Raw genomic sequence first — 51,820 nt, 5'->3', positions numbered from 1 at the left:
ATCATCATTTGCAAGCCGCCTCTAGCGCTTGCCGGATTTCCCAGATTTCCGGCCAGGCTTGGCTCCACGCCGTGCCGTCGTTGCGGGCCCATACGGGCGGCAATGGCCCGTCGACTTCGAGCGGGTTCGGCTGCCACGGCTTGAGCTGCAAAGCATTGTGGAGGCCCTTCCAGTCAGCGGCCTTGAAGGCGTCGATCGCGGCGGGAGTGATCCAGCGCTTGATGTCGCGGCGAAGTGGCGTGCGCTTTGTGGCCATTCAGGGCGCTCCAAACTCGTCCAAGGCCCAAGGCGTTTCCCGCGTCTCGGTCGGCGTCCAAGAGGCCAGGAAGGCGCCTCCTAGGCGCTTCCAAGCCGCGGGAGCGGCGGCTTTGACTTCCCGCGTCGGTGAACAGCCCAAACGGCTCGAGGTCATGGAAGAAATCGAACTCGCACGTGAACGCGTCAGCCCACGCGGCAAGCTCTGCCGCACTGCCTACTTGTCGGCGCCGCAGTGGTGTTCGTTTCGTTGCCATAGCCTAGCCTTCCCATCCGCCGCCGCCGGAAGGCCGGCCAGGCCCGCCACGGACGGGCTCAAGATCCAGCCCGAGACGGGCGAGCGTGCGAATGCAAAGCGATCTCGCTGCCGTCTCGTGCTTCAGACCCGGATGATCCTTGAGCCCGGCCTTGGTGCGGATGACCGCGCCGTCAGCATCGATTTGCGCCTTAAGCGCCTCGGCTCTGTCGAGCGCCTGGCAGGCAGTAACCAAAAATTCGACGCCGGCAGCGTCTTCGATCGAATATTGGCTATGGACACTCGCCCAAAGAGCCCGCCCATGCTCGCCAAGGGGACGAGGTGGCGCCGGGCTCTTCGGCGGGTTGCTGGCTACTAGTTTCAGGTTTTTCGCCATTTATTTTTTGCCTCACCAATGAATTGCTCAATTTCATGAAAGAAAAGGGGCGGGACCGGTCGCTAGGTTTGACGCCCTGAAACCTCGATGGCCCCCCGCCTACTGCAGGTTGGTTGTCGGCGCATTCTCATCACTGAGCCAGCGCGTTACCTCGGCCATGCATTCGGCCTTCCACTCTGCCAGGACGGTGCGGCGCATTGCCAGGAAGTCGGCAACCTCTTGTTCGGTGGGGTCGCCATGGTCGAACAGGAACAACTCGTCGCGCTCAAGTTGAGCATCAATGGCGCGATCGAGCGCAGCGGCGTTCTTTGCCTCGATCTGGTCAGGTGTCAGTCCGTCGAGGTTGATGTTGATGATCATGTCCGGTCCTTTCCGTCTGCGCCTCGTTTGACCAACAATTGCCAGACCGCGTGATCGTCGGTCGGCGCTATGCCGGCATCGGCGGCCTTGAGCGCAACCCAGGCACTACCGCCGAAGCTGACGACGGTGCCGCGACTGTACGAGAGAGCGCGCTGATAGGTGCCACCGGCCTTGATGCCGTTATTCTCGACCTGGAAGAGCCTCTCTTCGAGCGCCTTGCAGCGCTGCGATAACCACAGCCATCGGGCCTCCTCGATCCCTCTCAGGGTCGCCACAAGTTCGAGGTTCACCCTGTCATCTGGGTTTGTGCCAGCCTTGCGCAAGGCGTCGTGCGAGGCCTGTATCCAGAATTCGCGGAAACGGTCCTGGCCTTCGTTCCAAACGTCGCGGTCACCTGGACGTGCCGCCTGTGGATATTCTGGAGCGCCACCCTTCAGGATGGCCTCATCTATTTCCCATTTTGCATGCTCGCGAACAGGTGACGGCGCCACGGCAGCGACAGGCTCGACGTAGACGCCGGCCATGATCTCGGCCCGCTTCGTTTCGAGTTTCTGCAGGTTGGAACGGGCGATCCCCAGCGCCTTCCAGGTAGCGTTCCATCTGGCATCGTCGAGCTTGTATTCAGCGTCGGCGTACTCGGCATCGAGCTTCTTGATCCGCGCCTTCACTTCCCGGATCTCGCCATCGACATCGTGCCAGGGCTGGCGGGTAATTGCCTTGCCGCTGGCCGCATCGAAGTCGTACTTTTTCACGTTCAGGATTGATGCTTCGACGTTCGCCGCGATCGTCACTGCCGAAAGTTCAAGCCACAACCATTTCTTCCAGCGAGTGCCGTAAGTGCCCTACGACAGCGGCGCCTTCGTCTTTCCGGGAATGTCGGCACAAGGCGGCGTGATGTTGAACTTGCCGTTTTTGGTCAGTGACCAGGTAGCGGCCGGCAAGCTCATCCTGGTCGATGCGGCCGGCGTCATGGGCAATAGCGACCCGGTGCTGCTCGATGTTTTCAGGCACGCAGATGTTCAACTCGACAGCGCGCCGGATTCGCCAGCGCTCTAGTGCCTTCTCGATCGCGTGTTTGTCGTCGGCCATGTTCGGATCGAGATAATCTTTCAGCAGCGCCGTTATGTGCGCTTCGTCGTGAACCGTCTTCAGAACGATAAGGCCGTCTCGTTCTCTCTGCCGACAGATGGTGTAGCGCGAAGGCTTTGGAGGAGGAGCGCTGCCGTTGGCTTTAGGCGCCTCTTCCCTCCAAAGCCCTGCGGCGTTGATGACGGTCTCGGCTGTCGCGATTTCCTCCGGTCTAAGGTCTCGGTCTAAGGTCTTGGTCTTGGTGTGTGCACACCCTGTCACAGGGTGTAAATCTACCCCTACAGACGGTGTGGACAGGGTCTCGACAGGGTGTCTACAGGGTGTCATCGGCCACCTTGCATCAGCCGGGTGTTCATCAGCCTCGACGTGCTGCCAATGGTTTCCGCGATCGACTTGACGGTTCCTCTGGCTTTCTCTGCCCGCTCGGCTGCCTTCTGGACCTCTCGTTCTATGCGAGCCGCGTTGACCTCATCGAAGGCTGACACGGCCTTCTCTCGCAGTCGCTCGCTCTCGATGGCCTGGAGCCGGCGCCTGGTGCCGATGGCGTGGTCGTCGTTGGTTGGCGGGTTATGCCGAAACCATCGTTCAATAAGGATCACGTCGCCGTCGCGGTCGATGAGTTCCGCGTTGACCAGTTCCCCCAGCACGCACTCATAGGCTGCCGCCGGCCAGCCAAGATCCGCACAGGCATAGCCTGGCGGAAGCTCATACACCCCGGCGCTGGTGACATGCGCGTTGGTCAAGAGGTAGAGGAAACCGACCTTGGCTTCCTCGGCCAGACCGATGAACCGCCGGGACCGCCACACTGCCGGCGATAACTTGGTGAAGCTGCGGGCGCTCATGGCTCTTCCCTCTCGATGATACGCGCATGAGGAAATGCCTCTTTGCGAAGGTCGAGCGCCGCACAGCAAGCGCTGTACCGATCGAGATGGGCACTGCGATAATCAATCTCAGTGTAGCCGCCGCCGGGTACAGTGACCGTGTACCAGCCGACGAGTTGTTGCGATGCCTCCACCAGAATGTAGAAGTTGTCGTTGACGGCTTTCATGATGCCGCCTCGCACTTCAGCCGCAGGTGCTCCCGGCGATGATGCAACCTGCAAACCCAGATCACGTCAGCAGGTTTTCTGTAGTCCGGATGATGCCCGTCCACATTGTCGGTTGTGCCGCAGACTTCGCACGGCTGCCGCTCGATGAGACCCCGGCGGAGCGCTGAGCGGTAGGCGGAGTGACTCCATACCGCCCAAGGGTTTTCATTCCTCCAGCGCTGCTGCGGCGTAATTGCATTTGCTTGAGGTTTGCGCGGTTTCCGTCTAAGCTCTTTGCGTTCCACTACTTCTATTTTCAAGGCCGGTCCCGTCGCGAGCGGGCCGGCTTTTTCGTTGTCAGAGAGAGACATTTGCGCCTCCCTGTCTGCGGAGGAGGGTGGCTTGCCGGATGGCTTCAATTGCCGACATCGTGTCCAGGCCAAAGCGGACCTTGAGCGTCGGCACCAGTGCCTTGCCAGTGGGATCAGGATCGCTCGCCAGCCACCTTGCGGCGGCGGTGATGGCTTCGTCGGGTTGGAGGTCGATGCTCATGCTGCCGCGCCCGACAGCATGCGCTCCAACTGCGCGCGAGGGATTAGAAGCCGCTTCCCAATCTTGATTGACGGTATCTCGCCACGGCGCGCGGCTTCGTAAGCTTGGTTGCGTCCGATCCCGAGACGACGGGCCGCCTCCACGACTGTAAGAGTGGCACGGGTCAGTTCTTGGCTGTCTTTCATGAGGGGCATTCTCCTTTTCTGTACCTGCGCAGAAAATAAACGCCCTTTGCGTCCTTTACAAATGTTTTCTGTGCCCGTATAGAAATTAGGCACAGGAAGGGAGTAGCAGTCATGAACTCTGACAAACCGAAACGGGGACGCCCAACTAAGCCCGTTGAGGCGGGCGAACGCGCGTCACTTGGGCTGCGGGTGACGCCATCCCTGAAGGATCGCCTCGAAGCTTCAGCGGCGGCAAGCGGCCGATCTCAGAGCCAAGAAGCCGAGTTCAGGCTGGAGCGTTCGTTTGCAGACGACGGGATGTTTTCCAGTTCGGAGATGAAGTTCTGGGGCGTCTTCATGGCCAGCACTTTCCACAAGGAAGGTGCCTACCACGCCGCCGTTCGGGGTCATCAGAATTGGACTGACAAAGATTGGATGAACGATCCCGAATGCCGTACGGCAGCGACTTTCGAGGTCATCGACTCGCTTATCAAAGACCTTGTGCGTCAGCCTGGAGCCGATCTCGATCACATCGCGATCTATGTAGAGGATATGAAAAGCCGCCTTCTCAACAACGCGATCGCGGCAGGTAAAGTCCGCGTTGTGCTGGGGAGCGACGACCAATGAAAGGCCACGTCAAAGAGCGCTCGCCCGGCAAGTGGGTCATTGTTCTCGACATCTACGATGCGGCCGGCAAGCGGCGGCGCAAGTGGCACACGTTCGAAACCACGTCGAAGCGGAAGCGGAAGAGGAATGCGCCCGGCTCATCACAGAGTTGAAGAGCGGCAACTACGTCGAGCCGACAAAACAAACCATCGCCGAGTTCTTGGATGAATGGCTGATCTTCATCAAGCCATCAGTCGCGCCGAAGACACATGAGCGATACGCCGAGATACTGCAGAAGGGTGTTGCGCCGCTCCTAGGCGACGTGACGCTCGCTAAGCTGAAGACTGACAGGATTGACGGCGCCTTCACGAAAGCGCTCACAGAAGGCCGCAGGGACGGGAAGGGCGGTCTTTCGCCCCGGACGGTCCACCACATGCGCCGGGTGCTCATCAAGGCGCTGGGGCAGGCTGTGACGTGGGATAGGCTGGCGAAGAACCCGGCCTCGGCGACGACGCCGCCAAAGGTCGAGCGCAAGACAATGCTGGCCTACGACGCCGAGCAGACTGGCGATCTGCTCGAAGCGTTAAAGCGAACCAGGATCTATGTTCCTGTGCTGCTCGCCGTCATGTGCGGACTTCGGCGCGGCGAAGCGATTGCGCTGCGCTGGGGCAATGTCGATCTCGACGGCAAAAGCATCGCCGTGGTGCAGAGCGCCGAGCAGACGAAAGACGGGGTGCGCTACAAGGAACCAAAGTCCGGCCGCGCCCGCACGGTGGCGATTTCGGCGACCGTCGTTGACGAATTGCGGGCTTGTCGAGCCCGGCAGGCTGAGGAACAGTTAAGGCTTGGTATTCGCCTCAATGACCATTCGTTTGTGGTTGCCCAGCCGGACGGCCAACCTATTCAGCCCCGATCGTTGACCCATGAGTGGGTCAGGATCATCAGCAATACCGCGTTGCCCCGCATTCGCTTCCATGATCTTCGGCATACCCACGCTTCACAGCTCTTGGCTGCCGGCGTGCACCCCAAGATTGCGAGCGAACGTCTCGGCCATTCGTCAATCGGCATCACGTTGGACCTGTATTCGCATGTCATGCCAGGAATGCAGGCCGACGCAGCAGAACAGGTTGACGCTGTGATCCAGCGCGCGGTAAAGGCCAAGGCACAAAAGGCCATTCGGTAGCAATTCGGTAGCAGCAGCCACTTTAGACGCAGCTTGAAAGCCAGAAAAGCTAACGAAATCAAGCCTTGGAGGGATGGCCGAGCGGTTTAAGGCACCGGTCTTGAAAACCGGCGTGGGCGCAAGTTCACCGTGGGTTCGAATCCCACTCCCTCCGCCAGATTGTCGTCTATCGACTTGATAACGCAATACTTTTCGTCGCCGCCTTGTTTGGTGCCTAACTCAGTGCCTAACGTTTGGAAACGATGGGCCGGCCGAATCGTCCTCCTCATCATCTTCGCCGTCATAGGCGGCCGGCGCCTCTAACATGTCGATTCGGCGCAGGTCGGTGCCAGCCATCGGGGCATCGAGTGAAAGCGTTCTGAAGCTGTCGTATTGCCGATTGTAGCGGCCGAGATAGTCCTTAACGCGGGCAGCGACGTTGCCAAGGAGCAACTCGCCTTCCAACACGGCCAGGAGCATGGAGGAAATAACATCGTCACGGATGAAGCGCGGCAGCGCGGAGCTAACTGCCCGGCTCACCACCCGATAGACAGTGTCAGGATCATGGCGAACGGCGTGCATTGACTTTAGCCTGATCCGGTATTGAACCTCGCGCTGCAAAATGTGGGTGCGGTTCGCAGCGTAGTAATTTCTCTCCCTGAGGCGCACTTCATCGAGATGCGCAGCGCGGTACCTCTTTGCTCTGGCCCTCATTTCTTCGGGGTGAGCAAGATGATAAGCTTTGTTCCTAGCCGCAGCGGCCGCTTTGGTTCGCAGCCGGCATGCTTTGACTTTTTCCTGATCACGCGCCATGTCGGATGAGGCACGCCCACCTGCATTTAACGCAAGTGATGCGACGGAGTTGTTCCCACTAATCCCGCTAGTAGCCCCCGCAAAATGAAAGCCCGCCACCGTGAGGCAGCGGGCCGTCTGGGCAATTTGCACACACGGTCAGGCGCTCTTGGCGCCCACGTGCGTTTCGAGCGCGTCATGCAGAGGCGCATGAAGTTCAACGGCCAACGCTAGACCCCGGGCAATCGAAGCGCTTACCTCTGGTGACATACTGTATCCCGCCGCCGCATCCGCGGCGGTTTTGACAAGTTGCAATATCGCAAGCAGATCATAGCTGGTCTCGATAACCTGATCGGCCGTCATGTCCCCTTGGTCTAGGAAGCGGTTGCGGGTCATAGCGACACCAGCACTTCCTGCGACTCAAGGTCATCGGGCCATTGGGCGCCGTCGCCGTAATCCTCCGGGCAGTGGTCTTCCGCGTCGTGGCCGTCCTCGTCGTCGCAGTTGTCGAGTTCCAGATCATCGAGGCAGCCTAAGGACGGCTCGTCGTCTGCGGTGTCCTCCAGATCGCAGTCGGCTTCCATGAGGTCGAGCGCCGTGATCAGGCTCATGGCGCGGTCTAGGAGGTCGTTCAGACGCTTTTCGACCGACTGGCGCCATGTGCGGGCATCAACGCCTGCCGGGATGCCGTAGGGCCTCAGAGTGGCCATCATGACACCCTCGCGCCTATGAACGCCTCAAAGGACGATTCCGAAAGCGTCATCCATCTCCGCCGGTCCTTCTCGCCAACCTTGATGACCGAAAACCCGCGTTCCACGCCAACCTTCGTGTCGAGCAGCTTCACATTGTAGCGGTGGGTCGAGAAGCATTTTCCACCACCGGCATAGACGCCGTCGCCCTCGTATCGACCAGTCGCCCATTGCCCAATGATCATGAGGGCGAGAGGCCAGTCGGGTTGCTCCAAATGCTCTTTGATTTCGAAGCGAACGAGCGGGTCTATCTCGGTCGCTGCTTTCTGCATTTCCGCCAGATGGAAATCAAACCGCTCCCTGGCGGTCATCGGCGCGGCATGTGCCCTTGGTATGGCGGCGAGCGCCGTAGCGGCAGACAGCCCGCCCAAGAGGGCCAGGCGGCGGTTCAGGTTGGCAGCGGGCATAGCTTCGCCGGCTGCCCGAACAGTGGTGTTCGGCATCAGGGCAATTCCTTCTTAACTAGTTATATTTACCAGTTCACCATGAATTACAATTAGCTTGCCGTCAACAGGGAACTATGAAAAAATACTAGTCTGATAAGGAAGGGACACAGTATGCTCACAACCGGTAACCAGCTTCGCGCCGCCCGTGCCTTGGCTGACATGGACCAAGGAACGCTTGCGAAGCGTGCCGGCGTCAACATCAACACCATCAGCGCCATGGAGAAGAAGGGAGCCGAGGGGCTGACAAGCGGCCTCGACAAGGTGCGCGCTGTCATGACCGTCTTAGAGGAAGCCGGCATCGAGTTTCTGAATCACGGTAGCCCAGGCGTAAGGTTGAAGAAGCCGTGACTGAGAACACGCCCCGCGCGCGCATGTCGGCCAAGCGCCGGCAAGCTATTTTCAGCGAGCATTGCAGCGGCCACAACGTCGCGCCGTGCTGCCTGTGCGGCGAGCCGATCCACCGCCACGAAGACCGCTGGATTGTCGAACACAAGCGCGCCCTTGGCCTTCTCGGTCGGGACGTGAACACCAACTGCGCACCGGCTCATTTCAAATGCGCCGAGGTCAAGACCCACACCCAGGACTTGCCGAGGATCAGGAAGGCCAAGCGCCAGCAGGCCCGGCACGAAGGCACAAAAAAGCCGGCGCGAGGGTTTCAGACCCCGGCCGGCTTTTCGTTCGATTGGCGCAGCAGACGCTACGTGCCCTTGGCCTTGCCGTAGCCGGTCGGGCTGGTGTCGGGAGTATAGATCACGCCGACCGCCTTGCCGCCGCACTTGGCGCATTTCAGCTTTGGAATGAGGTCATCCGCCATGGCCGGCGTGTCCGGGCCGAGTCGATCGCGAAGCTTGGCGAGGTCGAGCGCTTGCCTATGGTGACAGGCTGAGTTGTGGCAGTGAGCCGTCACCTGCATCTTCGCGTCGATCAGCGATTGAAACGTCCAGCCCTTTGCCATCGGGTCGATATAGGGTTAGCCGCATCCGTCCGCCAACCACGGAGATACAGCTCCGGGGTTCATCCAATTTGAGTGCAACCGGACACACCCGTTTTGCCAGCTAAACAGCGAGGCCTGAGCGCCGTATACCTCGCCGGCCGGCGAACTCTACCCCGTTTACCGGTCAGGCCCAGCGGCCGAACCCCAAGCCACCACGCCCCCGGCCGCTGGGCCGCCCAACGAAAAGCCCGCCGCCAATACGGGAGTGATGGCGACGCATGAGCGGGATAGTTCCAGACAATTTTAGACTACATTAGCAATCACTTGACGAACGCGCGGATCGCCCCAGAATCCAGAAATGGCTCGGGGCATAAACATCGGCGATGAAGTCGCAATCACCGCGACAGTGCGGCGGCGCGTGACCGAGGACCGCGTCAGCGTCTCAATCCCTTCCTATGGCTTTCCGCATTCGATAGTCGACAGAACGACGAAGGTGAAAAAGGGCCAGCCGATCGAACTTGTAGGGGATGTCACCCGGATAGATGAGAAAACGGTGACGATTGACCTACATCCGTTGGTGACTGTCGATGTAGACAAGGTCCACCTGGTGCAATCGTACCGCCCGCCGACGCGAAAGAAGCCGCTGATCGATGCGCCAACCTGACGAAGCTATCGCCCTCAAGCGCGAGTGCGCGGCCGGTCTTCGGACAGCTTTTCCAGCCGCTCGCCAAGCTCATCGATCGCCTTGACCAGGCGCGCCTCCATGTCGCGCAGAGCGGCATAGCCGGCATAGTCCTTGGCGACGACCAGCTTGAATTCCGCCAGCTCGTGCGCGCTCTTGGCCCGGATGTCCTCGATGCGCTCTTGCAGGATCTTCAGACTGCCGTTGACAGCGACCGAGCTCATGGTTGCCGCATTGTGCGCGGCCTCGATCATTCTCTTCTGCTCGGGGAGGCCACTCTCTAGTGCGGTGACGCGCCAGCGCAGGGTTACCCATGCGACGATACCGCTGGCGAGCATCCCGGCGAGGATCACGACATGCGAAATGTTGATTGTCCAGTCGATGATCAAGGCTGCCACCTACACCATTTGACGCCAAGAGCGTTGTGGGCGTTCATGTCGTCCAGTTCGGGCCGTGTCATGACTTCGAAGACGGCTTGCGATGGTCTCTGCGGCTTGTTGTGGTCGCACCAGACCTTGCGAGGGTCGGCAACGGGCGCCGTGGTCGTGCAGCCGGCGAGCATCGAACAGAGCGCCAGAGCTGCTAGTGCCTTACCCATGGCGCCGCCTCCTTCTTGGCCTGCTCATCGGTCATGCCGGTTGCCTGCCGTTCGGTTGCCGTGGCCTCCCGGTCCATTTCGAGCCGGTCATTGACGGCAGCGAGGTCTTTCGCCGCCTGTTTGTTCCGCTCTGCCTTTGCGCCAGCCAAGCGCTGCTGAAGGCCGAAGCCGAGCGCGCCCAACACTGCCGCCAAGAAGCCCAGGAACGCCTTGTTGCCGAGGATGAAGGCGATTAGAGCGCTCATAGAATCCACCATCCTCTTGAGAGCCCGAACCCATAGAGCAAGACAAGGAACACAGCGGCGGCAAAGCCCCCAGCAAACCCGCCAGCGAATGCGGCGACGATGGTCATTGCTCTGCCTCCTGCGTCACGATCACATTCGGCTTGTCCTTCGAAAACCAACTGGTGACGAACTGGATCAGCACAGGAACGCCAGCGCTGACGGCGATGATCATGTCAGGGTCGTACCATTCGGGAGCGAGGTTCTTGAGCGCGAGGCTGCCGATTGAGACGGTCATTCCCCACGCGGCAAGCGCCGCAGCCGCCGCCGTTGTTTTGTTAGTCGGGTCATTTGTCGGCTGGGTAACAGTGGTGGCCATTGTTCAACCTCCAAAGAAGTAGCGAAGGAACGCGGCACCGGCCGCCACGATAAAGGCGACAAGCACGACAAAGCCGTTGCGCGTCTTTGGGATTGATGGCGGTGTCACCGGCTTGTCCGGAACCACGACAACCGTTGCGTCCTTCTGCGGCTGCACGACAACCGGACCAGTTTCCTTGGTGACGACCGTGGGCTGATCGACTGTCGGCGGCGAGATTGGGCTTGGCTTCGCAGGCGTCGGCTGCTGTGCCATGGCGAGGCTCGCGGCGCGAACCGAGGACACGCGGGAATTCCAGCCTTTGCCGAAGGTGCCCCATGTCGAAAGGCGCTTCAGGAAGGCCAGGCGAGCGTCACAGAGCGCATTGACGGTCTGGGCTGCCGGTCTGGCCCCCGCCGCCTTTATGGTCGCTGGGCCTATGCGCCCGTCCTGAATAACGCCGAGAACGCCCTGCAGGTACTTGGCTGCGCGACTTGGGCCTGAGTTGACCGCAAAATCGAAGGTTGCGTAGTCCACTCCATCGGGCAGTTCCGCACCGGCTACAGCGTCCCAATAGAAACGCCTGTAAACCGTCGCCACCTGAGCATCGGTGATATGGCGAAGATCATTCTTCGTCGCGTCCGCCTTCACGTAACGGCGAAAGTTGGCCAGGGTCACACCCTTCATGGTGGCGCCACCGGGATCTGATGGATGATCCGACCAGCCGCCTTCTGACTTTAGAACAAGCGCGAGGGCGCGCGCGAAGTTGCGGTCCATGTGTTGCCTCTTGGGTTGCGGGGATTGTTCCGGGTCCATATCCCGGCAGTTTTCAAGGTTGGCGTTTTCGGGTAGAGAACCCACAAGCGGGCGCGCTGGCGGAGGAATGCAAAAGTGAAGTCTAAAATCGCAGTTTTTTACTTGGCGCGGAGAGCTGAGGGCTCAAATCTCACAGAGGAGGATTTCCTCGCCGTTCAATCCTTCGTTGAGTCCTACCGGCGCCACGATGCGGGAATTCCGCACCATCTCGTCATAATCGCCAAGGGGTACGAAAAAGCCGGCGAATGTGCTGCACTTCGGGCTATCTTGGCCGATACGCCGCATAGCGTTCACGTTGTCAGAGACGACATCGGTATGGACATCCACGCCTACAAACACGCGGCCGAGCACTTCGATTTCTCACACGCATGCTTCATCAACACTTTTACCGAAATCAGGGCTGATCGCTGGCTGGAGAAGCTATACCTCAACCTTTCAAAGCCAGGCGTGGGGATGGTCGGGGCGTCGGGTTCCTTCGAAAGCCTCTATGATTCCTGCAAGGTGCTCGAAAAGGTCAATTGGCTGGTCCAGCAATCGCCCCGATTCGACGCCAATCTTGCGCGGAACTTCCGATGGTGGCTCGGCCTGGTCGCACAACATTGGATTGTTCCATTGCGGTCGCCCTATAATCGCGTCCGCCGCGCCATCGCAGACATCCTCAAGCGCCGTCGACATTGGTCAAGCTATGCACGCGGCTTCGATCGCCACTGGTCTATCGCGACTCTGCACGGCGGACCGCAGCACCAATGGATAACGTTTCCGCGCTTTCCGAATCCGCACATTCGCTCGAATGTGTTCATGCTCTCGAAGGAAGCATTCGGCAAAACAGATATCCCGACCCATCAGAATATCAAGATCGGCTGCTGTGAGTTCGAGAGCGGCGACAGCGGTTTGTCCAGAAATGTTAGGCGCGCGGGGTTTAAGCTTGTCGTGGTAGGAGCAGACGGCAAAGGTTACGAGGTGGCCGAGTGGCCCGCGAGCGGCACTTTTCGGTGTGGCGACCAAAGCAATCTTCTCGCTACAGACAACCAGACACGATCATTTGACGGAATGAGCGCTGGCGAAAAATTGGTCCACAGGTGTTTTGCGTGGGGCGGCTATTCCGAAAACCTTGGCGGCTCGCCAAAAATCCTGGATCTTGAGTTTTCTGCAGATAGACCACTCAATGAAATCGCCTCAATTCCAACCGTCACAACACACCCGGATATGTCGCGTGAGAGCAAAGTCCAGTGGCTGATGCAGATAGGCGACTGCTCTCGCAAAGACGCCGAGGAAATGGCAAACTTTGGAATTGAGACCGAGCAGCGCCGTTTTGAGCGGATGCTCCCTGATTTTCGAGAAGGCTAGAAGCCACGCCACAGTCAGATCTCTTCTACCGCGAAGATTAGCCCTCAAGCAGTATGTCGGCGGGGCCGCAGACATTGGGCCCATAGTTGCGGCCGATCGCCTGCTTGATTAGCGTGATTTCCTCGCTCTTGACCTCGCAATTCGCCGGTTCGTTGTTGATGCGCAGTGCCAGCTTGAAGGCGTTGGCGTTTTCATCGAACGGCATCGGATCGCGGGACGGGATCAGGAGCGCATTCGTTACCACATCCGCAAGTGTAGTATCCGGCGAGTTGGGGTCTTCCGTCATTTTCAACGGCGTGCCCTTGATGGTCAGCAGCGGCTTGGTGAAGTCGATTTTCATGCGTTCTCCTTAAGAATTTACGCCCTTGATTACGGTGAATTGGATGACGATAGCATCTGACAACGAGCCAGCAGTGTTATTGCGGACGTTGATTTGGGCCGAGCCAGCGCCGCACTGGGCATTGAGGGTATAGGCGCCTATCGTGCCGCCGAAGATGTGGTTAAGCACTACTACATCGGACGCACCTATATTCGCATTTGTCCACGTAAACGACACGATGGCACCGGCTGCAAGTGCCGCCGCATTCATGGTGATCTGACCACACATAGTGGCAAGCGCTACAGCTGTGGACTTCGAAGTGGCCTGCGTCACGGAGCCGCCGGCGCCCGTTGCGTAGCCAATGCCACCCGTTGGGCTATTTGATTTTATCGAAGACGAACCTGTAACAGAACCAAGTACTGTTAGTACGCCGGTATTGCTCAACGCCATCAACTGTGCGCCGATGGCTTGGTTCATCCACTGGTGGCCGCTGGTCCCACCTCCGAAGGTTAGGATGTTGGAATTCTGGAACACAGACGGACCCGCCACCGCCGTGCTACCTGCGAACTGAATGCCGAGCGCCGACACGGATCCAGTGCCGCTGACAAAGAAGCCCGGGCTTTCAAAGGCATGATTAGAGAAGGTTGCGCCTGACAGGTCGACGCCGTTCGTCCGGGCTCCCGTCGCCGTCAGGATGTTGGTCGCGGTGCTTTCCGCCCGGAAGTCCGAGTGCGTGACGGCCTTGACACCGTTCAGCCAGGTCGCAAAGCCGTAGGTCCAGTTAATCCCGGAGCCGGTTGCGGAGAATGCCGCCGTGCTGTCAAACCCACCAGCAGCCACGGCGATGAAGCCATATGAGGCTGTGCCGGAACCGAGTGTAGCAGCGGTCGCGCCAACATTGTTGATGTCGACCTCGTTGCCGGTGACGAGATATCCGCCAGCACCGGCATGGCCTTGCACGATGGTGTTGGTGCCGTAGATGCAGGCCGAACTGGCTCCACCGATGACGCTGAACGTTGCCGCGATTTTATATGCGGTCGTCTGGTTGGCGATACCCAGATTTGACGACATCGTGAATTGCGCGCCGATTTCCGGAACGGTCGCGCTCAGAGCCGCGCTGGACTGGTTGACCCAAATGTTCGCGGCCAGCCCGGAACCGGTGAAGGTGTGTGAGACGCCAGCACCGCCCGACATCGAAATGCTGGCTGCCGTGGCGGCGCCGATGTTGGGTGTGACCAGCGTCGGCGTGTCAGCGAAGACCAGCGATCCGGTGCCGGTTACACCGCCCACCATGGACCGAAGATTTGCCGCTGTCGGCGTCGCAACAAAAGCATCAAAGGCAGCCGGGCGCGTGATTGCAGCCCAAGAAACGAGGTCAGCATCAAACGACTGCACAAGCCGCGCAAAGGCGATGTTTGCGGTGCCAATGGTTACTGGATTTTCGGTTGTTACCTGCCACTGCCCCGCACCCACTGTTCCGTCTGTGACCGCAACGTTCGTTCCCTTGGACAAATCGCGGTTGCTGTCCATGTCGCGCGAGCGCATCCACAGGCCGGTTGAGGCAATGTAGATCCCATTCTCTCGCGGGTCGGTCTGGTCCTTCACCAGTACCCGATCATTGGCAGCGGTGAGGCTGCCGTCGATCGTCTGTAAACCACTCAGGGCGATGTTCGCCGTGGTCGCTAGTCGACACGGAGCCTTGTATGCTACGGTTTCGCCATAGCCCGTTACTTGATCAACCGAAGTGGTTGCCATTTTGATAGACTCCGCCGCTAAAAAGAAGGTTGTTGTCCCGGCTCAGCCGGGGTTCTGGCGCGACCCGCGTTGGAGCGGGTTTGGCGTTCTGGTCAGCATGTTGATCCTCGCCGCCGTCGCATTCGCGGTGACGAGCTTCATTGCCGGTGGCGGCAGTGCTGATAAATGCTGGAATAACGGTGGCCGGTCGGACGACACCTACAACTGCTAGTTCGCGACCGCCTGTTTGAGCTGTGGCTTCAGGCCGGCATCGCCGAGGCCGAACCCGCCTTCAATAATCCACCGCCAATAGGGCAGCGTTGCGAACGGCGTCAGGCCGATTGCGCGGTTTATGTCCGCGTCCTTCACGTCGATATCGCCATGCGTTGCCCGCGCTCCAATGCCGAGCATTTGCGCCACATCGGTGCCGAGCTGGAATGATGGACCGAGCAGGGCGCCGAAGGCGTCGCGGTTCGCGTATCGCGAGGCCGGCGCCCGTTGCGTCCTGTCAGGGAAAGCCGCGCCGGCCAGGGCATAGATGCCCGAGCCGCCCAGCTTCTCCCAGGTGTTGTTCACCTCGAAAGCGAGCTGGAAGATGCCGGATTTATCGAGCCCTTCCGCCATCCAGCGGCCGGGGTTGTCGTTCAACGGCCGGTTCGATTCGACTTGCTTCAGATAGAAGGCCAACATTCCCAGCGTCGACATGCCCACCATGCCGGTGATAAACGAGCCAGGCCCTTCCTGAAGCCCGCGCATCAGCACCCTTTGATTTGAGGCCAGGGCGAAGCTTTTGAACTGGAGGAGGGCGCGGCCAGTCGGGGTATGGGCGAACAGCGGCACATCAGCCACCGACTTGGTAACGATGATCGAATCCACATCCTTGTTGACCGCAGCGGCGAAGGCGCGCCGCGCGCCTTCATCGGTCCAGTCGGCAATCCCTGGAATATGGACGTTGCCGTCGACATCGCCGAACTCGGCAAACTGCTTTGAAATCCGTTCGGCCATGTGAGCATCGATGCCGAGGAAGCCCATATATTTCAGTTCGGCCGGGCCGAGCGCTTCATAATCAACCGCGGCGTTTTTCAGCAGTCGGTTTTGCACCAAGACCGAGGCGATGGACTTGTGCATATCGTTCCACCAGGGCAGCAGCGTCATCTTGGAAAAGACGTTCGCGGCGTTGTCGATGAACCGTTCAAAAGGCGAGTGGCTTGCGTACGGGTCAGCAAGTTCGGCCATGGTCGCGAGCCGGCCTTGCAGCGAGCGTTCCGTTACAGCGCCCAAGAGTTTCGCGTCTTCGACCGCCAGCTTGACCGCCTTCAGATTGGTGAGGAGCGGCGCAATCCCTTCGCCCATGTAGCGCGTCATGCCGTGGACCATCGGAGGCCGGGCAGCATCGGACAGCGAGGAAACCACCACGCCGCCGAGCGAGCGCATGAAGTTGAAGACGCCAGCCATGCGCAGCACCCGAGCGTAATTCGTGTGTTGGGTATCGACCTTGTATTGACCGCGCAGCAGATCCCGGACGCCGCCCAGGTCTTCAACGTCGCTCTTCTCGCTCTTGGCGAGCGCCTTCAGAGCCTTCTCACGCGCCTTCGGTTCAAAGTCGGGGTTGGCGTTGATTTCTTCCCGAAGGGTCAGATAGTCGTTCTTCACCCGATCGAGCTGGCTTGCCAGTGTCGGCTTGCCGGCGCCACCTTGGCGTTTGTCCATCTTCGTCAGCTCGACATCGGCTGCCATCACGCGAGCATAGCGCCGGCCGATCAGTTCAATGTCGTGCTCGAGGAATTCTTCAATCAGGCGATCGGGGATGTTGAAGGTGCGTTCCTTCAGAGGCCCACGCGAAGACATCGTCATGTCGTAGGACGGCATCCCCTGATTTGCGCGGCCCGTGAGCTGCGAAAAGATATCGTCAACGATGCCTTTGACATAATCGGCCCGGTCTTCCGGTGACACGAAATCGGGGATTTCCTGCTTCACCTTGGGCATCATCGGTTCGAGCTTGTCGGCCTTCACCTTGAGCCCGTCGATGCTGGCGCGCAGCCGGTCCAGTTCGATCGACTTGGCGGCAAGTTCGGCCAGGATTTCATCATTGGCGCCGCCTTCGGCATCGAGCCGCTTCAGCGCTTCGACGCGCTTCGAAAGCGAGCGTTCCTTCAGCTTCGACTTGAACAGGTCGCGGCGGGTCGTGCCATAGTCGACCACCAGCGCCACGCGCGGCGAGGAGTTGGCGAGATCCTTCACCGCATCAAGTTCGGCTTCCAGCTTTTCGAGCTCTTCGCCGACCGTCTTTGCTTCAGCGCCAGTGATTTTGCTCTCATTGACGATGGCGTCGGTTGTGCGGTCGAACTCTTCAATTTCCTGTTCGAAGCGAGAGATCCGGGAATCGATCCCCGCCGTGTTCTTTTCGGCGCCGGTCACGCGGGCGATAAAGTCGCGAACGTCCTTCACCGAGGCGTTAGGAGCCAGCCCCACGCGGTCCAGCCATTCGGCCGCCACCTTGTCCAGATTATCCAGCGCCGCTGCTGTAGCCTCTTCCTCAGCCGTGCGCAGGGGATTGCCGCCCAGCTCCGAGCGGATCGATTCCATAACCGCCACCGGATCGACATAGCCGGCGCCATCGCTTGGCAGCCCGGCGAAGATTTCATCTTCCGACTGGACGAAGTTGTCGACATCGCCGATTCCGCCCTTCTTGATGAACAGCCCCGGATGCGTCTTGGGCGTGACGCCCATCGCCCGCAATTCGTTGTCAAGCTTCGAGCCGACGCGGATACCGCCCTTTTCCTTGATCAGCGCCAGGACCGGCGAGCGCTCAGCGAAAGCCTGCTTCCTGTTTGCCGACCGTTCGGCCGCGCGAGCCTGCTTGACCGTGTCGACCATGACGGCATTTTCATCGGCACCGCGCAGCATCCGCACCACATCGGCCGGCGCGCGTTCTTTCAACACGTCTTGCCGCGTTTGTTGCAGTTGACCGAGCGCGGCTTTCTTCCGCTCCCGGATGCCTTGCCGATCAGCCAGGCGGCTTTCGATGTTGTCGAGCCGTTCCGAGACTTTGCCGAAGGTTTCGCGCTGCTTCTCGGCATCGACAATCCGATTGCCTACCCTGATTTCGTCGGCCTTGAACTCCAACTGCGCTAGCTGGTCATCGATCCACGGCCGGACGATTTGCTTGAAGCGCTCTTCGCCGGCATTGAGACGCGGAGCGTTCCAAAGGCGGGTCAGATAGGACATTGCCGTCTTGACGTTCACATCGGCCGGCAGCAAGCCCGCCTCGATTGCTTCATCCTTCAGCGGGTCGAAAAGCGTCTTGCGCCAGGATTGCGCCGCCGCCGACACCGCATCGTTTTCGCCGACATCACCACGGCGCATCGCCTTGCTGACAGCCGTTCGAAACTCTTCCGCCGTCATGTCGAAGCCAGGCCTTTGCCGCGCCTTGGCGTAGGTGCCGCGCATGTCTTCCAGCGCTTTGGTCAGGGCGCCACGGTCCCAATACTTGACCGCGCTTTCGACAGCGAGGTTGCCTTCGCCTCTCACGTTCTTTTCGAGGTAGAAGCCGGTTTCGGCCAGATCAGCCATGATCGATCGATGAACAGCCGATGGACTATGAGCCGCCCGCAGCAGCGGGTTGAAACCGGATTGCAGCGCGCCGACTGCCTTGCCGCCCGAGGCGATGCCGTAGTCACCAAGGACAGGCTTTTCGACGGCTTGCGCGCCCATGCCAACGCCTTCCGCATGCGCGGCTATTTCGTCAGGCGTCGGGATATGATCCTGCAGAGCCTTTTCTACCGAGGCGAGGGCGGTTTTCCTTTCGGCATGGGAGAACAGGGCGCCAGCGCCGGCACCGAGAAAGCCACCCAGAACCGCGCCGCTGCCAATTGCCATCGCGCTTTCGGCCAGCGGTCGCGTCTGTTGCGTAGCCTGGAGCGCGACTTCGGACACGCCAGCACCCAGCGCCCCGGCTACTGCTGTCCTCGTGCCAGTCATCAGGGCAGCGCGACCAACGCGGACTCCCGCGACCAGTTCGCCGCCGGGAATAAGCGATGGCACGTCGATAACGCCAGCCAGTCCAGAGGTTGCGGTCCCCAACCAGCCGGCCGCGTCGATCGTGCGCCGATCTTCGGTTTCCATGTCGATCTGAGCCTTCATTGCTTCGAAGGCTGGCGTGTTGAAAACGTTGGCGAACCGGTCCCAATGCTGCGCGTAAGGCGTCGCCTTGATCTTGTCCCACATGAGATCCCCGGTGAAGCCATCCTCACGCGTGGACAGATCGACGCCGGCCAGCTTGTTCGATGCCATCGAGCCAACCGTGTTGTCCTGCCGGAAGCTGGCACCGAGCAGCGTTGCAATGTCTGGCGCGACTTCGGTGTCCTGCGTCGGCTTGTAGTCGACGGCGCCGAACGTGCCGAGGGCAGGGCGGTCTTCGGGATACTGGACAATCGGCATTAGAATTTGCCTCCCGGTCCGCTACGGAACGCCTTACCGGCATTGGGATCACCGCCGCCGCGCGGATTCTGGGGTGGCTGCGCTTCCGGCGGGGCGGCCGGCGCTTCATCTTCGGCACCCTTCGCGCGCACCAGATCGGATTGAACACGGCCGGCGCCGATGGTCGCTTCCGATCCCAGCGCCTTGATGAAATCTTGCGTGTACGGGTCTTCGTTGATCGCCTTGGCCTTCGCGGCGGCAGCGCGGTCAATATCATTGGCCTGATCATTGACGTTGTGGCGGGTCAGGAAGCGCTTCTTCGCGTCTTCCGCGCCCTTGGCGACGCCAATGTTGAGGCTCTTCGGATCGATACCCCACGGCCCGGCAAAAACCTCATCGAACTTGGTCTGCCCGTCTTCGGTGTACTGGTAGAAAAGCCGGTAGCGCGGCGGCCGGTTCATCTCGATATCTGCCCGCGTCGTGGCGTTCGGGATGATGGCGATGTTGTCGACCTTGCGCCCCTCATGGAGCCCGGCGACGTAGTCTTCTGCCGTCTTCATGGCATCGTCGCGCAGATAGTCATACTTGCCGTCGATCGGCGGATAATGCAGCTCAGGCGGCTGGCGCATCAGGTTCGGTGAGCCCGAGATGTTCGAGACGTTCCAGCGGGTTTTCAGCTCAGCCAAGGCTTGCGCCTTCGCCGCGCCAGTGTCGCCGCCGGTATCATAATACTTCTCTTCGGCGATTTCCTTGTATTCGGCCAGAAGCGCGCTGGTCTGAAACGGCATGATGCCGGCGCCGGGCTCAGGCGACAGAAGGCCAGGGTCGAAGGCGTTGGTGACATCGGCCACCGTCAGGTTCTTCGTGAACTTTTCCAGACCAGGCTTCAGAACGTCGCGGTTCACCTTTTGCGCCGGGTCATCCATCGCAAGAATCCGCTGCGACGCCTCTTCGCCGGACAAACCCCGGTCATTCACGAAATGCCGGAAGGCCGCCAGCTTGTCGCGAATGTCGGCCGCGCCATCGACGGCACCGAAAGAGACAGGCGCGACGGTCTGCAGCGCATCGGCTTGCGACATGGCGGCAGCGAAGACGGCCGGGTCTTTCGACGCCGCGCCTTGCCTGACTTGAGCCTGCAGCGTGTCGGGAATGTAGCCGGTCGCCTTGACGAACCCTTGCGTGACAATGGGCTGTTGCTCTTCCGGCGTGACCTTGAGCATCTGGTCATAGGCCTTGTTCGCCGTCGACTTCTGGTCGCTGTCAAAGCTGTTGACCGAGGCCGCAGGGCTTCCGGCCAGGATAGCCGACACCAATGCGCCGACGCCCCCGTCTTCCTTCTGCTTCGAGCGGAACGCCTTCAACTGCTTGGTGATGTCGCCATCGTCCAGCACCGGGTCACTCAGGATCTGGTCTTCGCTGACAATCTTGCCGGTTTCGATGTTGAGGCCCATCGCATCGTCATAGGCCTTGTACTGTGCCTGCTGTTGAACGCGGCTGGCGGTCGCTTCGGTTTGAATGTCCCTCTGCGCCGCCTTGGCGATGGTGTCGCGGGACACATAGTCCATATCGGCGAAGCGGCGATCTACTTTGAAGCCGGCGCCGCCACGTTGCCCGAGCGGTTCAGCCTTGCCCGCCATATGCGCGGCGATGGCATCGCGCGCCCAGGTCGGAACGCTGTCCGAGTGATGCGAGGCGCCCCAGGCACGGCGCGAACCGATGTCGAGATGCAGGGAGTTGGCATAGACGCCGATCCCGGTGAAGCCGAGAGAGGAAGCGGTCTGGATAAGCCGGACACGCTCTTCGTTCGAAAGCTTGCTGACATCGAGGTCAAGCGCGTTGCCGTGCATGTGTTCGGACTTGCGAGCGCCGCCGGCCTTGGCGTTGCGCACCGGATCACGAAACCCCGAGACGATCGGCACCGAGGCGCCGAACGCGTCCTGCACCTGCTTGAAGCGCGACATGACCACGCTGTTGACGCCGGCAACGTCAGGACTTCCTACGCGGCCTTGCCCGGCAGCGTCGCCGATGATGATGGGCTGTTCTTTGCCTCGCGGCACGGTCTGGCCTTCAGCGCCGCCCTTGGTCCGAGCCAGAACCTTTTTGTAATAGTCGGCCGATTCTTGCGGGATCACTGCATCATTGCGACCGCTGGCCAGCCACCTGTCGGCGCGCACCGCACCGCCATTGTAGGCAATGAGCGCGGCTTCGGTATCGCCATCGTAGCGGGCCAGCATCTTGTTGAAATAGTACGTGCCGTACTTCTCAGAGACGGCCGGGTCTTTCAGATATTCCTCTTGCGCCTCAGGCGTGCGCGGGAAGTTCGGATCTTGGATTTCCTGTGCAATCTCGACCGCCGTGTCGGGCAGAACTTGCATCTCGCCGATAGCGCCCTTGCTCGATACCGCGTTCGGATCGCCGCCGCTTTCAACGCCCTTCATGGAGTTGATGATATCGTCTTCCCCCGGAGCCTCGCCGAGAGCCCGGAGCCTATCGGCCGGCTTCATGCCGTTGAGGGCGGCAAGCTGTGCCTTGGCCTTCCAGCCACGGCGCAGCGCGTCCTTTTCGATCGGGTTCACGTCTTCGTCGGGGATGGAGTCGATGTAGTTGTCACCCTCAAAGACTGCATCATCGAACTTCGACGGGTCGCTATAGAGCCGGCTTTCAATAGCCGTCAGGCCTTCATCGACACTGGTCTTGTAATAGGCCTTACGCTGCTTGCGTTCGAAATCGGACGCGCCGCCTTCGCCGTTGATGAGAGATTCTTCCGTGCTGAAGAGCTTCGCGTCATAGACGGGCTTGAGCGCCGCCGGCACGGTCGTCATGAATTCCTTGGCCGCTTCCTTGTAAGCGCCCTGGTATTGCTCCTTGAACCCGAATGCGCCCGGTTCGGCCTTGTCGCCGGCAGCGGTCAGCGCTTGCGCCTGTGCCGACTTGAATTGCTGGTAGCGGCTTTCCGTGTCGAAGAGCTGGGTCTTGTCGACCGTCTCTTTCGCCTGCGTTTCCTTGACCTTGAGACTGTTCGACATCGACTGCAGGCCGGCGCCGAGCTGCGCCACGCCCCGACCAATGGCCGAGGTGTCATAGGTCGCAATCGGTCGACCGGAGCGCCCGCTGACCGGGTTGCTCAGATCCTCCGCACCGGGCAGTTTCAGAGCCATCAGTAATAGATCCCCGAAGCCGGGCCGGCATAAGCAGGCTGGTTCCAGTCCTTCGCGAAGGAGCCTATGCCATCCATCAGCGTGCCAGCCGCGCCGAAGTAGGAGCCGGTTTGAGCGGCCTTGCCTTCCATGCGAGAGGCGGCGGCTTGCGCCCGGCGACCCTTCGCCCGCTCTTCGCCGCCGTAGCGGATCATGCCTTCGTTGACCGCGCCCTGCGTGATGACATCGCCGGCCAGGTCTTGCACCGTTTCATCGAGTGCGCCGAGACCAGAGGCGCCCGCCACAGCCTGTTGACGGGACAGGACGAAGTCCTTCTCCTTCTTCGAGCGATCCGCTTCACGTTGAGCCGCGGCCTTCTCTTCCTTGGCCTGCTGATCAAGCTGCGCGGCCTGATAGTCGGCTGCACTCTTCGACGCCGCGCCGGCCGCAAGCGTTCCGACCGCCGAAACGCCGGTACCGACGAGACCGAGGATTGTGCTTAGTCCGAGGTCTGCCATGTCCACATATCCCCATCGTCAGGCGTGAAACCAAGCCGCGAGAGCCATTTCGCCGAGGTCTTTTCGTCGGGGTCGCAGAGCGCGATAATGCGCCTGTGCCGCGCCTTCGCGTCGTTGAGCAGGGAAAGCGCCGTCCGGTGGATGGCATGACGGTAGGGCCGCGCCTCATCCTTGAGAGAGCAGAACGCAATGACGTTGCCGCCCGAAAACCAGAAGCCGGCGACCGCCACCAGCTTGCCATCCACCAGGCCGGCGATGCCGCGCACCGTTGGCCCGTTGCCCTCGTCGCCATACCATTCGGTAAGATGCTCCCGCGTGAGCGGAACGACTTCGTGAGCCATCAGACTTTGTCGTTTGTCTCGACTGTGACCACGGCAGCATTCAGCACGCAGGGCTTCGGCGCCGTGGCGCGGATGCAAAGGCGGCTGTCCGGCTTCCACTCACCGGGGAACGCCGTGGCTGCCTCTTCGTAGTCTTCGAACATCTCATCGGCCGTGACAGGCCTGCCCTGGTAGAGCCGTGGCAGCCTGTCCATGTTGATGAAATCGCGGCCGACTTCGATGCCGTCATTGTGGACGCGGCCCATGATCAGGCCGACATAGTTCACGCGCTTGATTTGGCTGAGAGCCGTGCCCGCCGCAGCGGCATAGGCCAGTTTGGTCGACTTGTAGAGCGCGACATAAGGCAGGCCCACCATGACATCAGCGGCGGTCACAGCGCTCGACAGCGTGATTGCGCCGGCCGACACCGTATAGGCGCCGAGATACTTCCCGGCGCCCCAGGCGACCACGCTTAGGCCGTTCAGATGCGAAAGGCCGGTCACAGACGTTCCCGTCACCGCAGGGATGACGACAAAGCTGTCAGCCATCCTGTTCATCGTGCCGCCCAGGCATTCCGATTCCATCGCCATCTTTTCCAGATAGCGGACCGTCGCGGCGCTGACTGTGCGGCGAACCCGATAGAAGACTTGATCCTCATCTTCACCCGGCAGGACCGAGACGCCTTCAATGAAGCCGGCGCCGCCCGCAGTGAGCCTGGACCAGCACGTCACGTCTTCGGATGGCTCATAGGTCAGCAGCACGACAGACCCATCATCGAGCCAGAAATGAGCTCGCGTGTCGGGCTGGCGCTGGGTTGCCATCCCGACAACCTTGGCAGAGCCGGTCAGATCCGGGCAGAGAAGCGTTAGATCACGCGGCGCATATTCGTAGGTGTTCGGGTCAAAGATCAGTTCGAAGAGCCGCTTCCCCGAGCGCTGCGCAAAGATGCCGCGACCGTCGATTTTGACCGCTGCCACGCCTGCCCGAGAGCCTTGTGTTGACGGCGTCCCGGCTTGCGCATTTTGTGGCGTCAGCGGTTCATCGAACGAGGTCGACTTGATGGAGAACTCAGCGCCAGGCGTGCCGATGATCGGCCGGCTGAGTGAGAGCATGAAGTTGATGGCGTCGACCGGCCCCGACCCCAAGGTGCGGTTGATCGGCCCAGCATCGCCTTCAAAGTCAGGATCGAAGTTCTCGTAATCGTCGGTGACCGAGAAGATGAAGCGCGACTTGCCAGCCCATCCGAGCCGGCCCTTATCAAAGGCTACGGCGCCCGGCCAGCCCTGTCGATCGGACCAGATTCCTTCCTGCCAATTGTCGGTGTACTCGGTGGTGTTGAAGCGATCCAGCACTTCAATTTCGACTTGGGTTGCCGAGGTGAACGCGATAACCCGGCAGATGCCGTATCCGCCGCCACCATCATAGTCGACGGTTACCGTTGCCGTGCCGGACGTATAGTCACCATCCTCAAAGCCTAGCTTGTAGTAAACGATGGCGTTGTTGTCATCGTCATCGTTCTGAGTTGAACCGAGGTTGGTGGTAATCGGGACCGTGGAGGACGATTGCTCGTAGGGGAAATCCTTAAAGCCACTGTCCGGGCCGTCGAAAGACCGCTTCCACCTGAGCGTGCCGGACCAGGTGCCGGAAACGGTATAGAACCAGTTCCGATCATCGTAATTGGACGTCACGACGCCGGTCACCCGAAGAGGATCGGTGAATGCGCCGCCGGCACCAAGTTTGTAGGATTGGTCGACACCTTCGTTGAACAGGCGAAACAGAGCGCCGACATGGGTCGACTTGAAGAACGGCAGATCGGAAGTCAGCGAGGTGTTGCCGTTGGTGGCGGCCACCTTGAGCTTCACCTTGGCTGATCGCGTGCCGAAAAATGGCCCATTCTCGGGACGATAGAGCACAACCGACCAGCTATCGACCGCTCGCCGCTCGATGCGCCGTTGCTGAAAGCCCGCGCACGCCAAAAAGAGAACGTCCGCTGACTGGTCCCAGCGAACAAACGGCAGGTCTGCGGCGGCGTAGGGGATATCCAGTTCCATCGTGCCAGCCGAAGCGACTTGGCAAGAGGCAACAATCTTGTTGATGTCCAGATCCGATTGAAACTGGATATAGAAGTCGCCGGTCGGCGTGAAGGCGAGACTATGAGCGCCAGTGCGCAGCGTCGTTTCGCCGATATACTCATCGCCGCCCGAGGTGGAGCCGCAGCGGAAGGTCACCGGGCCACGCGTCACCGAGATGTTGAGCGCATGGCGAACCCCGATGTTGCCGCCGGAAACAGTGATCTGGCGTCGACAAACGGCGAGGCCGCCAACATTCACGGCGTTGAGGACCAAGCCAGCGGCGCCGAAACCAAGCGCGCCGCCATTGGTCGACGCGTCTGTCCAGCTCGCCGAGGTGGCAAAATTGCTGTTCGATATCGTGGTGGTGACCGACGCGCGGGAGACCAGCACATCATTGACGCGAACGCGCATCTTGCCGTCGGCCATTTCGATCAGGGCAGTGTCGGTTGTCGATGCAACGAACGGGATATCGATCCCGAAGGCGTTGTTTCGACTGGCGCCGAGGTAGCCGAAGCCTGGACGAAGGAACATCGAGCCCGCCGTCTTCGGCAGCCAGTTTTCCATCACCTCCGCAGACAGCCGGATGCGATCGACATCAACCCGCGTCAGCGCAGAGCTGGAGACCAGCCCCCGGTTGAAGGCCAGCAGAGGCGCATTGGTTTTCGCCATCAGCGAAGCCCGTCAGGCCTACGGCGAGAAGAGGAGCCACGGCTTTGGACAAGCCGGCCAGGAGGCGGATACCGCGTCACGGCCTCGTTCATGGCGTCGGTGTTCGATGCCTTGTATTTGGCCTTATCCCGCGCCTTTTCGAGCTTGTCTTTTCGATCGGACGAGCCCGTCACTTCCTCGCACGTTGCCCAGGCAAGACAGGTCTCGACATAATCGACAAAGGTTTGCGGCCACAGGCCGAGATCCAGTCCATAGTCCTGATCATTCGAGACGTAGCGAAGGTAGATGACTGAATTGTCGGCAAGCAGCCAGTTTGCCCGGTCGTCATAGTCGAGCAGCGGCACCTTGCCATAGGGGTCTGTGGTCACACCAGCAGTGCGCAGCCAGTCGTCCGGCTTGTCGAACACGTACCGGTAGCCGAAATCCCCCGTCGCCGACTGCGTCGCCTCCATCTGGACGAACCGCATGGCGAAATTCCAGAATGCCGCCTCGAGACAGGCCTTCACGGTCTTCGCATATTCGGCATCGAGCGCACGGCGCGCTTTCCCCTCATCCGAGAGGGCGGCAAGGCGCGGCTGACCGAGCTTGATCAGGGCGCCGTTGTAGAGGGAAAGCTGGTCCGTCATGGACTAGGCCGCCTTGAGGTTTTCCGCGATCCAGGCGAGGCCGGCTTCCTTCGAATCCAGCATTTCGGCCAGGACGGTCTTGTCCTTGGTGCGAATGACCCGCCAGCCGCCATTCGGGCCGCCCCAGCGCACTTCATGGTCCGCAGGCTTAGCAAGCGTCGCTTCGTTGGTGAGGTTCACAGGGCCGTGCGTATAGGCCACGCGAGCCCCGCCAGTGGCCCCCTTGCCGACTTCGAGGACCATGACTTCGCCGAACCACGCCTTGTCGAAGCCGACCACTTCAATTCGATCGTCAGCGCGGAGCTGTGGGCCGACATGGACCCAGAAGCCAGGGTCAAGAAGGTCTTCCGGCTTGGTATTCGCGTAGAGCGCTACCCGGTAGACGTTGCGCTTGCTTTCGGCCAGCAGCAGGCCATTGACGTTTAGAGGCATGTTAGCTCCTTCAGGTGAAATTGCCGGTGGCGATGACCGAAACCCCCGCAGCCGTGGTGACTTTCCAGGCACCGGCTAGAGAGCGCAGGTTGAGCAGAAGCGTGTATGTGCCGACACCGCCGCCAGGGCTGTTCGGGAGGACGGTAATTGCCGAGCCGGCACCATCCTTGATCTGCACTTGAGCTGTTGCAGCAGTCGCCACCACACAGACCAGCGAGGCAAGCACGTCGCCGATTGCGCCGGTCGTTCCCATCACTTGGTCAGTCTGAGACGCAGCGACAGTTTCAAATTCGCCGTTCGCGGAAATCTTGCCATCCGGGTCGACAAGGATCACCGGCGACACTTTGGTTGCACCGGGGTCACCGGCTACAATAGGAAGAGCTTCGGCCATCGCCGGTTCCTTTCAATCCAAAGAGAAAGGCGGGAGCCGAAGCCCCCGCCGTTGACGCCTTAGTCGGTGTCGGTAGTGCCGACAGCGAGACCGTCGGTCAGGTCGACGCCCGAGGACGTGGCCGAATTGACGGTATGGATGGTCGTGGCGTTCGAGCTATCCGTGTCAGTGACAAAGACGATGTCATTGGCACGCATGCCGAGCTGCCAGCCGTTCGTGAAGTAGCCGGCAACGCGGACCAGCGTGGCCGCGTCAACGGACTCGTACTTCCAGATACGGAAGCCAGCGATGCCCTGAGTGATCAGGACCGGAGGGTTGCTAGTCGAGTAAGCCATTTTTCAGCCCTCCTTAGACGCCGACGATGGCAGAGCCATCATGGTTCATGACAACAACGCCGCTGTTCTGCAGCAGCTTCGAACCCATGAAGGCGGAGGCGCGAGCCCAGGAATAACCCTGCTCTTCGTCATAGCCGACCTTGGATTCGAGGTTTTCGGTATCGGCCGCGTGGCCGATAGCGGACCGGTGGTAGAGGAACGCCTTTTCGGCGTTCGTACCGACACCCGGAAGGGTCGGATGCACCAGCCAGTTGACGCCCGCCCAGCGCATGACGCGCTTGATGGGACCGCCGGCAAGCGGCTGCACATCGACGTAATCGCGAGACGTGAAAGTCGCGTCGCGCATGAAGTACGTCAGCATTGCGGGAGTGATGAGCCCCCACATGTTTTCGATCTCCTGAATTGGCACGGATGCCAGACCCAGGATGCCGATTGCCTTGGTGACCAGGGTAAGCGAGCCGGTCACAGCGGCGCCGGTGTCAACGGTGCCGTTCGCCAGTTCGGTGATGATGTCCGCGTCTACCTTGCGGTTCATGACCTTGAGCGAAGTGTCCTGCATGATGCGCTTCTGATCGCCCTGCGAAGCGAAGATGTTGAAGTCGGTCTTGCGCACCAGGTCGTGCCATTCCACCAGCGTTGCGGTGTTCTGGGTCAGGTTGTCGCCACGTGCCGTGATCAGGCCGTTGACGCCGCGCGTCCGAGCTTCCGCGCCGCCACTGTCGGCCACGAGGAAGATTGCTTCGTTGCCCTTGCGCACGAACTCGGTCGTGACAGACATGCGCAGCGGGCTTTCACCGGCTTCGAAGCCGGCGATATACTCTTGGCGATACTGTTTCTGGAATGCCGTGTCGGCCATGGTCCAGATTCCTTCTATGGAGGGATCGGGAGCCGTAGGCAGGTTGTCCGCAGGCCAGGGTCGCGGGTTGTCCGGGATTAACCGGAGCCGCTAGACCGCCCTTCGGCGCTGACTTCGTGCTGGTTTTGGTAGAGCCGCTATCGACGGAGCCGCGTGGCGGGTTGGCCGTCTTCGAGCGGGATATCAGGCCTTGAGCTTGTCGCGGGCCGTGATCAGTTGGCGATAGCGCTCCTGCGCTTTCGTGTCCTTGTGCCAGGCGGCGCGGTCTTCTTTCATCCGCTTTTCCATCGTGGCAATTTCGGTATGCAGGCCTTCCGCCGACGAGCCGCCGGCCGGGACAATCGTTGCCATCGGGTTTTCGGCGACCGCCTTTGCGGCGAAGAACCTCAACACGTCAGGGTGATTGCCGATTTTCCGACCGTCAGCCATCCGGCCGCCCATCAGATTGGTGAACAGTTCGGGGTTCACGCTCTCGAAATAGGGCCGCATCGCTGCGAAGTTGCCGGCATAGTCGCCGCCCCATTCCTTTTTCAGGTCAGCCTCAGCTTCCTTCTTGAAGGCCGCGTCAGCCGTCGCTTGCTGGAATTGCTGTTCTTCCTGCAGCGCATAGTATTCATCGACCATTTCGGCCATGTCGGTCGGGGCAATCCCCTTCTTGATGGCGCGTTCAGCGAAGGCTGCGACAACCGGCTTGTCATCATCGCCGATCACCCGCTTGTCAGGCAGGACGATGGCCTTGACGAAATCATCGACGGCTTCGGGAATATTGTTCTGCTTGCGGTAGGCAGCCCATTCTTCGGCCGTGGCCTTTTCGCCCGGCTTGCCCTTCGGCTTCAGCCCTTCGGAAATCTTGCGCTGTGCTTCCTCTTGCGCCACGAGCAGGGCTTCAGGCGACGCGAACCGCTTGAGCATGGCGAGCTTCTTTTCATCGCCCTTCGCCAGCTTGTCGCGCCAGTCCTTGCCCCAAGGCCCTTCCTCTTCGGCAGGAGGTTCCTTGCCGGGTTCAGGAGCTGCCGCTGGCGCCGCCGCCGCAGGGGCAGGGGAGGCAGCAGGAGCGGGTTTCCCCGTTTCGGCAGTCACAGCAGCGGGAGCAGGCGCGCCCGCTTCAGCAGCACCAGGCGCGGGGTTTTCGGCCGAAGCCGCGCCCGCTGCCAGAGTGTCATCGGCCATCAGTGGTTCCTTTCGGTTTCGTCAGCAAATGGATTGGCGTGTTGACCAGCTTCAGGATCTGGTTTCCGACGTTGCGCCGGCCGGTCAGGTGATGACCGACATCAGGCTGCCCAGGGACAAACACTTCTTCGTAGGTCATCGCCGCCTTGTGCACGATCCAGGCGATTGCTCGCTTCTGTTGCCCTTCCGAGGCATTGCCGGCAGCGACCGCCTTGATGGCTTCGACATCGAGGTCATCGTAGGGAGCAGGCGCCATCGGGTTGGACCTTGCAGGCCCTCCACGCGCTGGGTGTTGCGTCATGCGGCTTGCGCACCCTGCAGAGCCCGAACCATCGGAGCGGCTTTGCCCGCAGCCTCAGCGACCCCGCCGACAGTCGCCGCGGCGTTTTCTGCCTGTGCGGTTGCTGCCATCTGTTCAGCGGCAGCCTGAAGCATCTTGTCGTTGTTGATCCACTCTTCCGGCCAGCCAGTGCGGCGCAGGAGGTCTTTCGCAATCGCCATCGGGTTCGGCAGCTTGGCAACCATCGGGTCGAGCGCAGCGGCTTCCTTGATGACGCCCATGCCTTCGATGAGCTTCTGTTGCATGCCCTCATCTTCAAGGTCTTTGATCGGCGACTTGAAGGAGAACTCGACACCGGAGCCTTTGAGCGAATCCGGGATCTCATGCGCCGGGAAAGCGCCCAGCGAGCGCATCACCTTGAACGTCTCGGAGCAGAGCGGTTCGGAGTATTCGATTTCGACCGGCTCAAACATCGGGATGTGAGCCCGCATCTGTTGTTCGATGACCTTGCGCACTTGGTAGGCGGTCATGTTCGACGTGTCGGGAATGGCCACCTTGTCGGTCATCATGCCCATGCGGATCGTCATATCGAGACGGTCGGACATGCTCTGACCGGCAGGCAGGCCGGAATAGTCCATCGGCAGAGGCCGCAGCGCTTCGCCCAGGCGCTCATCATACTCGCGATCGAGCCAGGTAATGCCGCCGGCACCGAGGCCGATATCCGAGCGGACGACATCCATGGTGGCAATCATCGGCGGGTCGATCGCCTTTTCACCGGCTTCGAGCAGGATACGTTCGATTGCCTGTTGCGTCCGGCTGTCAGGGAGAATGATCGAGGTGAACACCGAGCGGGCATATTGCGAGCCCGAGACAGTAGGACCGCGTGGCACGATGTAGCCGCGATACGTGCGGCCGATGTTTTCGAGAACTTCGCCTTCGCAGTCGGGCAGCACCCACAGCGAAATGAACTCTTGATCGGCCCGGACCGGGATGCCGGTATCGTACGAAGCGGCAGGCACCACGACATGACGCGCAGAGATTTTCTTGTACGGGTCTTTCTCGGCATCCCGCGTCAGCGCCGCAGGCACCTTGCCAGGGAATAGCTGCATGAGCTGGGTAATCGTCGGCTTGCAATTGCGGTGCACGTCAGAGACGGCGCCGGCATAGTCTTCCGACCACGCGCAATCGCGCAGATGCCAGTTGCGATAGAACAGGTTGCGACGGTCAGTCGTCGGCGTCACTTCGATGACAGCCTGCCCAAAGGTCAGGTGATCATGATCCCCGGCTTCAGTTGCCCGAGTGAAGCCGGCGCCGTTCCGATACATGACGGCACGCTGCATAGTCGTGGCGTATTCCAGCCATGCACGTGCATCTGGCACCTTGTTGCGGGCATCATCGAGTGATTTTACCTCAAAGAAGTCCGAAGGCCGCAGCATCGTTCGGTAGAGGTCCGCCATGTCGCGACGGTAGATGGCAGCGCGCGACGAGAACGAACCCGCCGCATAGTCAGAGCCGATATTGAGCGGCCCGGTGAAATCGGCGCGGTCATAGTAGAAATGTTCCGCCAGCTCCTGCCAATGCGACAGCAGCGGCGTCTTCTCGCTGAAAAGACGGTTGCCGTTGTCGACTATCGTTTGGACGGCGGCCGAGGTCTGCATGTGACCTATGCCCCGAGCTTGCCGACGCTGCCGGTTAGATTGTCCGACATGATGGTGGAGTCGCGACCACCACGAGCCCGCATCTCTGCCATCTGCCGACGCTTCTCAGCCAGGACAGCAGGGTCTTGTGCGTCGGGCATGCGGGTAGTGTCTTCGACCTTGGGAGCCTTGGTCTTGAACAGGTTTGCCATGGTCTTGGTCCTTTCAGACAGGGTGAGGGGAGGGACGAGCCCTAGTTGTTCAACTCGTAGGCCAGGCCCTTGGCATCGAGCGCCCGGCCCTTGAGGCCGTACAGGACCGTGACAGTGCCGGCGCCACGTTCAGACCGCAGCACGCCGAACGTCGCCCCATCGAATGCCTTGGCGGCCAGTGCGAGCGAATCTTCCGCCTGCTTTTCGGTGATCAGGCCGCGCGTCTTGCCCTTCGCCGGCCGAGGAACCTTGATCGTGTCTTCGAACGTCATCGCCTGCCTACCTTCTGTTTGGAGTAGCCGACTTTGACTTGCGGCAGTCGGCCGCCGAGTGCCGCGTCATGCATCTTGCGGATTGCAAGCTTCGAGCCTTCGGACCAAGACATGATGGTTGCGTCGCCACGGTCAGGAGAGCGGCCGAGCCGGACCTTGATTGCTTCCTTCTCTTCAATCTGGACCTTGGCCGTTCCGACTGGCTTCCAGCGGACGGCGATCAGATCGGCGAGCAGCAGCGGGTCAGGTGGCAGAGCAATCGGCGAACCGCCTTCTTGCGACGGGTCCAGCGCCTCACGGAACCGCCAATGCGCTTCGGCTCGCTTGTTGAGAAAGTGCCACTGCCCATCGGCAGACTTGGCCGTTGAAGTGTGGGAGGCATTGTAGCCAGAGACCGCGACACCGTTGTCCTTCAGGAAGGTGACAGCACCACCGCCATATCCGCCCCCGACATCGACAATGACGCCGGCACCGTCCCGACGAACACCGAAAACCATGGCGCCAATGCTTGGCCCGTCAGGTGTTTCCCTGCCAGGCTTCACCACCAGCGGTGCGAACCATGTCCCGTATCGTGGTGCTATCGTGGAATCGTCAGCGCCACCTTGCGCCACGTCGACACCCAGCGCCGTCATCTGCAGGCCCTTGAACCCGTCTGGCTTCCACCGAGCTTGAGCAGCTTTGACCCATTCGCCCGGCAGGAGTTGCCATTCGTCATCGGCGCGGCCGGCCTGGAAATCGCCATAGAGCAGTTGCGACCGCAGCGGTTCAGGCAGGCTTTGGAGCTTCGCCTTGTAGTCCGTGTCCCTCAGGTATGGATTATCATCGAGGCTTGCCGGGATGAAAGTCCGTGACATCGCCTCGTATTCTTCGCCGCCGCGCTCATAGATGCCCGGACCGTCGACCCATCCGGTGATGCCGCCGACCACAATGGCCCAGCGCAGTTCACCAGGCATCGCGCGGTTGGGATAGTTCGGATCAAGCCACGGCGCGAACTCTTCAATGAGCCAGAGCCCGTCACCACCGCGCGGAGGATTGGAACCGAGGATGACGCGGCACCGCTGGCCTTCTCGTGTCGACCGCAGCCAGCCAATCAGCGAGAAGACTTGCTCCCGAAGGAATTCGCCGGCCTCATCGAATGCGAGGTAATCCCGAGCGTTGCCGGCATACTTGCGCCAGTCATCAGGCTGTTTCAGACCAGCGAACTTCAGCCGGCCGCCATTCTTGAGGCGCCAGACGTTTTCATTGCCGCCGACGAACTCACCATGCCCGGCCAGGATCTCCCGAGAGAACTCAATCAGGCCGTCGAGCTGCGTTGCCTCACGGCGCAGGATCAGGCTTGAGAAATGTTCGTTGGCCGCAGCGCCGACTTCCAGTGCCGACTTGCCGCCACCGGCCTGCCCACCATACAGCAGGATATCGGCAAGGCTTTGCAGCGCGGCGGTTTGCGGCCCAGGGTTAGGCAGGAAGGGCTTGTCCAGTTCGGCAGCGACTTCCGATACCAGTTCGGCCCGGTCTTCCGGCGACAGCTTCGCAATGATGGCTTCGAGCGATCGAAGATCAATCGCGCTGTCCATCAACCTCTTTCATGCCCTTCGCGAGGATCAGCGCCACGGCCTTTGCGAGCTTGCGCGGCGAGTGGTCAGCCGGCATCAGGTCTTTGCCGTCCTTGCCGGTCAGTTCGGCCTTGTCGACCAGCAGGCCGTGAAGCTTGGCCTTGCCCATCGTTGCCGAGACCGCTGCAGAGGCGCCTTTGTCGTCGGCCATGGCCTTGAGGCGCGCCTCTTCTAGCTCTTCGGTCAGCGTGCCGACCGACACCATGAGTAATGCGCGGGCTTCTGCCTGCAGCTCCTTGACCCTTGCTGAAACCTTGCTATCCGCCAGCAGGCGCGAAGCGTTCGACCAAACCGTCTCTGGCTTCGTGTCGGCACCGACATCATGGGACTGGCGATAGGCCTTGGAGCCGTTCCCTGTCTCGACATACGCGACCGCGAATGCCTCCTGCTTGGCGGTTAGTTCGGGCATGTTGCCCCCGTTCTGTATTGGTGCTTTGTTGCCCGCCTCATTGAGGGAGACAAAAGTGCATGAAGAAGCCGCTGCATAATCCTCACTCCCCCGACGTGTTTGCGGATGCCGCCACCGGCTTCTTCACGTTCAATGGAAACATGCGGATCACATTTGAGAGCATTCGGTCAGACTACTCGCAGTCCCCGATAGAAGTTGACCGCGTGGTGATCGGCCGCCTTGTGATGCCGATCGGAGCGGCGGAGGAAATGGCAAAGTCCATTCTGTCGCAGATTGAGCGATCGAAGGCCGAACCAGCGGCAGAGCCAAACGCCACGATGCAATAGATGGTCAGGCGTTGACCGCCTTCGCCCTGACCTTGGCCAGCGCTTCGAGAACTTCCGCCTGCGCTTCGGCGCGCGCCTGGTACTTCGCTATGGAGACGGCCACGGCGATTTGGCGCCGCGTCTCTTCCTGCATGGCCCTGATGGTTGCGGGCGGCAGCTTTGACCGGCGCTTGTCGAGAAAGCCCATGCCGGCACCTCTCAGGCTGAAACGTTGCGTAACGCCGCTGTAACGTTACGTCACGTGACACGTTGACGGTCACGTGACCAACGTTTGCAAACAGCAGCTAACGTTTGATTTTTGGGGGATATGTCCCGGAGCGCGAGGGCGGCGAAACTTGCCCTCGCATCGGCCCGGCGAGTGATCCGAAGATCCCGCTCAGACAGCCGCAAATCGCCTGTGTGTGGTATTACGCTACCTTCGCCAAATTTTCAAGGTCTACCGATGTCGGCACCGATCGGCCGAAGATCGAGACCAGCACCTTTGCTTTACGATTATCCTTCACGGCGTCGACCAGACCTTCCAGCCCGAGGAATTGCCCTTCCGCGATCCGCACCTTGTCGCCGGCATGTAGACGGTAGCCATGTTCCCGCGTCTCATCGAACGCGCCGCTGTCCATCGCCCGGCGAATGCGCACAATCACATCGTCGGCCACCGGCACCGGGAAGCCCTGGACCCGCAGCACTTTGTTGACGCCATCGATATCATCCAGCTCGGAACAGCGGTCAGGTGTCGCCAGTCGAACGAAGCCGTAGCGCACGAAGAGCGGGAAGTCCTTCATGATCCATTTCTTCGTCCGATGGTGCTTGATTTCCTTGCGCCAGAACGGCCAGAAAACTTCGTAGCCAGCGCGCAGCAGTTCGTCGCGCGCCTTACGCTCGGACGACACCACCGACTCCACCACGTACCAAGGTTTTGGTTGCCGTTTCATTTGTTGCCTTTCAGACCGAGTAGTTGAGTTGTTGGCGGATGAGATCGAGCGGCGTATCCGGGATCATCTCTTCCCGACCCAAACCGGCTAATTCGTCGGCACGCTCATTGCCGACTGTGCCGACATGGCCTTTGACCCATTTCACTTTGACGAATTGCAGCTCTTCGCGGGCTTTGTCGATGAGCTTCCACAGTTCGAGGTTCGCAATCGCCTGGTTCTTCTCGCTGGCGTTAGCTCCTTTGCGCTTCCAGCCCTTTGCCTTCCAGCCAGGCACCCACTCATTGAGGCCTTTGACCACATATTGGCTGTCACAGTAGATCACCACCGGTTCAGCCGGCGCCGACGACGCCACCCAGGCCAGCGCCATCAGTAAGCCGGTCAGTTCCATGGTGTTGTTTGTGGCAATGGCCGTGCCGCCCGAACCGGCATGAATCTCAGCGCCTTCTTTGTAGACTGCGTAGCCCCAACCGCCGATTCCGGGGTTCGGCTCGCAGCAGCCGTCGCAGTAGACCACTAGCGTGTCGGCAGGGATCTCATGTTCCTTTCCGTGCGCTGGCTTGCCCTTTTTCTTCGGCTGAAAGGGCTGCCCCCGTGTCGGTACTGGCCTCGATGTCGCCGCGCCCGCGCAGATGATGTCCTGCAGCCGCTTCAGCAACGGGAAGTGCGAGGCGTTGCGATCAGCCGGAAACTTTTCGCGCTGGTCGCTCAGTTTCTGGACGAAGAACGCTGCTTGTCGCTCACTCACGATCGACTTGAGGTCGACCCCTTGAGCCTGCAGCCAGTTGCGCAGCGGGAAAAGGCCAGACGGCCACTCATATTTAGCCGCCATTTTTGTTGCGTTCCTTCATCTCTTCGAGCACCTTTTCCATGGCCTTCAGCACTTTGTAGGCCGCGCTTGTCGTGGTCAGAATGACGATATGGTCTTCTCTCTCGAAATAACCGTCCGCCTCTTGGCGGATTACCATCCCTCCGAAATCGTTCATGTAGACTGCGATTGCCCTCTGTTCCCGTATCACCAGCGCCTCGCTATCGTTTGCCCAAACGTCATCCTCCGGATCGTCATCGTCATCACCGTCTTCCGCGAGCTCATTGGCGCTGGCGAGCAAGTCTTTGGTGCGCCGCTCTTCGGCAAGCGCATCGAGGCCCGCCAGTGCTTCCTGTGGGGTTATCTTCGTCATGCGGCATCACCGTCTTGTTGGGCCGCCGACGAGCGCAGCGCGTCGAAGACGACCAGGGCGAACTTTTCGATTTGATCCTTGATGACGGCATCGTCGTGCAGCCCGCAGTTTTGCATCTGCCCAACTTGCCGGTTGACGGTTGTCCGCCAGAAACGATCCGCGGCGACACCGTGGCGCTTTTGCAGGATGTCGATGGTTTCCCGCACCAGCCGCACATTGCGGTACAGCGGGAAGGGAACGATCGATGCCTGTTTGTCTCGGTTCTGTTCCATTTAACTCGCAACTCCCATCTGGCGGAGTAATTCTTCACCGTCGCACTGTTCAGCGCCGCCGGTGGCGTTTACGGCACCGATTCCGCTTTGGAGGGAAGAAGGGGGCTTTGAGGGCAGCGCCAAGACCACCACCGCCCCGCCAAGTACAAAAGATTTCTCTGCGAGCGTGAGCGAGCCTGGACCCCGTGAGGGGGCCTCTTGCGACGGACCGACTGGAAGGGATGAGACAAGTGTGTCGCCTTTGGTAGAAATACCTAATAGCGACGGAGTTGTCTCACGTTGACGGCGATACCATTGCGCGCGGGAAATCCCCTCGGCATCCCACGGGCGAGCTTTTGAGAGAGAATTGGCCGCCAGCCAGCTTTCGCGCGGCTGAACGCCCTTTGCCCGGCGCTTGGCCGTTTGCCGGACCCGATCATTCGAGCGTTTGACACTTTTGGCGATGCCCTTGCGGATACGGACAGGAATATCGTGGGCGCCGATGGTCCGCAGTTCGAGCGCGGTCCGCTCCCACATGGAAATCAGCAGGCTGCGCGCGACTTCGTCGGCCTTGAGGTCGTACTTGCGGCCGACGAGCTTGTTGAGGATCGGGCGGATAATCGTTCCTGCCCGCTCCAATGCCCACGGCGCCCATCGGGCGCACCAACCAGCGAGGGCGCGATCAAGATCGAGCCCGTTGCGGTGGCAATGCGCGTTGAGCCCATAGGCGGCGGCTTCGATGAAGATGTCGGCGTCGTCGGTCTCGGGAAGGACGGTGCCGAAGCGGCTGGTGATGACCCGTTCAATCTCCCGGACGCGCAGGCTGGTCACTTGGAAAGGTGCGACGATGCGCGGCTTTTCAGCCAGGATGCATCGCCCCACTTTCATCTTGCCTGTCCGGTTGGCGCGGTGCCGCGCCTTGGCGGCGTTGGCGATGTGCATCTAGTGCGACCTCGCCAACACCAAGTTGCTCTCGCGGACCGCCTGGACAGCCTGCAATGCCGAGAGGCCAAAGCGCTCCCGGACTTGCGGAATTGTCGCCTTGCTCTTGTCGGCGCCGCCGGTGGCCAGCCACATGGCGGCAAGGTCGACCGGGCTTTCGGACTTGCTGGCGTCGGCGCTCATGCAGCCACCACCGATCCATCGTCAACGATGGTGACCGGGGTTTCCAACCGATATCGGGCATGTTGGCCGGCCCACGGCCCACCGTGGCTTTCATGCTCCGTCGAGATGATGAAGCCTTCGCGGCGAAGAAGAAAAATATAGTGGGCGACGCGGACACCGGTCGGCAGATCGAGCGGCGTGACGCCACGCTTGCCGGCCTCAACCAACTTTCTCATCATCCAGGCGGCACGGCCTTCGAGACGCTTGGTGCGCCCATCGGGCTCGATCCTGACTGTGACTGTGGATTTCTTCGGCGCCGTTGCCGGAATTGATTTCGCTATGGGTAAATCCGCTGGTATGGAATGCATGGTCTGTTCCTTCCGGAATTCTGCAAGGGGTTGCATCGGGTTCAGATCGGAGGCGTGAACAGCCAGTCGCCAAACGGGACTGTTCACGCCTCACCGGTCGCCGCCGAGGGCGGGCCGGCATTACCTTTCGGCAAATTGTCCAGCCACTTGTCGGCGTCGACCTTGCGGACAAGAACCTTGCGGGTTCCGGCCCGGCGTGTCTCAAGGCGACCGGCTTTGATTTCTTCGTAAACGAAGGTTCGGCCGACACCGTAAGCAGCGCAGAGCCGCTTGATAGTGAAGGCGTTGGGCGTCACTTCCATCTTCTTAAATCTCCTTGTCGGTTTGCTGCGAATTGGTCCGAACCAGTACGCACATATTACCACTTGCGCAGACTCGCTGACAAACACTAGAGCCTTATCCCACAATTATTTTAGTTCGGTCCTTTCTCTCTGTTTTTTCAAATACTTAAGTCGAAAAGCAGGCACGTTTTCCCCACTATCCACAGGGCTTTTTGTTCCCTTTTGGTTCCGACCATGGCGCAAGGTAAAGCGCCAGCGCCAAAACCCTGATTTGCCCCTCGCGGTTTATGCACGGAAATAGAGGGTTGACCGTCCCGCCCCACGCAGTATCGCGGCCGGCTCAGAACAAGCCGCGAATGGTCCTCAAACCGAAACCCTCACACGTCTACAACTCTACTTGCCGGGATTCGCCCGTCAACCATCAACGGACGCTAATGAACGGTTATCAGCGATTTCCCCCAACAAGGCGCAAGTTTCCCCTTGACGCGGGCGCGTTCAGGAAGTTCGACCACGCCGCCATCAGCTTCCGTCGCTTCTCCAATGCGTCTGACCGCCGGTAAGCAATCTCGACCGAATCACCAAGCTTATGGGCGAGGGCAGCTTCGGCGACCTCGCGCGGAAAGCTGGTTTGATCGCCGGTCCAATCCCGGAACGCCGACCGAAAACCGTGTGGCGTAAAGTGGCCGACTTCCATCCGGCGCATCTGCATCGTCATCGCCATCACAGAAAGCGGCCAATCAGGGCCGCGTTTCGTTTCGCCGGGGAAGACGTAGTCGGAAACGCGCGCCTCAGAGAGTGGCTTCACGATAGCCAGCGCAGCGTCGGTCAGCGGAACGCGATGCACCTTGCGCGCCTTCATCCGAGCCGCCGGCACCGTCCAGACCTTTTCATCCAGATCCAGCTCAGGCCATTTCATACCGAGCACTTCGCCCGAGCGCGCCGCCGTCAGGATCAGGAAATCGAGCGCCTTCGCAGACAGGGCTTCGGAGGCTCGCAGGCGCTGCACGAACGCCGGCACGTCGACATAAGGCATGGCGCTGTGATGGCCGCGCGAAAGCTTCTTCCCCTTCGCCAGCAGGTGTTGAAGGTGGCCGCGCCATAGAGCTGGGTTTTCGCCAGAGCGATGGTTAGATGCCTTGGCGTAGTCCAGCACCCGCTCAATCCGGCCGCGCAGCCGTTGCGCCGTTTCCGGCTTCGTCTGCCAGACTGGTTTCAGGATGGCGAGGACATCGGCCGTGGTGACTTCCGACACCGGCTTCTTGCGGATGGATTTGCAGTAGGCGTCGCCGAGGGTCATTTCCCATTGCGCTTTGTGCTTGGGATTGCTCCAGGCCTTGCCGACTTCGGCGATGAAGTCTTCCGCGCACTTGGCAAAGGTTGGCACTTCCGCCTTGGCTTCCGTGTCGATCGGCTCGAGCCCACGGCGCAGACGGTCGCGGCAGTCACTGGCGTCGATGCGCGCCTGCTTGAGCGAGATGGAGGGATAGGAGCCGAGGCCGGTTTCCTTCCACACACGGGCGCCGCCGGTCCCTTTGAAGTGGATAAAGGACCAGGATTTGGTCCCCTCTTTCTTCACGCGCAGGTAGAGCCCGCCGCCATCGCTGTATCGGCCCGCCTTCAGGTCCTTCTTTCGGATGGTCGTTTCGGCGAGCAAATTCAGTGAGCGGACCATATTCCAGCAACTCCGTGCCTAACTTCGAAGCACGATGTTAGCGGATTTTGGCGAACGACACCAACCGAAGAATGCCGAAAACCCAAGGGATTCAATGGTTTTTTCGTATATTAGCGAACCATGGCGGACGCTGGTTTAGAAGACACTCCCTCCGCCAAGTCACTAGCAAATCGTGCGTTTTTTCATTTTTTTCGCGCTAGATGGCCAAACGACCAGCCAATCGATGTACTGGATGAGCATAGCGACACGGTAGGGGCTTAGGGGAGTTACATGATCCCGACTGACTTTCTTCGCTACGAAAACATACTTGCTCCGGAAGACTTCCAAAAAATAGGTTTGCTTACGCTTCGGTGGTCGCTGATTGATCATACTGTCGGCAATTGCCTTCGTGTCCTTTTGCGCCTTACTCCGGCAGAAGCTGTCCCCATCGTCTTTAGGCTGGGCGCGGCGGAGCGCCGGGAGAGAATTCGGGAATTGATCGCTATCAACCCCGTTTCATGGGAGGCAGATTTCTTATTCAAGGAATTTGACTCGGTGATGCGGGCAATACAGCCTGTCCGGAACAGCCTTGTTCACTCAATTCTATTTTGGACGAATGACAGAAAAAACACCTTCTTTCACCTCAGATCGAAGGACAAGGATTTGACTAGAGAGGAGGTCTTTTCAACCGAAGACCTCACCACCTATGGCCTTATCGCTGTTTCTAATCTCAGATACGCGGTGGGGCCGAAAGATCATGATCCGGACGAGATTCCGCCGCCGCTGCCGGAAAGACCCGAAGTACCGGAGTTCCTTCGCCCATCGCTCCGATGGCCGGAAAAGCCAAGCATGCCAACGGAGGGGTCCTAAGTTGGAAATCTTGCGCCAAGCGAGTGAAATCGCCTTTGTCGTGGTTCCAATCTTGATTCTGGCGTTTGCGGCAATCCTATTTCGCAAGCGAAAATGGAAGGAAGCTTTCGGCCTCTTGATCGGAGGCGCATTGGCGGCATTCGACTCGGCCTCTCGGTTCGGGTGGCTTGGGTAGCGGCACGCGCGGACAACTATTGTTCTTCCCGAAAATCCCGTCGATGCCTGCTATGTATCGGTAGCCGCCGCGCTCCCACTCGTCACGCCTCTGGCTGTACGATTCGGACCAGCCGAGACTATATTCAGCGTCGTGGCCGTCCTCGTCGTCGCTGGCGTCTCCCTCTCGGTCATCGGTGCCGACGACTTCGGCACCACCAGCCAGATACGGTTCGAGATCCGGGTCAGGCTCTACGAAGTCGAGCAGTGTAATCAGCCGCTCAATCTCATCTTCGATCGAGCGGCGGACGGTTGGGCCCGAAAGGCGAGGGTGCGCATTCATGACAGCACCGCCTTCCGGTTCGCCTTGCGCCCCGCCTGTTGGCGCCCGACGACCAGCGCGAGGCATCGGCGCTCCAATCTATCGGTTGGAGGCATGATCGGTACGAGGTGCGCGAAATCATAAGCCCCTTGTGGATAGGGACCTTGGTGCTAGGCTGCTAACTATTCAGCCCGGCTCAAACGTGCTCTCTTTTCTTTAACTTGGGAGGCAACCGTTGAACCGCATTTTGATTACACTCGCCGCAGGAATTTGCTTTGCATCGTCTGCTGCTTCGGCCGGACAGGGAGGACAGGACAACATCAACTTCCTGGCTCGGATGCCCGATGCCAAGTTATATTTGGCCGCTACAATGGCAGGCAACGTCAACGGCGTTATGCAAAGGTGCCGGCTGAGGCCAACAGAAGATGGAAAAGCTATCATTGCTGTCCCAGTGCTTTTGTACGAAGGGCTAGAAAAACACCTGACGCCTAATCCTCCTAAGTTCAAGAAGGCCATCCGTACCTATGAAAGAGCTTACGCCATGGCGGTCCAGAGAGCGGGAAATTGCCAGACCGAGAAGGCCAAATACCCAAGACTCTACCGGTAGATGGCTGCCAAACGGTTTGCTGACCTTCTTGGGCCCTTGTCAGGAGAACTTGCGAAACCGAGCGATACTCATTCTCGCTGTCACCGCCACAGTTCCTTTGGCGATGGTTGCCGATCAGACAGTAGGGAAGGATAACAGCAAACGGAGAATGCCAGAAACCCAAGGGAATCAACGGCTTTCTGCTACGTCAGCCAATGCGTTTAGAAGGCACTCCCTCCGCCAGATTTTGCCGATAAGCGCTTGAAATCGTTAGAAAATTTATCGGAGGAGCGTTGCCTCTCAATCTTCCTAACCGGTGTAAACGGCTACCACTTCCTAATTGCCGGCCATCAACACAAGTGTCGTCCGCGTTTTGCCTGCTTCGGCTTGCTTGCGGCAATGTTCCGGGATGTTCGGCCAAATGGCCACGTCGCACTGCACCACGGGTTTGCCAGTCATCTCGACGTTGGCGGCCTCGCTGGTGGATGACGCGAACAGCAGCGTCTCGGTCACGAGCCCGGCAACGGCGGCGACCTGTGTCAGTACGATAGCGAAAGCGACATTTTTAAGCATCCGGCGACAACGCGCCGAGCGGGCTCCGGTTCCATGGTGCGCCACGCGCCAATCCGCAGGCGAGGGCGCGCCACAATCTCGCCCGGTTCCGACCATAATCGGTTAACACCGTGATAAACAATTCCTGCGCACAAGGGGATTGGGGATCAGGGTGTCGCTGGCATGTTTCGTGCGGGTTGCTTTGGCTTCACGGAATTCAGCTGGCAGCAAGACTGTAGGGGACATCAGGAAAAATGCAGACTTCGGCGCGCCCGCGTCTTCGTCGCGCTCCCGCTTTCGTGCTGTTCGCCGTCTCGGCGGCGTTGCTGGCTGCCTGCGCGGCGCCGCAGCCGAAGGCGATGGTCGACACCAGGAAGCCGCGCTCCAAGGAGTATTTCTCCGAAACCGAATATGGCGTGAAGGCAAGCCCGCGCGTCAGGTTCAACATGGCTTCCATCCCTCGTGGCGGCGGCCGCGACCAGCTCGGCAAACCCTACCAGGTGCGCGGCAAGTGGTATTATCCGAAGGAAGACAGGCGCTACGCCAAGGTGGGTCTCGCCTCCTGGTATGGTGATGCATTCCACGGCCGGCTGACCGCCAATGGCGAAATCTACGACATGAAGCATCTGACGGCGGCGCATCCGACCATGCCGCTGCCGAGCTATGCCCGCGTCACCAATCTCAAGACCGGCAGCTCGGTCATCGTGCGCGTCAACGATCGCGGTCCCTATCACGAGGGGCGTATCATCGACGTGTCGCAGCGAGCCGCCGAAATGCTCGACTACGCCAATATCGGCACCGCCAAGGTGAAGGTCGAATATGTCGGCCGCGCCCCGCTCGACGGCAATGACGACCAGTATCTGATGGCTTCCTACCATCCCGGCAACAGGGCGCCGGACCCGTCCGATGGCCTGCCGACCGGCGTCATGGTGGCCATGAATGGCCCGTCGCCGAGCCTGCCGGCGAGCGCCGCCGCCGTGCCGTTTCCCGGTCAGCTGACCGATTCAGGCCAGCAGCCCGAAGCGCAGGCGGTCATGTCCTTGCAGGCCCCGTCCTCCAGCGATGTCACGCTGCCCGATTTCGGCCCGATCGTGCCTGAGCGCCCGGCAATCAACCTGCCGCCGCAATCGCCCTTTGCCTTGGCCTCGCTGTCCTATGCGGATGAGCGTGTCGAGCGCGCCGACGTCTTTGCCGCTTTGGGTGGCCAGGGCATGTCGCCTGCCGATGTCCTGCAGTCATGGAAGCGGACCAACCCGCCGCTGGCCACCACCGACTACGTCGCCGCCGGTTCGTTCGAGGATGCTGCCGAAGCCAGGCGCGTGGCGGCCGGGCTCTCGGGTTTCGGCAGGACCGAGATCCAGCGCTCCGACCTCGATGGCAAGGACTGGTATTCGGTCAACCTCTATCCGGACGGCCATGGCAGCCTGGACGAGATGCTGCAGGCGGCGTGGTCGCATGGCGCGCCCGACGCGCTTGTTGTGCGCAACTGATCAATTTTGCGCTCGCGGTTGATCCGCCGGGAAAAAGCCTGATAGCTTTGCGGGCATGACGCACGCCGGCTAACGGGTCGAGATTCCTTATGCAATTTCGCTTTTTCTCGCCTGTCGCGGGGCTTCTGGGACTTGGCCTGCTGCTGCTCTCGCTCGCTTCTGCGAGTGCGCAGCTTTTCGAGACCAAGGCCGCGCAGGCCTTCATGATCGACGCCGAAACCGGCACTGTCCTGTTCGCCAAGGACGCCGACAAGCCGATCCCTCCCGCATCGATGGCCAAGCTGATGACGATGGAGGTGGTTTTCAACGCCATCAAGTCCGGCCGCATGACGCTCGACGACACCTTCGTGGTTAGCGAGAACGCCTGGCGCACGGGCGGGGCGCCGTCGGGAACGTCGACCATGTTCGCCAAGCTCAAGTCGGCGGTCAGCGTCGGAGACCTGATCCAGGGTGTGACCGTGCAGGCCGCCAATGACGGTTGCATCGTGCTGGCCGAAGGCATGGCCGGATCGGAGGCGAACTTTGCCGCGCAGATGACCGAACGCGCGCGTCAGCTCGGCCTGCAGAAATCGACTTTCGTCAACGCGACCGGACTGCCGGCCGACGGGCAGCAGACGACGGTCAGGGAACTCGCGCTGCTGGCGCTGCATCTCTGGCGCGACTACCCCGAGTTCTTCCGCTATTACGGCCAGCCGGAATTCACCTGGAACAAGATCACGCAGAGGAACCGCAATCCGCTGCTCGCCATGGGCATCGAGGCCGATGGCTTCGTGGCCGGCACGAGCGAGGCGGCGGGCTTCGGCATCGTCGGCACGGTCAGCCATAACGGCACGCGGGTGATCGCGGCGATGAGCGGGCTGGCCAGCGACCGCGAGCGATCCGAGGAAGCGCGCAAGCTGCTCGACTGGGGCTCGCGGTCGTTCGAAAAGACCGAGATCTTCGCCAAGGACGAAGTGGTCGGCGAAGCGGCAGTCTTCGGCGGCGCCAAGTCCGGCGTGGCGCTGAAAGCCAAGGGGCCGGTGGACATTTTCCTGCCGATCGCCAACCGTGACAAACTGACCGCGAAGATCGTCTATGACGGGCCGGTTTCCGCACCGGTGGAAGCGGGGCAGCCGGTCGGCGCGCTGCGTGTCTGGATCGGCGACACGCTGAGCCAGGAGACGCCGCTCTTCGCAGCCGAGTCGGTCGGCGTCGGTACTCTGCCGCAGCGCGCGCTCGATGCCGCGAAGGAACTGGCTGTCGGCTGGCTGCGTTAGAGCAATTCCAGGAAAAGCGCAGCGGTTTTCCGTCTCGGAATTGCGCCAAAACGATAAGTGGCTTCTGGCCTCAGGTCGTGGACCTTTTTTCAAGCCGGGACTAAGAGAACATCCAGACCAGGGCGGCACGGCAAGGGCAGTTTCGAGTGGCGAGCGGATTTTTCATCACCTTCGAAGGCGGCGAGGGCGCCGGCAAGTCGACGCAGATCGAGCGCCTGGCAAGGAAGATGCGTGCCAAGAAATACGATGTCCTCGTCACCCGCGAGCCCGGCGGCTCGCCGGGCGCTGAAGCGGTCAGGCATGTGCTGCTTTCAGGCGCCGCCGAACCGTTCGGCCCCAAGATGGAGGCGCTGCTTTTCGCGGCCGCGCGCTCCGACCATGTCGAGCAGGTCATCCGGCCGGCGGTCGAGCGCGGCACGATCGTGCTTTGCGACCGCTTCATGGATTCCTCGCGGGTCTACCAGGGCGTCACCGGCGGCCTCGATCCGGCCTTCATGGAGGCACTGGAGGAGGTCGCCATCAACGGCATGGTGCCCGACATCACGCTGATCTTCGACATCGACCCGGCCGAAGGCCTACGGCGCGCCACGGCACGGCGCGGCGCCGACGCCGGCCCGGACCGTTTCGAAAAGGAGACGCTTGATATCCACCAGCGCCGCCGCGAGGCTTTCCTGGCAATCGCCGCGGCGGAGCCGCAGCGCTGCATCGTCGTCGACGCTTCCGCCGACCCCGATACGGTCGAGCATGTCGTCACCGCCGCCGTGTTCGCCGCCCTGGAGACCATGACGCCGGCGCACAAGCGGCAGGCAACACCCGCATGATCTTCGAACGCATCGCCCCCGAACAGCACGACACGCTGGACGGCGTGCCGGAGCCATCCGAAACGCCGCGCCTGGTCGGCCATGCGCAGGCGGCCGCCATGCTGGCATCGGCCTATCGCTCCGGCAAGCTGCCGCATGCGCTGATCCTTGCCGGGCCGGTCGGCATCGGCAAGGCGACTTTGGCCTTCCACCTGGCGCACCATCTCTTGAAGCATCCGGCCTTCGAAAAGGCTCCGGACGCGCTAGCCGTTCCCGATCCGGCCTCATCGCTGTTTCGCCAGATCGCCACCGGGGCGCATCCTTCGGTGCTGCATCTGACCCGTCCGGCCAACGACAAGACCAAGAGCTTCAAGACGGTCGTCACCGTCGACGAGATCCGCAAGGTCAGCCGCTTCCTGTCGCTGACCTCGCACGACGGCAGTTACCGGATCGTCATCGTCGACCCGGCCGACGACATGAACATCAATGCTGCCAATGCCTTGCTGAAGAATCTTGAGGAGCCGCCGACGCGCACGCTGTTCATCCTCATCGTCCATGCGCCGGGCAGCCTGCTGCCGACGATCCGCTCGCGCTGCCAGATGGTGCGGCTGACGCCGCTCGACGCCGAGGATCTGATGACCGTCCTCCAGGGCATCGAACCACCGCCGCCGGAAGAGCCGGCGGCACGCGCAGCACTAGCCGAGCGGGCAGGGGGCAGCGCCCGCAACGCGATCCTTTTGACGCAATATGGCGGTCTGGAGATCGCCGCCGCCCTGGACGCCCTGGTCGGCGCCAGAAAGAGCGATGTCAGCGGCGCCTACCGGCTTGCGGAGGCTGTCGGCGGCCGCGACCAGGCGATCCAGTTCGACATCTTCAATCGCCATGCGTTGGGCCTGCTCTCGAACGGCGCAAGCGAGGCCGCACGTGCCGGTGATCTGGCGCGGGCCAAAACGCTGTCCGACACTTGGCACGAGGCGCTGAACGCTATATCTGAGACCGACACCTACAATCTCGACAAGAAGCAGCACGCCTTGACCATGATCGACCGCCTGAATTCTGCAATGCGAATGTGAACGCGGCCCTGGCTCGGGATGGAAATCGCCGTTCCGATGCGATATCCACCGCCACACTCCCATTCAGACATTCATGACGGCTTCATCCATGGCACGCGAAAAATATTACCTGACCACTCCGATCTTTTACCCGAACGGCAAGCCGCATATCGGCCATGCCTATACGGTCATTGCCAGCGACGCGCTGGCCCGCTTCCAGCGCCTCGACGGCAAGGATGTGCTGTTCCTCACGGGCACCGACGAGCACGGCCTCAAGATGCAGCAGACGGCCGAGAAGGAAGGCATCGCGCCGATCGCGCTTGCCGACCGCAATTCGGCGATCTTCCGCTCGATGACCGAAACGGTCGGCGGCTCGAACGACGAATTCATCCGCACCACCGAACCGCGCCACTACGCATCCTGCCAGGCGATCTGGAAGGCGATGGCCGCCAATGGCGACATCTATCTGGACCGCTACAGCGGCTGGTATTCGGTGCGGCAGGAGGCCTATTTCGACGAGGGCGAAACCACGCTCGGCGAGGATGGCGTGCGCCGCGAGCCGCTTGGCTCGCCAGTCGAATGGAACGAGGAGGAAAGCTATTTCTTCCGGCTGTCCGCCTATCAGGACAAATTGCTGGCGCTGTATGAAAACCAGCCGGATTTCGTCGGTCCGGCCGAGCGCCGCAACGAGGTGCTAAGCTTCGTCAAGTCCGGCCTCAGGGATATCTCGATCTCGCGCTCCACCTTCGATTGGGGCGTCCCGGTACCGGGCGACAACAAGCATGTGATGTATGTCTGGGTCGATGCGTTGACCAATTACCTCACCGCCGCCGGCTATCCCGACACCAAGTCCGAGAAATGGAACTTTTGGCCGGCCACGCACATCATCGGCAAGGATATCGTCCGCTTCCACGCGGTGTATTGGCCGGCTTTCCTGATGTCGGCCGGGATCGAACTGCCGAAGCGGGTCTTTGCCCACGGCTTCCTGTTCAACCGCGGCGAGAAGATGTCGAAATCGGTCGGCAATGTCGTCGACCCATTCACCATGGTCGAACATTATGGGCTCGACCAGGTGCGCTATTTCTTCCTGCGCGAGGTGCCGTTCGGCCAGGACGGCAGCTACAGCCACGATGCGATCGTCAACCGCACCAATGCCGACCTTGCCAACGACCTCGGCAATCTGGCGCAGCGCTCGCTGTCGATGATCGCCAAGAACTGCGATGGCGTGGTGCCGAAGCGCGGCGAACTGACCGACGCCGACAAGGCGATCCTCGACCAGGCGACCGCCGCCCTTGCCACGGCGCGCAAGGCCATGGCCGAGCAGGGCATCCATCTGGCGCTGACGGCGATCTTTGCCGTGGTGGCGGAAGCCAACCGCTATTTCGCCGGCCAGGAACCGTGGGCGCTGAAGAAGACCGATCCGGCGCGCATGGAGACGGTGCTGTGGACCACGGCCGAGGTGATCCGGCGGGTAGGGCTGATGTGCCAGCCTTTCATCCCGGGCTCGGCGGCAAAGCTGCTCGATACGCTGGCCGTCCCGGCAGACGGCCGTGACCTTGCCCATGTCGACGAACATCACGCGCTGGTTCCAGGCACGGCACTGCCGGCGCCGCAGCCGGTGTTTCCGCGTTATGTCGAGCAGCCGGACGCGAACGCCTGATGCTGGTCGACAGTCACTGCCATCTCGATTTTCCGGATTTCGCCGAAGAGCGGGCGGCCATTGTCGCCCGCGCCCTGGCGGCTGGCATTGGTCGCATGGTCACGATCTCGACGCGGGTGAAGCGGTTCAATCAAATACTTGAAATCGCGGAGTCTTTTGACGACGTCTATTGCTCCGTCGGCACCCATCCGCACAATGCGGCCGAAGAGCTTGATGTGACGACCGACGAACTTGTGCGGCTATCGGCCCATCCCAAGGTGGTGGCGATCGGCGAGGCGGGGCTCGACTACTTTTACGACCACGCCCCGCGCCAGGCGCAGGCGCAAGGCTTTCGCACCCATATCGCCGCCGCGCGCGAGACCGGCCTGCCGCTGGTCATCCATTCGCGCGACGCCGATGACGACATGGCAGCGATCCTCGAGGACGAAACAGGGAAGGGCGCCTTCCCCTTCATTCTGCACTGTTTTTCGTCCGGGCGGCGGCTGGCCGAAGTCGGCGTTGCGCTTGGCGGCTACGTGTCCTTCTCCGGCATCCTGACCTTCAAGAATTCAGCCGAGCTGCGCGCCATCGCCGCCGACGTACCGCATGACCGCCTGCTGGTCGAAACCGACGCGCCATATCTCGCGCCGATCCCGTTTCGCGGCAAGCGCAACGAGCCCGCCTATGTCGCGCACACGGCCAAGGTGCTGGCCGAGACGATCGGCGTAAGCGAGGCCGAGATCGCTGCTATCACCACGGACAACGTCTTCCGGCTTTTCGGGAAAATGCCGCGTCCGGGCGCGCCGGGCGCCTGAGCATGAGCGACCGGCTGCGCCTTACCGTTCTCGGCTGCGGCTCGTCGCCAGGCACGCCACGCATCACCGGCGACTGGGGCAATTGCGACCCGGCCAATCCAAAAAACCGGCGCATGCGCACGGCGGCACTCGTCGAGCGCATCGCGGCAAACGGCGCCCGGACCACGGTCGTCATCGACACCGGCCCGGATTTCCACGAGCAGATGCTCTTGGCATCGGTCAAACGTATCGACGCGGTCATCTACACGCACCCGCATGCCGACCACATCCACGGCATCGACGATCTGCGCGGCTTCGTGCTCGAACAGCGCCATTTGATCGATGTCCACGCCGATCAGCCGACGATGCAGCGCCTGCGGCAGGCGTTCGGCTATTGCTTCGAAACGCCGCCGGGCAGTTCCTATCCGCCGATCGTGCGCGCCCACATCATCGATCACGCCACGCCGGTGGTGATCGAAGGCGAGGGCGGTGCCCTCACCCTCGAGCCGCTGCCGCAGATCCATGGCGACATCATCTCGCTCGGCTTTCGCATCGGCGGGCTCGCTTATTGCCCTGATATCAGTGACTTTCCGGAGGCTACGGCGGAAAAGCTGCGCAGCCTCGACACGCTGGTCGTCGACGCGCTGCAGTACAACCCGCATCCGAGCCATCTGTCGCTTGGCCAGGCGCTTGGCTGGATCGAGAAACTGGCGCCGAAGAACGCCGTGCTGACCCACATGCACGTGCCGCTCGATTACGCCGCGGTGATGGCCGAGACGCCGGACAACGTCGTGCCGGCCTATGACGGCATGGCAATCGAAATCCCTTATGAGTCAGTGCGATAAGAATAGCCCTTCATGAGGGCGTTTGGCTCTTTGGCCCGAATATCAGCAGCGTTCCGATCCGCTTGTAGCCCCATGCGGGGATAAAGCAGCGCCCCGGCGTGGGTCGCGGCCAGTACCGAGCACCGCGACCCTTGTGCCCGATCGTCGTGCAGCATTTTCGACATCAGAGCCTGGCCGAGGCCGCGACGCCGGTGCGAAGGCTCACGTAAGGAAAGGTGCGGCCCTTGCCGGTGCTGTAGCCATGCACGAACACCTCGATTGCCGATTCAATCTCACGCTTTGCTGTCGTCATCCGGGCAGCGTAGCGTTGGCCATCTGCCCAAGGCAACACACATCGATCGCCGCCAAGCCTATGAAAATCAGCAGCAATTCCCAGGTATCGGCCAAAGCACAAGTTCCATAATCTATCTTATGCGACTTTCCGACTGTAACTGTAGCAGCCTTATTGAGATGCGACAGTTGAGCGATTTAGAGGGGCGGCAGTCCCCGGCTTTCACGGTAGCCGGGCGGATCTTCAACCACTACCATTGCTATTTTTTGCTGGACAACGACGAAGCGCAATACGTTTGATGCCAGCATGAACTCTGTTGGCTTGGCGCATTTCCATTCAACTTTAACAACCTCGGCATCAACACCTGTGGTGCTAGTGACTTTTCTTTCTGTTTGAATCAGAGGCTTCGAACAATCCGATTCAGGAAGATGTTTTACAAACTCTGGAAAAACCTCTGCCAAGTCCCCACCGGTGTCAAATATGATCCAGGCTGCATCAGGCGCCAGGAACGTTTTGGCCTTGTCCGGATTTTCGATCGAGAGGCTAATGTAGCTCCTAACGAGTTGGGCAGGCGCGACGTCGGAAGCACCCGCAGCGGCGATGGAAAGGCAAGTAGCGATCGCCACCACGATGCAGCTTAACTTCGTGGCGGGCGTCAGCGGTCCTTCTGCTCCAACAGTTTCCTTGGCCCGGTCATCGCTCAAATCTGTCAGTCCCAACTGGAGTGGACACAATATGCCTACGCTCACTGACATAAGGCAATATCTCTAGGACCAATCGACATTCAGGATTCAAAATTGCGTTGATGCATGATTCATAGGCTTCCAGATTCGATCTGGAGGACAATGGATGGTGTCGCGCTACGAACTGAGCCAGCGGCAATGGCAGCGCATC

At 60.7% G+C, this 51,820-nt stretch carries 70 protein-coding genes and 1 tRNA gene; 19 read left to right on the top strand and 52 right to left on the bottom strand.

The features are described 5' to 3' along the window. Positions 1-4 precede the first annotated feature (4 nt). The 10 genes from ACFX5Q_RS07435 to ACFX5Q_RS07390 all read right to left on the bottom strand — a co-directional run bounded on the left by ACFX5Q_RS07435 (position 5) and on the right by ACFX5Q_RS07390 (position 4,100). Positions 5-256, bottom strand: a complete 252-nt coding sequence (locus tag ACFX5Q_RS07435; protein ID WP_404276616.1) for a hypothetical protein — start codon at positions 254-256, stop codon at positions 5-7. Positions 257-515: 259 nt separating this feature from the next. Then, positions 516-887: a hypothetical protein gene (locus ACFX5Q_RS07430; RefSeq protein WP_404276614.1), complete on the bottom strand. Its 372-nt coding sequence runs from the start codon at positions 885-887 to the stop codon at positions 516-518. Positions 888-986: 99 nt separating this feature from the next. Further along, the gene (locus ACFX5Q_RS07425; protein ID WP_404276612.1) at positions 987-1,247 is read right to left on the bottom strand and encodes a hypothetical protein; all 261 of its coding nucleotides are present in this window, start codon (positions 1,245-1,247) and stop codon (positions 987-989) included. After that, positions 1,244-2,059 carry a hypothetical protein gene (locus ACFX5Q_RS07420; RefSeq protein ID WP_404276610.1) on the bottom strand — a complete coding sequence of 272 codons (816 nt, stop codon included), beginning with the start codon at positions 2,057-2,059 and terminating at the stop codon, positions 1,244-1,246. Before ACFX5Q_RS07420 ends, ACFX5Q_RS07425 begins: the two co-directional genes overlap by 4 nt. After that, the gene (locus ACFX5Q_RS07415; RefSeq protein ID WP_404276608.1) at positions 2,049-2,336 is read right to left on the bottom strand and encodes a hypothetical protein; all 288 of its coding nucleotides are present in this window, start codon (positions 2,334-2,336) and stop codon (positions 2,049-2,051) included. Before ACFX5Q_RS07415 ends, ACFX5Q_RS07420 begins: the two co-directional genes overlap by 11 nt. 323 nt (positions 2,337-2,659) lie before the next feature. Beyond that, positions 2,660-3,178: a hypothetical protein gene (locus ACFX5Q_RS07410; protein WP_404276606.1), complete on the bottom strand. Its 519-nt coding sequence runs from the start codon at positions 3,176-3,178 to the stop codon at positions 2,660-2,662. Further along, positions 3,175-3,384: a hypothetical protein gene (locus ACFX5Q_RS07405; protein ID WP_404276604.1), complete on the bottom strand. Its 210-nt coding sequence runs from the start codon at positions 3,382-3,384 to the stop codon at positions 3,175-3,177. Before ACFX5Q_RS07405 ends, ACFX5Q_RS07410 begins: the two co-directional genes overlap by 4 nt. Next, complete coding sequence (locus ACFX5Q_RS07400) at positions 3,381-3,734, bottom strand: hypothetical protein (RefSeq protein ID WP_404276602.1); 354 nt, start codon at positions 3,732-3,734, stop codon at positions 3,381-3,383. Before ACFX5Q_RS07400 ends, ACFX5Q_RS07405 begins: the two co-directional genes overlap by 4 nt. Further along, positions 3,721-3,915, bottom strand: coding sequence for a hypothetical protein (locus ACFX5Q_RS07395; RefSeq protein ID WP_404276600.1), 195 nt, complete (start codon positions 3,913-3,915; stop codon positions 3,721-3,723). Before ACFX5Q_RS07395 ends, ACFX5Q_RS07400 begins: the two co-directional genes overlap by 14 nt. After that, positions 3,912-4,100 carry a helix-turn-helix domain-containing protein gene (locus tag ACFX5Q_RS07390; RefSeq protein WP_404276598.1) on the bottom strand — a complete coding sequence of 63 codons (189 nt, stop codon included), beginning with the start codon at positions 4,098-4,100 and terminating at the stop codon, positions 3,912-3,914. Before ACFX5Q_RS07390 ends, ACFX5Q_RS07395 begins: the two co-directional genes overlap by 4 nt. 111 nt (positions 4,101-4,211) lie before the next feature. Here ACFX5Q_RS07390 and ACFX5Q_RS07385 point away from each other — a divergent pair, with 111 nt between their 5' ends. The 3 genes from ACFX5Q_RS07385 (at position 4,212) to ACFX5Q_RS07375 (ending at position 6,025) form a co-directional block, all read left to right on the top strand. Further along, a complete protein-coding gene (locus ACFX5Q_RS07385) occupies positions 4,212-4,706 on the top strand; it encodes a TraY domain-containing protein (RefSeq protein WP_404276596.1) in 495 nt (164 codons plus the stop codon). Positions 4,707-4,788: 82 nt separating this feature from the next. After that, complete coding sequence (locus ACFX5Q_RS07380; protein WP_404276595.1) at positions 4,789-5,868, top strand: tyrosine-type recombinase/integrase; 1,080 nt, start codon at positions 4,789-4,791, stop codon at positions 5,866-5,868. Positions 5,869-5,935: 67 nt separating this feature from the next. Further along, positions 5,936-6,025: transfer RNA gene (locus ACFX5Q_RS07375), tRNA-Ser, on the top strand. Between the two features lie 62 nt (positions 6,026-6,087). Here the strand turns inward: ACFX5Q_RS07375 and ACFX5Q_RS07370 are convergent. The 4 genes from ACFX5Q_RS07370 to ACFX5Q_RS07355 form a co-directional block, all read right to left on the bottom strand. Then, positions 6,088-6,660: a hypothetical protein gene (locus ACFX5Q_RS07370; RefSeq protein ID WP_404276593.1), complete on the bottom strand. Its 573-nt coding sequence runs from the start codon at positions 6,658-6,660 to the stop codon at positions 6,088-6,090. 138 nt (positions 6,661-6,798) lie between these two features. Further along, complete coding sequence (locus ACFX5Q_RS07365) at positions 6,799-7,035, bottom strand: hypothetical protein (RefSeq protein ID WP_404276591.1); 237 nt, start codon at positions 7,033-7,035, stop codon at positions 6,799-6,801. After that, positions 7,032-7,352 (bottom strand): hypothetical protein, encoded by a 321-nt coding sequence (locus tag ACFX5Q_RS07360; protein WP_404276589.1) that lies wholly within the window; start codon positions 7,350-7,352, stop codon positions 7,032-7,034. Before ACFX5Q_RS07360 ends, ACFX5Q_RS07365 begins: the two co-directional genes overlap by 4 nt. After that, entirely contained in the window at positions 7,349-7,831 is a 483-nt protein-coding gene (locus tag ACFX5Q_RS07355) for a hypothetical protein (RefSeq protein ID WP_404276587.1), read from the bottom strand. The genes ACFX5Q_RS07360 and ACFX5Q_RS07355 overlap by 4 nt, the downstream gene beginning before the upstream one ends. A 114-nt stretch (positions 7,832-7,945) precedes the next feature. Between ACFX5Q_RS07355 and ACFX5Q_RS07350 the strand changes: the two genes are divergently transcribed. From ACFX5Q_RS07350 to ACFX5Q_RS07340, 3 genes are all read left to right on the top strand, one after another. Next, the gene (locus tag ACFX5Q_RS07350; RefSeq protein ID WP_404276585.1) at positions 7,946-8,182 is read left to right on the top strand and encodes a hypothetical protein; all 237 of its coding nucleotides are present in this window, start codon (positions 7,946-7,948) and stop codon (positions 8,180-8,182) included. After that, entirely contained in the window at positions 8,179-8,556 is a 378-nt protein-coding gene (locus tag ACFX5Q_RS07345; protein ID WP_404276583.1) for a hypothetical protein, read from the top strand. The genes ACFX5Q_RS07350 and ACFX5Q_RS07345 overlap by 4 nt, the downstream gene beginning before the upstream one ends. Before the next feature lie 570 nt (positions 8,557-9,126). Beyond that, positions 9,127-9,432: a hypothetical protein gene (locus ACFX5Q_RS07340; RefSeq protein ID WP_404276581.1), complete on the top strand. Its 306-nt coding sequence runs from the start codon at positions 9,127-9,129 to the stop codon at positions 9,430-9,432. A gap of 14 nt (positions 9,433-9,446) precedes the next feature. Here the strand turns inward: ACFX5Q_RS07340 and ACFX5Q_RS07335 are convergent, their stop codons facing one another. From ACFX5Q_RS07335 to ACFX5Q_RS07315, 5 genes are all read right to left on the bottom strand, one after another. Beyond that, entirely contained in the window at positions 9,447-9,839 is a 393-nt protein-coding gene (locus tag ACFX5Q_RS07335) for a hypothetical protein (protein ID WP_404276579.1), read from the bottom strand. Beyond that, positions 9,836-10,048: a hypothetical protein gene (locus tag ACFX5Q_RS07330; RefSeq protein ID WP_404276577.1), complete on the bottom strand. Its 213-nt coding sequence runs from the start codon at positions 10,046-10,048 to the stop codon at positions 9,836-9,838. Before ACFX5Q_RS07330 ends, ACFX5Q_RS07335 begins: the two co-directional genes overlap by 4 nt. Further along, positions 10,033-10,293: a hypothetical protein gene (locus tag ACFX5Q_RS07325; RefSeq protein WP_404276575.1), complete on the bottom strand. Its 261-nt coding sequence runs from the start codon at positions 10,291-10,293 to the stop codon at positions 10,033-10,035. Before ACFX5Q_RS07325 ends, ACFX5Q_RS07330 begins: the two co-directional genes overlap by 16 nt. Before the next feature lie 103 nt (positions 10,294-10,396). Further along, on the bottom strand, positions 10,397-10,648 hold the full coding sequence (locus ACFX5Q_RS07320) for a hypothetical protein (RefSeq protein WP_404276573.1): 252 nt from the start codon (positions 10,646-10,648) through the stop codon (positions 10,397-10,399). A 3-nt stretch (positions 10,649-10,651) separates the two neighbouring features. Then, positions 10,652-11,401 carry a glycoside hydrolase family 108 protein gene (locus ACFX5Q_RS07315; protein WP_404276571.1) on the bottom strand — a complete coding sequence of 250 codons (750 nt, stop codon included), beginning with the start codon at positions 11,399-11,401 and terminating at the stop codon, positions 10,652-10,654. 114 nt (positions 11,402-11,515) lie between these two features. On the opposite strand from ACFX5Q_RS07315, the gene ACFX5Q_RS07310 reads away from it, so the two are divergent. Beyond that, positions 11,516-12,787, top strand: a complete 1,272-nt coding sequence (locus ACFX5Q_RS07310) for a hypothetical protein (protein WP_404276569.1) — start codon at positions 11,516-11,518, stop codon at positions 12,785-12,787. Positions 12,788-12,824: 37 nt separating this feature from the next. On the opposite strand, the gene ACFX5Q_RS07305 is transcribed toward ACFX5Q_RS07310, so the two are convergent. Further along, on the bottom strand, positions 12,825-13,127 hold the full coding sequence (locus ACFX5Q_RS07305; RefSeq protein WP_404276567.1) for a hypothetical protein: 303 nt from the start codon (positions 13,125-13,127) through the stop codon (positions 12,825-12,827). Positions 13,128-13,136: 9 nt separating this feature from the next. Next, positions 13,137-14,861 carry a hypothetical protein gene (locus ACFX5Q_RS07300; RefSeq protein WP_404276565.1) on the bottom strand — a complete coding sequence of 575 codons (1,725 nt, stop codon included), beginning with the start codon at positions 14,859-14,861 and terminating at the stop codon, positions 13,137-13,139. Between ACFX5Q_RS07300 and ACFX5Q_RS07295 the strand changes: the two genes are divergently transcribed. Continuing rightward, entirely contained in the window at positions 14,851-15,072 is a 222-nt protein-coding gene (locus ACFX5Q_RS07295; protein WP_404276563.1) for a hypothetical protein, read from the top strand. The genes ACFX5Q_RS07300 and ACFX5Q_RS07295 overlap by 11 nt on opposite strands. Here ACFX5Q_RS07295 and ACFX5Q_RS07290 read toward each other — a convergent pair. Next, the gene (locus tag ACFX5Q_RS07290) at positions 15,069-18,173 is read right to left on the bottom strand and encodes a hypothetical protein (RefSeq protein WP_404276561.1); all 3,105 of its coding nucleotides are present in this window, start codon (positions 18,171-18,173) and stop codon (positions 15,069-15,071) included. The genes ACFX5Q_RS07295 and ACFX5Q_RS07290 overlap by 4 nt on opposite strands. On the opposite strand from ACFX5Q_RS07290, the gene ACFX5Q_RS07285 reads away from it, so the two are divergent. Next, positions 18,156-19,283, top strand: coding sequence for a hypothetical protein (locus tag ACFX5Q_RS07285; RefSeq protein WP_404276559.1), 1,128 nt, complete (start codon positions 18,156-18,158; stop codon positions 19,281-19,283). The two genes, ACFX5Q_RS07290 and ACFX5Q_RS07285, sit on opposite strands and share 18 nt — an antisense overlap. Here the strand turns inward: ACFX5Q_RS07285 and ACFX5Q_RS07280 are convergent. From ACFX5Q_RS07280 to ACFX5Q_RS07205, 16 genes are all read right to left on the bottom strand, one after another. Next, on the bottom strand, positions 19,280-22,417 hold the full coding sequence (locus ACFX5Q_RS07280) for a transglycosylase SLT domain-containing protein (protein ID WP_404276557.1): 3,138 nt from the start codon (positions 22,415-22,417) through the stop codon (positions 19,280-19,282). The two genes, ACFX5Q_RS07285 and ACFX5Q_RS07280, sit on opposite strands and share 4 nt — an antisense overlap. Beyond that, a complete protein-coding gene (locus ACFX5Q_RS07275) occupies positions 22,417-22,914 on the bottom strand; it encodes a hypothetical protein (RefSeq protein WP_404276555.1) in 498 nt (165 codons plus the stop codon). The genes ACFX5Q_RS07280 and ACFX5Q_RS07275 overlap by 1 nt, the downstream gene beginning before the upstream one ends. Continuing rightward, a complete protein-coding gene (locus ACFX5Q_RS07270; RefSeq protein ID WP_404276553.1) occupies positions 22,896-23,255 on the bottom strand; it encodes a hypothetical protein in 360 nt (119 codons plus the stop codon). Before ACFX5Q_RS07270 ends, ACFX5Q_RS07275 begins: the two co-directional genes overlap by 19 nt. Continuing rightward, positions 23,255-25,975 (bottom strand): hypothetical protein, encoded by a 2,721-nt coding sequence (locus ACFX5Q_RS07265; protein ID WP_404276551.1) that lies wholly within the window; start codon positions 25,973-25,975, stop codon positions 23,255-23,257. Before ACFX5Q_RS07265 ends, ACFX5Q_RS07270 begins: the two co-directional genes overlap by 1 nt. Further along, positions 25,975-26,601: a hypothetical protein gene (locus ACFX5Q_RS07260; protein ID WP_404276549.1), complete on the bottom strand. Its 627-nt coding sequence runs from the start codon at positions 26,599-26,601 to the stop codon at positions 25,975-25,977. The genes ACFX5Q_RS07265 and ACFX5Q_RS07260 overlap by 1 nt, the downstream gene beginning before the upstream one ends. Before the next feature lie 3 nt (positions 26,602-26,604). Further along, positions 26,605-27,033, bottom strand: a complete 429-nt coding sequence (locus ACFX5Q_RS07255; RefSeq protein ID WP_404276547.1) for a hypothetical protein — start codon at positions 27,031-27,033, stop codon at positions 26,605-26,607. A gap of 10 nt (positions 27,034-27,043) precedes the next feature. Further along, positions 27,044-27,424: a hypothetical protein gene (locus ACFX5Q_RS07250; RefSeq protein WP_404276545.1), complete on the bottom strand. Its 381-nt coding sequence runs from the start codon at positions 27,422-27,424 to the stop codon at positions 27,044-27,046. A 59-nt stretch (positions 27,425-27,483) separates the two neighbouring features. Beyond that, entirely contained in the window at positions 27,484-27,759 is a 276-nt protein-coding gene (locus tag ACFX5Q_RS07245; protein WP_404276543.1) for a hypothetical protein, read from the bottom strand. A gap of 13 nt (positions 27,760-27,772) precedes the next feature. Further along, on the bottom strand, positions 27,773-28,615 hold the full coding sequence (locus ACFX5Q_RS07240; protein ID WP_352497408.1) for a phage capsid protein: 843 nt from the start codon (positions 28,613-28,615) through the stop codon (positions 27,773-27,775). A gap of 183 nt (positions 28,616-28,798) precedes the next feature. Then, a complete protein-coding gene (locus tag ACFX5Q_RS07235) occupies positions 28,799-29,785 on the bottom strand; it encodes a hypothetical protein (protein WP_404276541.1) in 987 nt (328 codons plus the stop codon). Beyond that, on the bottom strand, positions 29,775-30,041 hold the full coding sequence (locus tag ACFX5Q_RS07230) for a hypothetical protein (protein WP_404276539.1): 267 nt from the start codon (positions 30,039-30,041) through the stop codon (positions 29,775-29,777). Before ACFX5Q_RS07230 ends, ACFX5Q_RS07235 begins: the two co-directional genes overlap by 11 nt. Positions 30,042-30,082: 41 nt before the next feature. Beyond that, the gene (locus ACFX5Q_RS07225; RefSeq protein WP_404276537.1) at positions 30,083-31,723 is read right to left on the bottom strand and encodes a portal protein; all 1,641 of its coding nucleotides are present in this window, start codon (positions 31,721-31,723) and stop codon (positions 30,083-30,085) included. A 5-nt stretch (positions 31,724-31,728) separates the two neighbouring features. Beyond that, on the bottom strand, positions 31,729-31,914 hold the full coding sequence (locus tag ACFX5Q_RS07220; protein WP_404276535.1) for a hypothetical protein: 186 nt from the start codon (positions 31,912-31,914) through the stop codon (positions 31,729-31,731). A 41-nt stretch (positions 31,915-31,955) separates the two neighbouring features. Next, positions 31,956-32,186 carry a hypothetical protein gene (locus ACFX5Q_RS07215; RefSeq protein ID WP_404276533.1) on the bottom strand — a complete coding sequence of 77 codons (231 nt, stop codon included), beginning with the start codon at positions 32,184-32,186 and terminating at the stop codon, positions 31,956-31,958. Beyond that, positions 32,183-33,760: a terminase large subunit domain-containing protein gene (locus tag ACFX5Q_RS07210; RefSeq protein WP_404276531.1), complete on the bottom strand. Its 1,578-nt coding sequence runs from the start codon at positions 33,758-33,760 to the stop codon at positions 32,183-32,185. Before ACFX5Q_RS07210 ends, ACFX5Q_RS07215 begins: the two co-directional genes overlap by 4 nt. Continuing rightward, on the bottom strand, positions 33,744-34,208 hold the full coding sequence (locus ACFX5Q_RS07205) for a terminase small subunit (RefSeq protein WP_404276529.1): 465 nt from the start codon (positions 34,206-34,208) through the stop codon (positions 33,744-33,746). Before ACFX5Q_RS07205 ends, ACFX5Q_RS07210 begins: the two co-directional genes overlap by 17 nt. Before the next feature lie 59 nt (positions 34,209-34,267). Between ACFX5Q_RS07205 and ACFX5Q_RS07200 the strand changes: the two genes are divergently transcribed. Next, positions 34,268-34,534, top strand: a complete 267-nt coding sequence (locus ACFX5Q_RS07200) for a hypothetical protein (protein ID WP_404276527.1) — start codon at positions 34,268-34,270, stop codon at positions 34,532-34,534. A gap of 4 nt (positions 34,535-34,538) precedes the next feature. Here ACFX5Q_RS07200 and ACFX5Q_RS07195 read toward each other — a convergent pair whose 3' ends face one another. The 10 genes from ACFX5Q_RS07195 to ACFX5Q_RS07150 all read right to left on the bottom strand — a co-directional run bounded on the left by ACFX5Q_RS07195 (position 34,539) and on the right by ACFX5Q_RS07150 (position 40,317). Beyond that, positions 34,539-34,721 (bottom strand): hypothetical protein, encoded by a 183-nt coding sequence (locus ACFX5Q_RS07195; RefSeq protein ID WP_404276525.1) that lies wholly within the window; start codon positions 34,719-34,721, stop codon positions 34,539-34,541. Between the two features lie 220 nt (positions 34,722-34,941). Then, on the bottom strand, positions 34,942-35,463 hold the full coding sequence (locus tag ACFX5Q_RS07190; protein ID WP_404276524.1) for a transcription termination/antitermination protein NusG: 522 nt from the start codon (positions 35,461-35,463) through the stop codon (positions 34,942-34,944). Positions 35,464-35,473: 10 nt separating this feature from the next. After that, a complete protein-coding gene (locus tag ACFX5Q_RS07185) occupies positions 35,474-36,292 on the bottom strand; it encodes a ribonuclease H (RefSeq protein ID WP_404276522.1) in 819 nt (272 codons plus the stop codon). Further along, on the bottom strand, positions 36,282-36,641 hold the full coding sequence (locus ACFX5Q_RS07180; protein ID WP_404276520.1) for a hypothetical protein: 360 nt from the start codon (positions 36,639-36,641) through the stop codon (positions 36,282-36,284). Before ACFX5Q_RS07180 ends, ACFX5Q_RS07185 begins: the two co-directional genes overlap by 11 nt. Further along, positions 36,638-36,913, bottom strand: coding sequence for a DUF6074 family protein (locus ACFX5Q_RS07175; RefSeq protein ID WP_404276518.1), 276 nt, complete (start codon positions 36,911-36,913; stop codon positions 36,638-36,640). The genes ACFX5Q_RS07180 and ACFX5Q_RS07175 overlap by 4 nt, the downstream gene beginning before the upstream one ends. Beyond that, positions 36,914-37,834 (bottom strand): hypothetical protein, encoded by a 921-nt coding sequence (locus ACFX5Q_RS07170; protein WP_404276516.1) that lies wholly within the window; start codon positions 37,832-37,834, stop codon positions 36,914-36,916. It lies immediately after the preceding gene. Further along, entirely contained in the window at positions 37,835-38,017 is a 183-nt protein-coding gene (locus ACFX5Q_RS07165; protein ID WP_404276514.1) for a hypothetical protein, read from the bottom strand. It lies immediately after the preceding gene. Then, positions 38,014-38,451: a hypothetical protein gene (locus ACFX5Q_RS07160; RefSeq protein ID WP_404276513.1), complete on the bottom strand. Its 438-nt coding sequence runs from the start codon at positions 38,449-38,451 to the stop codon at positions 38,014-38,016. Before ACFX5Q_RS07160 ends, ACFX5Q_RS07165 begins: the two co-directional genes overlap by 4 nt. Further along, positions 38,448-38,666 carry a helix-turn-helix transcriptional regulator gene (locus ACFX5Q_RS07155; RefSeq protein ID WP_404276511.1) on the bottom strand — a complete coding sequence of 73 codons (219 nt, stop codon included), beginning with the start codon at positions 38,664-38,666 and terminating at the stop codon, positions 38,448-38,450. Before ACFX5Q_RS07155 ends, ACFX5Q_RS07160 begins: the two co-directional genes overlap by 4 nt. 424 nt (positions 38,667-39,090) lie before the next feature. Beyond that, entirely contained in the window at positions 39,091-40,317 is a 1,227-nt protein-coding gene (locus tag ACFX5Q_RS07150; RefSeq protein ID WP_404276510.1) for a tyrosine-type recombinase/integrase, read from the bottom strand. A 270-nt stretch (positions 40,318-40,587) separates the two neighbouring features. Between ACFX5Q_RS07150 and ACFX5Q_RS07145 the strand changes: the two genes are divergently transcribed. Beyond that, the gene (locus ACFX5Q_RS07145) at positions 40,588-41,166 is read left to right on the top strand and encodes a hypothetical protein (RefSeq protein ID WP_404276508.1); all 579 of its coding nucleotides are present in this window, start codon (positions 40,588-40,590) and stop codon (positions 41,164-41,166) included. 76 nt (positions 41,167-41,242) lie between these two features. On the opposite strand, the gene ACFX5Q_RS07140 is transcribed toward ACFX5Q_RS07145, so the two are convergent. Continuing rightward, positions 41,243-41,662 carry a hypothetical protein gene (locus ACFX5Q_RS07140; protein WP_404276507.1) on the bottom strand — a complete coding sequence of 140 codons (420 nt, stop codon included), beginning with the start codon at positions 41,660-41,662 and terminating at the stop codon, positions 41,243-41,245. A 214-nt stretch (positions 41,663-41,876) separates the two neighbouring features. On the opposite strand from ACFX5Q_RS07140, the gene ACFX5Q_RS07135 reads away from it, so the two are divergent. Continuing rightward, positions 41,877-42,248 carry a hypothetical protein gene (locus tag ACFX5Q_RS07135; protein WP_404276506.1) on the top strand — a complete coding sequence of 124 codons (372 nt, stop codon included), beginning with the start codon at positions 41,877-41,879 and terminating at the stop codon, positions 42,246-42,248. Between the two features lie 315 nt (positions 42,249-42,563). Here the strand turns inward: ACFX5Q_RS07135 and ACFX5Q_RS07130 are convergent, their stop codons facing one another. Then, complete coding sequence (locus ACFX5Q_RS07130; protein WP_404276504.1) at positions 42,564-42,800, bottom strand: hypothetical protein; 237 nt, start codon at positions 42,798-42,800, stop codon at positions 42,564-42,566. A 233-nt stretch (positions 42,801-43,033) separates the two neighbouring features. On the opposite strand from ACFX5Q_RS07130, the gene ACFX5Q_RS07125 reads away from it, so the two are divergent. The 7 genes from ACFX5Q_RS07125 (at position 43,034) to ACFX5Q_RS07095 (ending at position 50,655) form a co-directional block, all read left to right on the top strand. Then, a complete protein-coding gene (locus ACFX5Q_RS07125) occupies positions 43,034-44,269 on the top strand; it encodes a septal ring lytic transglycosylase RlpA family protein (protein WP_404276502.1) in 1,236 nt (411 codons plus the stop codon). An 89-nt stretch (positions 44,270-44,358) separates the two neighbouring features. Then, positions 44,359-45,525 (top strand): D-alanyl-D-alanine carboxypeptidase family protein, encoded by a 1,167-nt coding sequence (locus tag ACFX5Q_RS07120; protein ID WP_404276500.1) that lies wholly within the window; start codon positions 44,359-44,361, stop codon positions 45,523-45,525. Between the two features lie 146 nt (positions 45,526-45,671). Continuing rightward, on the top strand, positions 45,672-46,346 hold the full coding sequence (gene tmk / locus ACFX5Q_RS07115; RefSeq protein ID WP_404276498.1) for a dTMP kinase: 675 nt from the start codon (positions 45,672-45,674) through the stop codon (positions 46,344-46,346). After that, the gene (locus tag ACFX5Q_RS07110) at positions 46,343-47,398 is read left to right on the top strand and encodes a DNA polymerase III subunit delta' (protein ID WP_404276496.1); all 1,056 of its coding nucleotides are present in this window, start codon (positions 46,343-46,345) and stop codon (positions 47,396-47,398) included. The genes tmk and ACFX5Q_RS07110 overlap by 4 nt, the downstream gene beginning before the upstream one ends. 88 nt (positions 47,399-47,486) lie before the next feature. Then, positions 47,487-49,037 (top strand): methionine--tRNA ligase, encoded by a 1,551-nt coding sequence (gene metG / locus ACFX5Q_RS07105; protein WP_404276494.1) that lies wholly within the window; start codon positions 47,487-47,489, stop codon positions 49,035-49,037. After that, on the top strand, positions 49,037-49,831 hold the full coding sequence (locus ACFX5Q_RS07100) for a TatD family hydrolase (RefSeq protein ID WP_404276492.1): 795 nt from the start codon (positions 49,037-49,039) through the stop codon (positions 49,829-49,831). The genes metG and ACFX5Q_RS07100 overlap by 1 nt, the downstream gene beginning before the upstream one ends. 2 nt (positions 49,832-49,833) lie before the next feature. Continuing rightward, positions 49,834-50,655: an MBL fold metallo-hydrolase gene (locus ACFX5Q_RS07095; RefSeq protein ID WP_404276490.1), complete on the top strand. Its 822-nt coding sequence runs from the start codon at positions 49,834-49,836 to the stop codon at positions 50,653-50,655. A gap of 163 nt (positions 50,656-50,818) precedes the next feature. On the opposite strand, the gene ACFX5Q_RS07090 is transcribed toward ACFX5Q_RS07095, so the two are convergent. Both ACFX5Q_RS07090 and ACFX5Q_RS07085 read right to left on the bottom strand, forming a co-directional pair. Further along, the gene (locus tag ACFX5Q_RS07090) at positions 50,819-50,947 is read right to left on the bottom strand and encodes a hypothetical protein (RefSeq protein WP_404276488.1); all 129 of its coding nucleotides are present in this window, start codon (positions 50,945-50,947) and stop codon (positions 50,819-50,821) included. A 176-nt stretch (positions 50,948-51,123) separates the two neighbouring features. Continuing rightward, positions 51,124-51,630, bottom strand: coding sequence for a hypothetical protein (locus tag ACFX5Q_RS07085; RefSeq protein ID WP_404276486.1), 507 nt, complete (start codon positions 51,628-51,630; stop codon positions 51,124-51,126). Between the last annotated feature and the right edge of the window lie 190 nt (positions 51,631-51,820).

Origin of the sequence: Mesorhizobium sp. IMUNJ 23033, from assembly GCF_044778005.1 — a bacterium.
Lineage (GTDB): Bacteria > Pseudomonadota > Alphaproteobacteria > Rhizobiales > Rhizobiaceae > Mesorhizobium > Mesorhizobium amorphae_A.
Note: the sequence above shows the minus strand (reverse complement) of the source record. Positions and strands in the feature narration are given on the sequence as shown.

Coding starts and splice junctions, on each gene's coding strand:
- ACFX5Q_RS07220 (WP_404276535.1), bottom strand. CDS start 31,914: ATGGCAAACCTGTTCAAGACCAAGGCTCCCAAGGTCGAAGACACTACC.
- ACFX5Q_RS07180 (WP_404276520.1), bottom strand. CDS start 36,641: ATGACGAAGATAACCCCACAGGAAGCACTGGCGGGCCTCGATGCGCTT.
- ACFX5Q_RS07165 (WP_404276514.1), bottom strand. CDS start 38,017: ATGAGCGCCGACGCCAGCAAGTCCGAAAGCCCGGTCGACCTTGCCGCC.
- ACFX5Q_RS07270 (WP_404276553.1), bottom strand. CDS start 23,255: ATGGCTCACGAAGTCGTTCCGCTCACGCGGGAGCATCTTACCGAATGG.
- ACFX5Q_RS07400 (WP_404276602.1), bottom strand. CDS start 3,734: ATGTCTCTCTCTGACAACGAAAAAGCCGGCCCGCTCGCGACGGGACCG.
- ACFX5Q_RS07365 (WP_404276591.1), bottom strand. CDS start 7,035: ATGACCCGCAACCGCTTCCTAGACCAAGGGGACATGACGGCCGATCAG.
- ACFX5Q_RS07120 (WP_404276500.1), top strand. CDS start 44,359: ATGCAATTTCGCTTTTTCTCGCCTGTCGCGGGGCTTCTGGGACTTGGC.
- ACFX5Q_RS07125 (WP_404276502.1), top strand. CDS start 43,034: ATGCAGACTTCGGCGCGCCCGCGTCTTCGTCGCGCTCCCGCTTTCGTG.
- ACFX5Q_RS07340 (WP_404276581.1), top strand. CDS start 9,127: ATGGCTCGGGGCATAAACATCGGCGATGAAGTCGCAATCACCGCGACA.
- ACFX5Q_RS07110 (WP_404276496.1), top strand. CDS start 46,343: ATGATCTTCGAACGCATCGCCCCCGAACAGCACGACACGCTGGACGGC.
- ACFX5Q_RS07325 (WP_404276575.1), bottom strand. CDS start 10,293: ATGAGCGCTCTAATCGCCTTCATCCTCGGCAACAAGGCGTTCCTGGGC.
- ACFX5Q_RS07210 (WP_404276531.1), bottom strand. CDS start 33,760: ATGGACAGCGCGATTGATCTTCGATCGCTCGAAGCCATCATTGCGAAG.
- ACFX5Q_RS07175 (WP_404276518.1), bottom strand. CDS start 36,913: ATGGAACAGAACCGAGACAAACAGGCATCGATCGTTCCCTTCCCGCTG.
- ACFX5Q_RS07370 (WP_404276593.1), bottom strand. CDS start 6,660: ATGGCGCGTGATCAGGAAAAAGTCAAAGCATGCCGGCTGCGAACCAAA.
- ACFX5Q_RS07320 (WP_404276573.1), bottom strand. CDS start 10,648: ATGGCCACCACTGTTACCCAGCCGACAAATGACCCGACTAACAAAACA.
- ACFX5Q_RS07190 (WP_404276524.1), bottom strand. CDS start 35,463: ATGAAACGGCAACCAAAACCTTGGTACGTGGTGGAGTCGGTGGTGTCG.
- ACFX5Q_RS07415 (WP_404276608.1), bottom strand. CDS start 2,336: ATGGCCGACGACAAACACGCGATCGAGAAGGCACTAGAGCGCTGGCGA.
- ACFX5Q_RS07355 (WP_404276587.1), bottom strand. CDS start 7,831: ATGCCGAACACCACTGTTCGGGCAGCCGGCGAAGCTATGCCCGCTGCC.
- ACFX5Q_RS07410 (WP_404276606.1), bottom strand. CDS start 3,178: ATGAGCGCCCGCAGCTTCACCAAGTTATCGCCGGCAGTGTGGCGGTCC.
- ACFX5Q_RS07265 (WP_404276551.1), bottom strand. CDS start 25,975: ATGGCGAAAACCAATGCGCCTCTGCTGGCCTTCAACCGGGGGCTGGTC.
- ACFX5Q_RS07090 (WP_404276488.1), bottom strand. CDS start 50,947: ATGACGACAGCAAAGCGTGAGATTGAATCGGCAATCGAGGTGTTCGTG.
- ACFX5Q_RS07140 (WP_404276507.1), bottom strand. CDS start 41,662: ATGAATGCGCACCCTCGCCTTTCGGGCCCAACCGTCCGCCGCTCGATC.
- ACFX5Q_RS07150 (WP_404276510.1), bottom strand. CDS start 40,317: ATGGTCCGCTCACTGAATTTGCTCGCCGAAACGACCATCCGAAAGAAG.
- ACFX5Q_RS07230 (WP_404276539.1), bottom strand. CDS start 30,041: ATGGCGCCTGCTCCCTACGATGACCTCGATGTCGAAGCCATCAAGGCG.
- ACFX5Q_RS07095 (WP_404276490.1), top strand. CDS start 49,834: ATGAGCGACCGGCTGCGCCTTACCGTTCTCGGCTGCGGCTCGTCGCCA.
- ACFX5Q_RS07385 (WP_404276596.1), top strand. CDS start 4,212: ATGAACTCTGACAAACCGAAACGGGGACGCCCAACTAAGCCCGTTGAG.
- ACFX5Q_RS07215 (WP_404276533.1), bottom strand. CDS start 32,186: ATGACGTTCGAAGACACGATCAAGGTTCCTCGGCCGGCGAAGGGCAAG.
- ACFX5Q_RS07195 (WP_404276525.1), bottom strand. CDS start 34,721: ATGGGCTTTCTCGACAAGCGCCGGTCAAAGCTGCCGCCCGCAACCATC.
- ACFX5Q_RS07245 (WP_404276543.1), bottom strand. CDS start 27,759: ATGGCTTACTCGACTAGCAACCCTCCGGTCCTGATCACTCAGGGCATC.
- ACFX5Q_RS07205 (WP_404276529.1), bottom strand. CDS start 34,208: ATGCCCGAACTAACCGCCAAGCAGGAGGCATTCGCGGTCGCGTATGTC.
- ACFX5Q_RS07250 (WP_404276545.1), bottom strand. CDS start 27,424: ATGGCCGAAGCTCTTCCTATTGTAGCCGGTGACCCCGGTGCAACCAAA.
- ACFX5Q_RS07280 (WP_404276557.1), bottom strand. CDS start 22,417: ATGGCTCTGAAACTGCCCGGTGCGGAGGATCTGAGCAACCCGGTCAGC.
- ACFX5Q_RS07255 (WP_404276547.1), bottom strand. CDS start 27,033: ATGCCTCTAAACGTCAATGGCCTGCTGCTGGCCGAAAGCAAGCGCAAC.
- ACFX5Q_RS07235 (WP_404276541.1), bottom strand. CDS start 29,785: ATGGCCGATGACACTCTGGCAGCGGGCGCGGCTTCGGCCGAAAACCCC.
- ACFX5Q_RS07275 (WP_404276555.1), bottom strand. CDS start 22,914: ATGGCAGACCTCGGACTAAGCACAATCCTCGGTCTCGTCGGTACCGGC.
- metG (WP_404276494.1), top strand. CDS start 47,487: ATGGCACGCGAAAAATATTACCTGACCACTCCGATCTTTTACCCGAAC.
- ACFX5Q_RS07395 (WP_404276600.1), bottom strand. CDS start 3,915: ATGAGCATCGACCTCCAACCCGACGAAGCCATCACCGCCGCCGCAAGG.
- ACFX5Q_RS07330 (WP_404276577.1), bottom strand. CDS start 10,048: ATGGGTAAGGCACTAGCAGCTCTGGCGCTCTGTTCGATGCTCGCCGGC.
- ACFX5Q_RS07305 (WP_404276567.1), bottom strand. CDS start 13,127: ATGAAAATCGACTTCACCAAGCCGCTGCTGACCATCAAGGGCACGCCG.
- ACFX5Q_RS07145 (WP_404276508.1), top strand. CDS start 40,588: ATGATCCCGACTGACTTTCTTCGCTACGAAAACATACTTGCTCCGGAA.
- ACFX5Q_RS07155 (WP_404276511.1), bottom strand. CDS start 38,666: ATGGAAGTGACGCCCAACGCCTTCACTATCAAGCGGCTCTGCGCTGCT.
- ACFX5Q_RS07390 (WP_404276598.1), bottom strand. CDS start 4,100: ATGAAAGACAGCCAAGAACTGACCCGTGCCACTCTTACAGTCGTGGAG.
- ACFX5Q_RS07185 (WP_404276522.1), bottom strand. CDS start 36,292: ATGGCGGCTAAATATGAGTGGCCGTCTGGCCTTTTCCCGCTGCGCAAC.
- ACFX5Q_RS07170 (WP_404276516.1), bottom strand. CDS start 37,834: ATGCACATCGCCAACGCCGCCAAGGCGCGGCACCGCGCCAACCGGACA.
- ACFX5Q_RS07315 (WP_404276571.1), bottom strand. CDS start 11,401: ATGGACCGCAACTTCGCGCGCGCCCTCGCGCTTGTTCTAAAGTCAGAA.
- ACFX5Q_RS07300 (WP_404276565.1), bottom strand. CDS start 14,861: ATGGCAACCACTTCGGTTGATCAAGTAACGGGCTATGGCGAAACCGTA.
- ACFX5Q_RS07100 (WP_404276492.1), top strand. CDS start 49,037: ATGCTGGTCGACAGTCACTGCCATCTCGATTTTCCGGATTTCGCCGAA.
- ACFX5Q_RS07350 (WP_404276585.1), top strand. CDS start 7,946: ATGCTCACAACCGGTAACCAGCTTCGCGCCGCCCGTGCCTTGGCTGAC.
- ACFX5Q_RS07425 (WP_404276612.1), bottom strand. CDS start 1,247: ATGATCATCAACATCAACCTCGACGGACTGACACCTGACCAGATCGAG.
- ACFX5Q_RS07260 (WP_404276549.1), bottom strand. CDS start 26,601: ATGACGGACCAGCTTTCCCTCTACAACGGCGCCCTGATCAAGCTCGGT.
- ACFX5Q_RS07405 (WP_404276604.1), bottom strand. CDS start 3,384: ATGAAAGCCGTCAACGACAACTTCTACATTCTGGTGGAGGCATCGCAA.
- ACFX5Q_RS07200 (WP_404276527.1), top strand. CDS start 34,268: ATGAAGAAGCCGCTGCATAATCCTCACTCCCCCGACGTGTTTGCGGAT.
- ACFX5Q_RS07225 (WP_404276537.1), bottom strand. CDS start 31,723: ATGCAGACCTCGGCCGCCGTCCAAACGATAGTCGACAACGGCAACCGT.
- ACFX5Q_RS07430 (WP_404276614.1), bottom strand. CDS start 887: ATGGCGAAAAACCTGAAACTAGTAGCCAGCAACCCGCCGAAGAGCCCG.
- ACFX5Q_RS07435 (WP_404276616.1), bottom strand. CDS start 256: ATGGCCACAAAGCGCACGCCACTTCGCCGCGACATCAAGCGCTGGATC.
- ACFX5Q_RS07240 (WP_352497408.1), bottom strand. CDS start 28,615: ATGGCCGACACGGCATTCCAGAAACAGTATCGCCAAGAGTATATCGCC.
- ACFX5Q_RS07360 (WP_404276589.1), bottom strand. CDS start 7,352: ATGATGGCCACTCTGAGGCCCTACGGCATCCCGGCAGGCGTTGATGCC.
- ACFX5Q_RS07130 (WP_404276504.1), bottom strand. CDS start 42,800: ATGCTTAAAAATGTCGCTTTCGCTATCGTACTGACACAGGTCGCCGCC.